Raw genomic sequence first — 45,972 nt, forward strand, 5'->3', positions numbered from 1 at the left:
CTTCACCGACACCACGATGATGTCGCCGACCGAAGCATAACGGCGGTGCGAACCGCCAAGAACCTTGATGCACTGCACCCGGCGCGCGCCGGAGTTGTCAGCCACATCCAGATTCGTCTGCATCTGGATCATTGGTCTTCTCCCGACCTTCGGGGACCGTTCAGATTTCCGGCCCCGGGGTTTCGTTTAGATCGCTCTGACTTACGCCGAGGCGTCGGTCACAACGGTCCAGCGTTTGGTTTTCGAGATGGGGGCGCATTCCTCGATACGGACGACGTCGCCCACCTTGAAGGTGTTGTGCTCGTCATGAGCACGGTACTTCTTCGACTTACGCACGGTCTTCTGCAGCAGCGGGTGCTTGAAGCGGCGCTCGACCAGGACGGTGATCGTCTGCTCGTTCTTGTCCGAGGTGACGGTGCCCTGAAGGATACGTTTCGGCATTTTGGATCCCTTTACTTCGCGGCTTCAGCGGCTTTTTGGTTGAGCACCGTCTTGATGCGGGCGACGTCACGGCGGACGGCACGCATGCGGGCGGTGTTCTCAAGCTGGTTGGTCGCCTGTTGGAAGCGCAGGTTGAACGCCTCTTTCTTCAGGGCGACCAAGCTGTCGCGCAGCTGGTCTGGGGTCTTGCTCTTCAATTCCTTGGCGTCCATCGCCAATCTTCCTTTCACAATCGCCAGACGGCCCCTTGTTGCGAAGGGTCACCGGAGACCTGGCGGATCAATGACAAACCACCGAATCCGAGTCGCCCCGGAGCCGTGGATGGGGTCCTATAGGGGGGTGCGCCCGGGAACGCAAGCCTGAACTGCGCTGGATGCTTTCGCCGCGCGCAACCGGATCAGAAGCGCATAGAGATGCGCAGGCCGAACTGATGCGGGCGGGCCGTCAACTCGCCCCCTGCCCCGCCCGAGGACAGGTCATATTCAGTATAGCTTATCCCCAGCGCCATCCGCTTGCTGATCTGATAGTCGAAGCCAAGACCATAGGCCAGCCCATCGAAGTCGCGCGAGGTGCCGCCCAGGTCTAAGCTGGTGCGGGCATAGCCAAGCCGGGCATAGATCAGGGCGTCACGCCAGGCATAGCCCAGCCGCCCCGCCAGCTCGACCATGGCGTCGCCCTGGCTTTTGACCCCGGAAATCCTGGTATCCATGGTCTTGGCATAGGACAGCTCGACCCCATAGACGATATGCCCGTTCTGCGCGTTTACCCCGGCGAAACCCGCAGCGGTCGAACCGTCGATATCCAGATCGACAAGCGTATCTGACAGGGAGACGCCAAGCTTGCCGTAGCCAAGCCCCACATAGGGGCCGGACCAGTCTGCAATCGGCGCGGCAATCACGGGGGGTGGCAGGGGTTCGGGGGCTTCGGCCACAACGCTCGGTCCACCGGCCTGAACGGGCATGGAGATAAAAATCTGGGCTGCCAGGATCAGGCCGGAACAGGATGACGATGCGCGGTTCTGGGGCATGGCAATTGTCCTCTTGCATCAGGACAAGTCGCCAAGCGGTATCCCGGTTCCCGTCCACGGTCAGGGCTTGCGTTTCCCCCTCCAGGACAGACGGGCGCGCAGGGGTTCGTCAAAGCGATAGGTCAGCAGCGCGGATGCGAGCAGCACGGCAGATCACGGCCAGAAGAAACGCATGGCCCCGCAGCAGGTGCGGCGCCCAGACCTTTGTCTGCCCGAGGATCAGGACCGAAATGGACGCATGAAGGATGTAGATCGCGTAGGAGAGCCGACCCAGATGGTCCGAGAGCGCAGCGAAGAACCCGCCCATCGGCAAGCGTGTGCTCAGGATGACAAAGCCGGGAAAGACGACCGCGATCCAAAAAAGGTGCCACCATATCGCATGCGCGGGCAGCAGCACGAAGGCAAAAGCGACCGGGAAAAGAACCCAGCCCGGAACCGGCCCTTCAAGGGCAAGCACGCCGCTGCGATGGATCAGAACGCCCAGGGAGAAAGAGAACCAAAACCGGGCCGAGCCGCCCAAAAAGGTGTCGAGCGACCAGCCCAGATCGGCGCTCTGGTGCAGATGAACCTGCCAGATCAGCACACCGAATGCGGCCAGAGCCAGGCCGACCAGAACCCGGCTGGAAAGCCAGGGCAGGAGCAGAACATAGGCAAGGTTGAACCAGAATTCGAGCGTCAGCGTCCAGGCGGATGTCGAGAAGGGGATCGCGCCGAAGGCCCATTCCTTGCTGCCCGGCGTGGGCAAAAGCAAGAGGGTCAGGGGCAAGGCCCAGAGGACCTGGCCAAGCTGCGGCGCATCAGGCGTGCCCATCGCGATCTTACCCAGGAAATGCGCCATGCCGAAGGCGCAGGCGACCAGATAAAGTGGCCAGAGGCGTAAAACCCTGACGGCCGTGAATCGGGCAAAGCCCATCTCACCGCTCATCAGCCGTCGCTCATAGGCGCGGGCGATGACCAGGCCGCTCATCAGGAAGAACAGGTCGACCGCAAGGAAGCTGCCGCTGATGAGGCCAAAGACCGGGATCTGGCCCTTGTAGTGATAGAGGAACACCGCGATCGCGGCCAAACCCCTTGCGGCATCCAGCGCAAGATAATGCGAGTTTTCGCTGGCTTTGGCCAAATGCTTCCCTGCCCAAGATGCCGCCCGGGTTCTGACGCCCGGCTCATGCGCGGTTCGCAAGATTAGGCCAGCGCAGCGCCACGTTGCAACCTCGGATCGTCCCGCCGCTCAGGCCCAGCCGTAGTTGAAGCTGACCGAGATGCGCTCTTCTTCCGACATGTTCATCGGCACTTCGTGCCGCAGCCAGCTTTCCCACAGCAGCACCTCGCCCACCACGGGCTGCACATAGACGAAACGGCGCAGCGCCTCGGGCGCGTCCTTGCGGGTGACAGGCGCCATCATCATCATCGGCAGGCGCGGGTCTTCCAGTTTCAGCGCCGAGGTGCCTTCGGGCATGGCGACATAGGTGGTGCCCGAGATCACCGAATGCGGGTGGATGTGGCTCGCATGGGTGCCGCCCTCGGGCAGGATGTTGATCCAGAGCGAGTTGCATTTGAGCTTCTTGCCCTGAAGATCGAAGCCCAGATCATCGCAGAAGGCGGCGACATGCTTGTCCAGCGCCTTTTCCAGATCCCCGAAGATCGGAAAGCGCCAGGGCAGATCGTCCAGCGAGGCATATGATGTGTAGCCCGGATAGCCGTTCGCCTCACACCATTCCTGCCCGGCCTCGTCATCCTCGGCGATGGCGTCGCAAGAAGCGTGCAACTCGGCATAATCCACCTTCTTCTTCGCGAGCTCGTTCAGCTTGGCGCGGTAGAGGCGGGTGACAAAAAGAGAGGTGATTTCGGCCATGGCGGGTGCTCCTGCGCTGTGCAGCCGCGCAGTAGCAGGATCGCCCTAGCCGTGAAAGGGGCGCCCGGCCGTGGCCGGGGTTAGCGGCAGGCGCGCACGCCCAGATCGTCGCAGGCCAGACCTGCCAGACCGCCAACCACGGCCCCGCCAACGGCATTGTCGAACAGAACTTCGCCAGCAACTGCGCCCCCCGCGGCGCCAACCAGCGCCCGATTGCCATCACCGGTCACGCAGGCGGAAAGCAGCAGCGGCAGGGCGGTCAGAATCAAGATGGGACGCACAGTCATGGTGGCCTCGCAATCTGAATGGCTCTGACAAGGGAACGACCCAAGGCGGGATCGGTTCCCTGCGCCGTGCTGCGGCGGATGAGGGCATCACAGAGGTTCAAAAACGATAAGCCCCCGCCGTGATCGGCAGGGGCTTCGTCTTGAACCGGGTGACGGCCCGCGGATTTCCGGGGAAATCCGCTATGCCGCACTGGCTTTGCCTTTCGGCAAAACCTTACCAGTCTTCCTTCGCCACGATGCGCGAGGTGACCGGCAGCTTCATCGCGCCCAGGCGCAGCGCTTCACGGGCGATGTCTTCGGCGACGCCGTCGATCTCGAACATGATGCGGCCCGGCTTGACCTTGCAGGCCCAGTAGTCGACCGAACCCTTGCCCTTACCCATACGAACTTCGACGGGCTTGGCCGAGACCGGAACATCCGGGAAAATCCGGATCCAGACGCGGCCCTGACGCTTCATGTGACGGGTGATCGCGCGGCGGGCCGCTTCGATCTGACGGGCCGTCACACGCTCGGGCTCGGTGGCCTTCAGCGCGAAGGAGCCGAAGTTCAGAAGGAAGCCGCCTTTGGCTTCACCGCTGATGCGGCCCTTGTGCATCTTGCGGAATTTTGTGCGCTTTGGTTGCAGCATCTCTCTTCACTCCTTACGCGCGTTCGCGGTCGCCGCGCTCGCGGCGCGGGCCACGCGACGACGGGGCATCGGCGGCTTCGGCGAGGCGACGGTCATGCGCTTGCGGATCATGCTCAAGGATCTCGCCCTTGAAGATCCACACCTTCACGCCGATGATCCCATAGGGGGTTTCGGCTTCGGACAGCGCATAGTCGATATCGGCCCGCAGGGTGTGCAGCGGCACGCGGCCTTCGCGATACCACTCGGTCCGGGCGATTTCGGCACCGCCAAGACGGCCACCGACATTCACACGGATCCCCAGCGCGCCCATGCGCATGGCGTTCTGCACGCCGCGCTTCATGGCGCGACGGAAGGACACCCGGCGTTCCATCTGCTGGGCGATCGATTCCGCCACCAGCTGCGCATCGACTTCGGGCTTGCGCACTTCGACGATGTTCAGATGCAGATCCGACTTGGTGAAGGCGGCCAGCTTCTTGCGCAGGGTTTCGATATCGGCGCCCTTCTTGCCGATGATCACGCCCGGGCGCGCGGTGTGGATCGTCACGCGGCACTTCTTGTGCGGCCGCTCGATGATCACTTTCGACACGCCGGCCTGCTTGCATTCCTTGTGGATGAACTCGCGCATCCGCAGGTCTTCAAGCAGCAGATTGCCGTAGTCTTTCGAATCGGCGAACCAACGGCTGTCCCAGGTCCGGTTGACCTGAAGACGCATCCCGATCGGGTTGACCTTCTGTCCCATTACGCAGACTCCCCGACCTGACGCACCTTGATGGTGATCTCGCTGAACGGTTTCATGATCTTGCCAAACCGGCCGCGCGCCCGCGGACGGCCGCGCTTCATCACCAGGTTCTTGCCAACCCAGGCCTCGGCGACGACCAGGCTGTCGACGTCAAGGTTGTGGTTGTTCTCGGCATTGGCGATGGCCGATTGCAGGCACTTCTTCACGTCGCCCGCGATGCGGCGCTTGGAGAAGGTCAGGTCCGAGAGGGCCTTTTCCACCTTCTTGCCGCGGATCATGCCGGCGACGAGGTTCAGCTTCTGAGGGCTGGTGCGCAGCATCCGCAGCACCGCCATCGCTTCGTTATCCGCCACGCGGCGGGGGTTCTTTTCCGCACCCATGGCTTACTTCCTCTTGGCTTTCTTGTCGGCAGCGTGACCGTAATAGGTCCGGGTCGGCGAATATTCACCGAACTTCTGGCCGATCATTTCTTCGGTGACCGCAACAGGAACGTGCTTCTTGCCGTTGTAGACCGCGAAGGTCAGACCAACGAATTGCGGCAGGATGGTGGAACGGCGCGACCAGATCTTGATCACTTCGTTCTTGCCCGAGGCCTTGGCGGTTTCTGCCTTCTTCAGCAGATAGCCATCGACGAACGGGCCTTTCCAGACGGAACGGGACATGGATCAGCGCCCTTTCTTCTTGGCGTGACGCGACCGGACAATCATCTTGTCGGTGGTCTTGTTGGTGCGGGTCTTGTTGCCCTTGGTGCCCTTGCCCCACGGGGTGACCGGGTGCCGGCCGCCCGAGGTACGGCCTTCGCCGCCGCCATGCGGGTGGTCGATCGGGTTCATGGCAACGCCGCGCACGGTCGGGCGGATGCCCTTGTAGCGCATGCGGCCCGCTTTACCGAAATTCTGGTTCGAGTTGTCGGGGTTCGACACGGCACCGATGGTGGCCATGCATTCCTGACGGACCAGACGCAGTTCGCCCGAGGACAGGCGGATCTGCGCATACGACCCGTCACGACCGACGAATTGCGCATAGGTGCCCGCGGCGCGCGCCAGCTGGCCGCCCTTGCCGGGCTTGAGTTCGACATTGTGGACGATCGTGCCGATCGGCATGCCCGAGAAGGGCATCGCATTGCCGGGCTTCACGTCGACCTTGGCGCCGGCGATGATGCTGTCGCCCACGGCCAAACGCTGCGGGGCCAGCACATAGGCCAGCTCGCCATCGGCGTATTTGACCAGCGCGATGAAGGCGGTGCGGTTGGGGTCATATTCGATCCGCTCGACGATCGCGGCCATGTCCCACTTGCGACGCTTGAAGTCCACCACGCGGTAGAGGCGCTTCGCCCCGCCGCCCTGGTGGCGCATGGTGATCCGTCCGGTATTGTTCCGGCCGCCTTGCGAAATCAGACCCTCGGTGAGGGCTTTCACAGGCCGGCCTTTCCACAGCTCCGAACGGTCGATCAGAACCAGCCCGCGCTGGCCAGGCGTCGTCGGCTTATACGACTTGAGTGCCATGTTTCCTGTCTTCCGTTTGCTTCAGGACCGTCACCTGGCCGTTGCGGGCCGGGGCGATGATCCGGGGTTAAGGGCTCCGAAGATCCCCGGTTCGTCTGTCCGAGGCGGTGAGCAGGTCACCGGAACGAACAAACCAAGAGCCCCGGACGAATCCGGGGCTTCTGGCGTGGCGGTGCAGTAGCAGAAGGGGGTGGGGGTGGCAATGGGGGAAGGGCGAATTCTTAGTGGCCACGCCCCCTACAGCTTCCGTTTCACAATGATCGAAGGCACGTCACTGCTCGTGACAATTTTCGGGCGATTCGCGTGATTGAGCCACTTGTCGCAGAGCCTTGCAATGCCGCCATCGTTAACAGAGGCATAGATGTAACGCTCTGCTTGCGCCGCTCGAAGTCCGTTCATTTCCCGAGCCAATCGCTTCGGTATCTCTACGACCCGCTCCCTTTCCTCCCCCTGCCACGTCAGCTCAACAATTCGTGTTGGGGTGAGCGGGAAACTAACTCTCACTGTCTTGTTTGCGAAAGCACCGTCCCCGTAGACCGGGCTATGCGTTGCCGGATCAGATACCCTCGTAACTGGGCTATCCGATGTAATTAGGTGCTGGTCCCTGCTGCGCCCAACAACCCATTTCATATTCAAGAAAATGTTCGCGAGCCTCCCTATGCCTCCCAGCATGGGCAGCCCCGCCGAGCGCAGGACACTTATCGAGAAGTTGTTCGGGTCACTCAGAAATACGCGCATTTTTTCGCGCTCTTCTGGTGAAATCGCATTGCCGGTCGCCTGTTCGTACTGGTCTACAGACTGCTCGTGAACTTCCTTGTCAGAGGCGATGAACTGGGCGGTATGATGTGCCACGTGGGCCATCAATTCTGCGCCTGCACCAACGACAGAAGGGGAGCGCAAATACTGTGCGGCTAGGAAGAGCGCTATGTGTTCACGCTCTTCTCCCTTGAATACCTTTCCCTCCGATAGCTTATCCCAGAGAGGAGCAGCATTACTTTCGATCTTCCCTAAGAATTCTTCAACCTCGTCGAGCCTTTCACCAGCCCCGCCAATTGGGCTGTAGAAGTTCGCCTCGACGGCAGTCGCCTCTGGCTTGTCACCACGGGGCTCGTTCCCGCTCGAGTAGGTCCAAACGTTTCCGTCGGGGTCGCAGAACTTGTTCAGATAGAAGCGTGGGACGACATGCTGCTTCTTGGTCCTTGTAGCCATTTTGAGCACCGTGTTGGACGATGAAGATCAATCAATGAAAAAAGCCCCCGCCTTCCGGCAGGGGCTCATTCTTTTCACCTGAACGTCCGCTCAGAGGCCGGTCGACACGTCGATCGTGTGGCCTTCTTCAAGCGACACATAGGCCTTCTTCTTGTCGCTGCGCTCGCCGGCGCGGCCGCGGAACTTCTTGGCCTTGCCCTTGGTGATGGTGGTGTTCACCGCCTTCACCTTGACGCCGAAGACGGCCTCGACCGCCTCCTTGATCTGGGGCTTGGTCGCATCCATGGCGACCTGGAAGACCACCGCGCCCGCCTCGGAGGCCATGGTGGCCTTCTCGGTGATGATCGGCTTCTTGATCAGGTCGTAATGTTCGGGTTTCACGCTCATTTCAGACGCGCCTCCAGGGCTTCGACACCCGCCTTCGTGATCACCAGGATGTCACGCTTCAGGATGTCATACACGTTCGCGCCGATGGTCGGCAGCACGTCGACGCCATCGAGGTTGCGGGCCGCCAGCGCGAAATTCGCGTCGACCACCGCCCCGTCGATGACGAGCGCGCGCTTCCAGCCCAGCTCCTTCACGGTCTTGGCCAGCGCGGCGGTCTTGGCTTCGGCCAGGGTGGCCGCATCCAGGATCACCAGCTCGCCCGCCTTGGCCTTGGCCGACAGCGCATGGCGCAGGCCGAGGGCGCGGAACTTCTTCGGCAGGTCATGGGCGTGGCTACGCGGGGTCGGGCCCTTGTACACACCACCGTGACGGAAGATCGGGGCCTTCTTGGAGCCGTGGCGTGCGCCGCCGGTGCCCTTCTGGCGATAGATCTTCTTGGTCGAATAGCTGACATCCGACTTGCCCAGAACCGAATGTGTGCCAGCCTGGGCCTTGGCCCGCTGCCAGCGCACCACGCGGTGCAGGATGTCGGCGCGCGGCTCAAGGCCGAACAGCGCTTCGTCCAGATCGATCGAGCCGGCCTTCTTGCCGTCAAGCTTGATCACATCGAGTTTCATGCTTCACCCCCTTCGGCGGCCACTTCGGCAGCCGGAGCAGCAGCAGCGCGGATCGCGGCCGGACGCGGGGCGTCCTTGGCTTCCGGCTTCTTGACCGCATCCTTCACGGTGACCCAGCCGCCGGCGGCACCGGGGACAGCCCCCTTGATCATGATCAGGCCGCGTTCCGCATCGGTGCGGACGACCTGCAGATTCTGGGTGGTGACCCGGACCGAACCCAGGTGGCCGGCCATCTTCTTGCCCTTGAACACCTTGCCGGGGTCCTGGCACTGGCCGGTCGAACCGTGCGAGCGGTGCGAGACCGACACGCCGTGCGAGGCACGCAGACCGCCGAAATTGTGCCGCTTCATGGCACCGGCAAAGCCCTTACCGATCGAGGTGCCCGCCACGTCGACGTGCTGACCCGCGATGTAATGGTCGGCGGTGATTTCCGCGCCCACGTCGATCAGGCAATCCGGGGTGACCCGGAATTCAGCCAGCTTGCGCTTGGGGGCCACCGAGGCCTTGGCGAAGTGGCCGCGCTGCGCGGCGGTGGTGCGGCTGACCTTGGCCGTGCCCGCGCCAAGCTGGACGGCGGTATAGCCATCCTTGTCGGCGGTGCGTTGGGCCACGACCTGCAGATTGTCGAGCTGAAGAACGGTCACAGGGATCTGCTTGCCGTCTTCCATGAACAGCCGGGTCATGCCCAGCTTCTTTGCGATAACGCCAGAACGCATGATCAGCCCCCTCAGACCTTGATCTCGACGTCGACGCCCGCGGCGAGGTCGAGCTTCATCAGCGCGTCCACGGTCTGCGGCGTCGGGTCGACGATGTCGAGAAGACGCTTATGCGTCCGGATTTCCCACTGGTCGCGCGACTTCTTGTCGATATGCGGACCGCGCAGAACGGTGAATTTCTCGATCCGGTTGGGAAGCGGGATCGGGCCGCGCACTTGCGCGCCGGTCCGCTTTGCCGTGTTGACGATTTCCTGCGTGCTGGCATCCAGAACGCGGTAATCGAAGGCTTTCAGCCGGATGCGGATGGTCTGACCTTGCATCTTGTTGGTTTCCTTCGGGGGGTCACAAAATAGGAACGGGCGCGCTTAACGCGCGCCCGCGGGGAAGTCAATCAGGCGATGATTTTGGAGACGACGCCTGCGCCGACGGTGCGGCCGCCTTCACGGATGGCGAAGCGCAGCTTCTCTTCCATCGCGATCGGGGCGATCAGCTCGACCTCGAACTTCAGGTTGTCGCCCGGCATCACCATCTCGGTGCCTTCCGGCAGCTTCACGGTGCCGGTCACGTCGGTGGTGCGGAAGTAGAATTGCGGGCGGTAGTTCGCGAAGAACGGCGTGTGACGGCCGCCTTCTTCCTTGGTCAGGATATAGGCCTCGGCTTCGAACTTGGTGTGCGGGTTCACCGATTTCGGCTTGCACAGAACCTGGCCGCGCTCGACGCCGTCGCGGTCGATGCCGCGCAGCAGCACGCCCACGTTGTCGCCGGCCTCACCGCGATCCAGGAGCTTGCGGAACATCTCGACGCCGGTGCAGGTCGACTTCTTGGTGTCGCGGATGCCCACGATCTCCACTTCGTCGCCGACATTGATCACGCCGCGCTCGATACGACCCGTGACCACGGTGCCGCGGCCCGAGATCGAGAACACGTCTTCGATCGGCATCAGGAAGGGCTGGTCGACGGCGCGGGCCGGGGTCGGGATATATTCGTCCACGGCCTTCAAGAGCGCGCGGATCGAATCCTCGCCGATGTCCTTGCGCTCGCCGATCATCGCCTGATGCGCCGAACCCTTGATGATCGGGATATCGTCGCCAGGATAGTCGTAGGACGACAGCAGCTCGCGGATTTCCATCTCGACCAGCTCGAGCAGTTCCGCGTCATCCACCAGGTCGACCTTGTTCATGTAGACGACCATATAGGGGATGCCGACCTGACGGCCGAGCAGGATATGCTCGCGGGTCTGCGGCATCGGGCCGTCCGACGAGGCCACGACCAGGATCGCGCCGTCCATCTGCGCCGCACCCGTGATCATGTTCTTCACATAGTCCGCGTGGCCGGGGCAGTCGACATGGGCGTAGTGGCGGGCTTCGGTCTCGTATTCGACATGGGCCGTCGAGATGGTGATGCCGCGCGCACGCTCTTCCGGCGCACCGTCAATCTGGTCATAGGCGCGGAATTCGCCGAAATACTTCGTGATCGCCGCGGTCAGCGTGGTCTTGCCGTGGTCGACGTGACCGATCGTGCCGATGTTCACATGCGGCTTGGTGCGTTCAAACTTGGCCTTGGCCATGGGATCTCTCCTCTGCGTTTCGATGTGCCGGGGCGGTCCCCGGCCTACGGGGCGGTAGGGCGGGGCTTACCCCGCCACACCGATCAAGCGTATTTCTTCTGGATCTCTTGCGAGATGTTCTCGGGCACCGCGTCGTAATGGTCGAACTGCATCGTGAACACCGCGCGGCCCGAGGACATCGAGCGCAGGTTGTTGATGTAGCCGAACATATTCGCCAGCGGCACCATGCAGTTGATGACATTCGCGTTGCCGCGGGTGTCCTGCCCCTGCACCATGCCCCGACGCGAGGTCAGGTCGCCGATGATCGAACCGGTATATTCCTCGGGCGTCACCACCTCGACCTTCATGATCGGTTCCAGCAGCTTCGCGCCGGCCTTCTTCAGACCTTCGCGCATCGCAGCGCGCGAGGCGATTTCGAAAGCCAGAACCGACGAGTCGACGTCGTGGAACGCACCGTCAACCAGCGCGACCTTGAAGTCGATGACCGGGAAGCCAGCCAGCGGACCCGAGTCCATGACGGACTTGATGCCCTTTTCGACGCCGGGGATGTATTCCTTCGGCACCGCACCACCGACGATCTTCGATTCGAACGAGTAGCCCTCGCCCGGCTCGGTCGGGGTGATCTGCAGCTTGACGCGGGCGAACTGGCCCGTACCACCGGTCTGCTTCTTGTGGGTATAGTCGATCTCGTGAGCGCTCGAGATGGTCTCGCGATAGGCCACCTGCGGCGCACCGATATTCGCCTCGACCTTGAACTCGCGACGCATACGGTCGACGAGGATGTCGAGGTGAAGTTCGCCCATGCCCTTCATGATGGTCTGGCCCGATTCCAGATCGGTCTCGACGCGGAAAGACGGGTCTTCGGCAGCCAGGCGCGCGAGGGCGAGGCCCATCTTCTCCTGGTCAGCCTTCGACTTCGGTTCCACGGCGATCTCGATCACCGGCTCCGGGAAGGTCATGGTTTCCAGAACGACCTGGTTCGCCGGGTCGCACAGGGTGTCACCCGTGGTGGTTTCCTTCAGGCCCGCCAGCGCGATGATGTCGCCCGCGAAGGCTTCGTCGATTTCCTCGCGGTTGATGGCGTGCATCATCATCATCCGGCCAACGCGTTCCTTGCGGCCCTTGGTCGAGTTGACCATCTGGTCGCCCTTCTTGAGCACACCGGAATAGATGCGCGTGAAGGTGAGCGAGCCCACGAAGGGGTCGTTCATGATCTTGAAGGCCAGGGCGGCGAAGGGCTGGGCGTCGTCGGCCGAACGGGCGATGTTGCGCTCTTCGGTCTCGTCGCCGGGCTTGAAGCCCATATAGGCGGGCACGTCCACCGGTGAGGGCAGGTAGTCGATGACCGAGTTCAGCACCATCTGCACGCCCTTGTTCTTGAAGGACGAACCGGCGGTGACCGGAACGAAGGCCATGGACAGGGTGCCCTTGCGGATCAGCGCGCGCAGGGTCGCCTCGTCGGGCTCATTGCCCTCGAGATAGGCTTCCATCGCGGCATCGTCCTGCTCGACGGCGAGTTCGATCAGCTTGCTGCGCCATTCTTCGGACACGGCCTTCATCTCGTCGCGGATCGGCCGGATTTCCCAGGCGGCGCCCAGGTCTTCCGAAGTGTAGACCCATTCCTGCATCAGCACGAGGTCGACAACGCCTTCCAGCTTGTCCTCAGCGCCGATCGGCAGAGCGATCGGGCACGGGGTCGCGCCGGTGCGGTCCTTGATCATCTGCACGCATTTGAAGAAGTCGGCACCGATCTTGTCCATCTTGTTGACATAGACGATGCGCGGCACCTTGTAGCGGTCAGCCTGGCGCCAGACGGTTTCGGTCTGCGGCTCGACGCCGGCATTGGCGTCCAGCAGGCAGACGGCGCCGTCCAGAACGGCCAGCGAACGCTCGACTTCGATGGTGAAGTCGACGTGGCCGGGGGTGTCGATGATGTTGAAGCGGTGCTTCGGCGAGGTCGGCGTCTTACCGTCGATGGTCTTTTCCCAGAACGTCGTCGTCGCTGCCGAGGTGATGGTGATCCCCCGCTCCTGCTCTTGCTCCATCCAGTCCATCGTGGCGGCGCCGTCATGGACTTCGCCGATCTTGTGGGACTTGCCGGTGTAGTAGAGGATCCGCTCGGTCGTCGTGGTCTTGCCCGCGTCGATATGGGCCATGATCCCGAAGTTGCGGTAGAGGTTCAGCGGGTATTCGCGTGCCATGATGTCCTCTTACCAGCGATAATGGCTGAACGCCTTGTTCGCGTCCGCCATCTTGTGGGTGTCTTCGCGCTTCTTCACGGCAGTGCCGCGATTGTTCGCCGCATCGGCCAGTTCGGCGGCCAGACGCTCTTCCATCGTGTTTTCGTTGCGTTTGCGGGCAGCGGTGATCAGCCAACGGATCGCCAGGGCTTCGCGGCGCTCGGAGCGCACTTCGACCGGCACCTGATAGGTGGCGCCACCGACGCGGCGCGACCGCACTTCGACCGAGGGCTTCACATTGTCGAGGGCTTCGTGGAACAGCGCGACGGGTTCGCGCTTCAGACGGCCCTGAACGCGCTCAAGCGCGCCGTAGACGATCGACTCGGCGACTGACTTCTTGCCGTCGAGCATAAGGTTGTTCATGAATTTCGAGATGACGCGGTCGCCATACTTGGCGTCCGGGAGAACTTCGCGCTTCTCTGCGGCGTGACGACGGGACATGTTCCGTTACCTCTCCTGGATCACTTCGGACGCTTGGCGCCGTATTTCGAACGACGCTGACGACGGTCTTTGACGCCCTGGGTATCCAGCACACCGCGGAGGATGTGGTAACGGACACCCGGCAAGTCCTTGACGCGGCCGCCGCGGATCAGAACAACGCTGTGCTCTTGCAGGTTGTGCTTTTCGCCCGGGATGTAGGAGATGACCTCGAAGCCGTTGGTCAGGCGGACCTTCGCAACCTTCCGCATAGCGGAGTTCGGCTTCTTCGGGGTGGTGGTGTAGACGCGGGTGCAGACGCCGCGCTTCTGCGGGCATTCCTGCAGGTGCTGCGACTTCGACTTCCGCACATTCGCTTCCCGGGGTTTCCGGATCAGCTGTTGAATCGTCGGCATTCACGTTCCTCGTTTCGATACTCGCCCCGTTGCCTTCGGGGCGCCGCTTCTCGACCGTGCCCTGCGCTCATCGCAAAACACGAAAATCCGCTTCCGCCCACGAATGGGCGAGGCGGTGGAATTCCAGAGGATCGGGGCCTGCTGACCCGGATCATGACCACATCAAGATGTGAGCCCCGGCAGACCGGGGGCCTGTCAGGGTGAGCGGGCTAATAGGAGGAGTCGGTGGCCTTGTCAACAGCCGCCGGGGCGGGCGGAGGCAAGGGGCGCAGGAATCGCGCAAGGATCGTTGCGGTGATGGCGACGAAGAGAAAAGCGAAGAGGACATCGGACAGAAAGTGCCGTCCGGCCATCACGCGCTGCGCCGAAACCGCCAGCGGCAGAAGTCCCGCAACCAGGGCGAGACCGCGCCAGAGACCCCGTGGCAGGCGGCCCCGCCACCACAGCAGAATCAGACCCAGCGACAGGGCCAGCGCCATGCCGCCCGCGGCCTCGCCCGAGACGAAGGAGCAGTTCCGCAAGCATTGATCGGTGGGCAGCCATGGCGGTGAGAAAAGGGCTGTGCCGCCGAACTCGGCCACCCGATCGGGCCGGGCGCGGCCCCAATGCGACTTGAGGCCCTCTTCGACCAGCAGGCCCGGCCCCAACGCGTAAAGGGCAACCATAAAGCCCCAGGCGCGGGCAGGCAGCCCGGCGATGGGGCGGCGCAAGGCCAGCCCGGCCAGAAAGGCGACCAGCGCGCCGGTCAGCACCACAGCCGACAAGTTCCACACCGCCATGCGGACCGTCTCGGGCAGGCGCTGGCCGTTCAGCGGGAAACTCTGGCTGGCCGCGTCGTAGAAGTGCGCCGAGACGGCCAGATCCAGCCGCGGCCAGATCGCGTAGATCGCCATCAGCGCGACGGCAGCGGCCATGAGCCCTGCCAGGACCCGCAGATGCGGACGGTCATTCGGCGGCAAGGCAGGCTCCATCCACAAGGGTTGCGGTCAGGTTGCGGTCGGCATAGGCGCCGGGCTCGCGGCCGACCTGAACCGCGGGTGCAAGCGGCGCGCAGGCGGTGGGACGGGACAACACCGCCAGAACCGGGCCGGTCACGTCGTTCGGCAGGGGATAGCGCTGCTCGTAATGGCTTTTCGGCACGCCTTGCGGATTGCGGGCATAGAAGGCCAGATCCGCATCGCGGCCCGTGTAGAACAGGTCGGCCAATACGTCGCGTTCCTCGGCATAAACAGGGGCGTTGCCATGCGCCTTGGCCAGAGCGATGACCTCAAGACTAAGCGCCTCGCGGCCCAGATAGCGTTTCAGAAGCGGGGCATCGCCCAGTGCAAGATGCGGCATCAGGGTCAGAACCGGCAGCGCCAAGGCAATCGCTGCGTTGACGGCCAGGCCCGCCGCCCGCCAGCGCGGCGCGTCCGCCAGCACCGCCATGGCCAGCGGCAGGCCGGCGAAATAGGCGGCAACGGCCCAATTGGCATTGGTGCGGTCAAGCAGGCTTTGTACCGAAACGGCAAGAAGCGGCACCAGGACGAAACAGGCCAGGCCGCCCATCCGCCGCGCCCGCGCCAGTGCAACCAGAAGCGCCGCGAAGATCACAGGCCCGACCACAGCAAACTGGCTGGCCCAGAATTCTGCCAGACCGAGAGGCCCAGGCGCGGGCCGCCCCGCGCCCGCGACCCAGCCGACATTGTCGGCCGTATGGGTGAAGGTGGCGAGGCCGTTGAAAGCGTTCCACAGCAGGTTGGGCAGGATCACCGCAGCAAAGGCCGCCAGCATCGCCGCCGCGTTGCGCCAACCGACCCGCGCCGCCGGAAAGACCAGGGCCGCCAGCGCCGCGCCCAGAAGGAAGTAGATGGCGGCGTATTTGGCCAGGAAGGCCACGCCGATCATCAGCCCCGCCAGCGCCGCCCATTGCGAGCGGCGATCCTCGACCAACCGCCGCCAGAACAGCAACGCGGCCGCGAAAAAGGGCGCCATCACCGTGTCGGTCGAGATCAGGATCGAACCAAGGCTGACCATGGGCAGGCTCAGATAGCCCGCAGCCGTCCAGATCGCGGCCCGCCTGCCCCAAACCCGCACCGCCAGCGCCGCCAGAACCACCGCCGTCGCGCCATGCAGGGCGGCGCCCGGCATCCGCACCCAGAAGGGCGCATCCGACCGTGCCAGCCCGGTTACAGCGCCGATCACCCAGGCGATCAGCGGCGGTTTGGAATAATAGCCAAAGGCGAAATGCTGGCCCCAGAGCCAATATTGCGCCTCGTCCACGAATAGATCCGTGCCGTCATAGGCCAACAGCAACCAGCGCAGCGCCGTGACCGCCGCCACCAGCGCCAGAACCGGCGCCAGCCAGCCGCGTGTATCGATGTCAGGCCGCACGGCGCCGCTCGGCATAGATGAGCCAGAGGTTGCGGGCATAAATCACCACGCCCAGGGCCTGGCCCAGAATGAAGACCGGGTCGGCGCGATACATCGCATAGGCGAGAAGCATCACCCCGCCCAGCATCGAGAAATACCAGAAGGCGATCGGCACGACCGATTTCTTCTGCCGTTCCGATGCGATCCACTGCACCAGAAAGCGCGCCGTGAACATCAGCTGGGCGGCGAGGCCGAACAGCACCCAAAGCAATTCGCCGCGGCTGCCGACATGCAGCACCCGCTCGAGCCAGGCTTCCATCAGAGGTCCTCCTGCCCGGGCAGCACCCGCGCGGTCTTGCGCCGCCGGATCAGCCACATGACACCGAACAGATCCACCGCCCCCACCAGCGCGCGCTGAAAGTTCGTGTAATTCGAGCGCCCTGCCCCGCGCGCCCGGTGGGTGACATCGACATGCACCACCTGCCAGCCATCGCGGGCGAAAAGCGCCGGCAGGTAGCGATGCATGTGGTTGAAGAAGGGCAGCGCCAGAAACCCTTCGCGGCGAAAGCCTTTCAGCCCGCAGCCGGTATCACGCGTGTGGTCCTTGAGCATCCAGCCGCGCAAGCCATTGGCAAAGCGCGAAGCCCATTTCTTCGCCGCGGTATCCTGCCGTCCGACGCGCTGGCCCGCCACCAGGCCCACCCCTTCCGAACCCGGCGCCAGCAAGGGCGCCGCCAGTTTAGGCAATTCCTCGGGCGGGTTCTGGCCGTCGCCATCCAGCGTCAGGCAGATGGCGGCGCGGGCCGCGCGCACCCCGGAATGGACGCCCGCCGATTGTCCGCCCGCGCGGTCATGGCGGATCAGGCGCAGATGCGGGCGGGTCGCCCGCAAGCCCTGCACCACGGCCACGCTGTCATCGGTCGAGGCATCGTCGACCACCAGAATCTCGAACGGTCCCAGCGGCGCCAGCGCCGTCTCGATGCCCGCGATCAGCGCAGGCAGGTTCCCGGCCTCGTTCCGGGCCGGGATCACGACTGAGACAAGGGGGGACGGCTGCATGGCGTTACCCGGCTGAAGAAGCGACCGATGCCGCCCAAGCGCCGCCTAGCACGCCCCAAGGGATTCATCCAGTCACCTGCACGCGGCGGCGGCGCAGGCCCGCCTCGCGCAGAAGCGTGTAGATGCCCGAGGCGACGACGATGCCGGCACCGACCAGCGTGAACCCGTCGGGCAGGGTGCCGAAGATCATCCAGCCCAGGAAGATCGCCCAGACCAGCGCCATGTAGCGATAGGGCGCCACGACGCCGATATCGCCCACCCGCATGGCAGCGACGATGGTCAGATAGCCGACGATCAGCATCCCCGCCGAGAACAGGATCAACAGCGCCTCGCGCCAGGCGACAGGCTGCCAGCCCTCGATCACGGCGCCGGCAAGCCCCGTGACCAGAACGGCCAGCGAAGCCGAGGCAGCCACCAGCACCGAGGGGATGGACCGGCTCATCTGGCGGGTCACAAGGTCGCGCACCGCCACGAACAGCATCGCCACAAGGCCCACTCCGGCCCAGATCGAAAAACCTTCGGGCCCGGGCCTTATGATGATGAGCACACCTATGAAGCCCGCGATGATGGCCAGGGTCCGCCGCCAGCCGACGCTTTCGCGCAGAAACAGCGCGGCGACCAGGGTGACGACCAGGGGCAGCGCCTGCATGATCGCGGACAGATTGGCGAGCGGCATGTTGCGCAGGGCGGCGAAGAAGGCCAGCGTCGAAGCCACTTCGAACACGCCGCGCAGGCCGATGAACCGGCGGTCGCGCGCGGCGATGACGATGGCGAAGGCCCCCAAGCGCCAGGCAAGGAACGCAAGCGCCGCGGTGGACAGGACGCCGCGCAGGGTCATGGCCTGGAACATCGGCACCTGCTGCATCACCGCCTTCATCGCCGTGTCGTTCAGCGTGAAGGCGATCATGGCGACGTTCATCAAAAGCGCGCCGCGCGCATTGTCGGATAGTGCCATGACCGCCAGTCTCCTGCCCTCGCCACCTTGGCTATCAGGCTGGACTGCAAGGGGAAAGGCCTGTCAGGCCAAGACGGCGCGGGTGGGCTGGGCGCTGGCGGCGCTGCGGGCGGCGATCACATCGGCCAGATGCGCGGCATCGCGCCAGGCACCCCAGATGAAGGCCGAGGCGCGGCAAGACAGCCAGGGCAGGCCGACGAAGTAAAGGCCGCGCACGCGGGCGACGCCCCTGTCATGGTCGGGACGGCCTTTTTCGTCAAGCGCGCCAGGCACTTGCAGCCAACCATAGTCGAGACCGTAGCCCGTGGCCCAGACCACGGCGGTGATGTCCTCGGCCGCAAGATCAAGCGACAGCCTGGGGTTGGTGGCACTGACGGGCAGCGGACCGATCTGCCGCGCGCGAGGGTCTTCGGGCAGGTCGATGCCATGGGCGGCAAGATAGGCGTCCGCCTCATCCAGCACCGACAGGTAGTTTCGGTCGCCGTTCTCGATATTGCGGGCAAGGTCGGGCGCAAAGGAAAGTTCGCCGTTTTCATAGGCTTGCGTGCGGCCAAGCAAAGTGATGCCGCGTGCGGCCAGTTCTCGGAAATCCACTGTCCGGCCTCCCTGCGCGCCGGAGACGGCGATGGTGACATGTTCCGTGCCTGGGGCGCGGACGGGGGCGTCCCATTTGCCCAGCACCCCCAGCCACCACACGAAATCGCGGCCGCGATAGCGGATCGGCGGGCGGTCATGCGGACCGACCGAGAGGAAAACCCGCTTGCCGGCGCGAGCCAGTTCGTCGGCGATCTGCACGCCCGAAGCCCCAGCGCCCACCACCAACACCGCCCCCGCGGGCAGTTGATCAGGGTTGCGATACCCCGCGGAATGAGTCTGGAATATGCCCGTCTCGGTCGGAATAACAGCCGGAATCAAGGGCTTCTGAAACGGCCCCGTGGCCGAGACGACATTCTGCGCCTCGATGATTCCGGCGCTGGTTTCGGCGCGAAAGCGGGTGTCAGGGAGGCGGGTCAGGGAGGTGACGGTAACGCCGGTGCGGATCGGCATGGCGATGCGGCGGGCGTATTCCTCGAAATAGTCGACGATGCGGTCCTTGGGCGCGAAAGCATAGGGGTCGATGCCTTCGAAGGACATGTTCGGGAAGCGGTCGTGCCAGGCGGGGCCGTTGGCGACAAGGCTGTCCCAGCGCCCCGTGCGCCACTTCTCGGCGATGCGATCCTTTTCGACCACAAGATGTGGGATGCCGTGGCGCGACAGATGCTCGCTCATGGCGATCCCGGCCTGGCCGCCGCCGATGATCAGGGTGTCGATGGTCTCGGCTGCCATGGGTCTGCCCTTCCGGTTCAGGGGTTCACGAGAAAGGGATGTAGGCGAGATACAGGATAGGTAAAATCATCATCTGCTTCGCCCGTGATTAGGCTTAGGCTAAGAAAAACCCGTCTTTCCGCTGTCTTCCGAACGTCTTCCAATCGTCTTCCGATGGTCTTCCGATATATGACGCCCCTCAGCTACTGATCGGCGATCATGACGCGGAATGGAAAGGCGCCGAACCCACGGAGCTGACAGTCTCCATCGGAGACGTGAACAGTTAGCAAGTCATTCGCCAAAATTGGAGTCACCGTCGCTCCGGGATCACATTCGATTCTGCGCCAACGGAGGCTGGGATAATTGGCATGCCGCTTAGAAGCATAGATCGCTTGCACGTCTACATCACTAACACCCAGGCCAGTCTCTATCCGCGAGAATACACAGGTCTCGCCAGATGACTCGCACGTCGGCTCCACATGCACGATGCTGCCCCCGAAAAGGAAGCCTGTCGCATTGTTCAATTTCTCAGGGAAAAGGACAGCGAAGGCTGCAAAGAGACCGAAGCCACATAAGAATGAGAAAATCTTCGGCATCAAGATACATTGTTTGGTGCACGGCTCTCGATAGACCATGCACCTAGCGTCCCAACACCACAATACTTCGCCAACCACACTCTACTTCTACGGCTGCTCGATCCAAAACACTCCAACTCCACTGGCGCCGGTTTGGTTCAAATAAGTATGGTGGGTCGTGCCAATTGGACGCTCTACCCCGGCGCAGGCGCGGCGAGGGTCTGGCGGGCGAGCGCGGCAATCAGGTCGGTCCGGGTCACCACGCCCCGGATGCGGCCACGCAGCAGCACGGGAACCGCCTCGCAGCCGCGTTCGGCAAGCAAGGGGATCAGCGCGCCTGCTGGGGTGTCGGCAAGGACACGGGGGGTGACGGAGATCATGATGTCGCTGGCGCGGACCGGCACGGCGCGACGCGGGTCCAAGAGCCGCGCCATCGCGGCGCCGAAGCCGCGGTTCTGGCGCACCGCATCTTCGCGGCCCCGGCGGATCAGGTGGATCTGGAAGATCATGCCCAGGAACTTGTCGCCTTCCTGCACGACCGGCAGCGAGGTGAAGCCATGGCGGCGGAACAGCTCGGCCACGTCGGTCAGCGGCGTGTCGGGATGGACGGTGACAAGATCGCGCGACATGATCTCGGCCGCCGTCAGCGGGCCGGTGCGGTGGCTGGCCGCCTGCAGTTCCGCCGCGCCGATCAGCCGGGCCAGATCCTCGACGCCCAGATTGAGGCTTTGCCGATAGCGTTGCAGCAGGTCGGACAGTTCGTCTTCGCTGAGGCCGATCCTTTCGGCGGGAGGCGCATCGGTCGTGCCCAGATCATGCGGTTCCGTGAACTGCCGGAACGGGTAGTGCCGCCCGGTCGTGCGGGCGTAGAGGATCGCCAACAGGACGAGGAGCACGGTTCCCAGCGCGACCGGCGCAAGGGCGAACCAGAAGCCCAGTTCGCGCACCGCGTCGGGGCCAAGCGCCGCCGTCATCGCCACCGCGCCCGCGGGCGGGTGAACGGCACGGGCAAGGTTCATCGCCGTGATGGCAAGACCCACCGCCAAAGCAACGCGCAAGGTGGGGTCGGGGACGGCCCGGCAGACCGCCACGCCGACAAGGGCAGCGAGAACATTGCCGACAATCGCGGGCCAGGGCTGCGCAAGCGGGCTGTTCGGCACGGCGAAGAGCAGGACGGAAGAGGCACCGAAAGGCGCGATGAGATAGAGGCCGGTGCGAAGGTCGACCATCGGCGCAAGGATGAGCAACCCGACAAGCCCCAGGGCCAGCGCCGCGCCCAGCCCGGCGCGCAAAGCCTCGATCGCCGGCACGCCGGCGCTGGCAGGACCGAAAGCGCGGAGAAGCCAGAGCGCGCGCGGGGGATTGGACATAGGCGGGCCTTTTCTGTCGGCAGGTCGGGCGCGCCGGACCTGCACAGCGAGTCACAAATTGCCCGATCTTTGAGCACATGTTGCCGGACCGGGCCAAGCCCTACATCTCAGTTATAGCTTTTTGGACAGCACACCTGGCCGGCGTTGGGGCAGAACTGCCGCAGACCGGTTGCGGAGGCGCCGTTCCGCGCTTGGCCAGAGGCCCGATCCTTTTACGCCGCGCCTGGATATGGCGGACCAGCCTGGCCCGGCCACCGATCCGGTGAAACGAAAAGCCCGCCGGCCCTTTCGGACCGGCGGGTTTCTTCAGGCCGAAGCCTGACTGATCAATCGCGGCTTTCCATCGTGTCGACCAGCCCGGCGTCGAAATCGGGCTCGGCCACATCGACCGGGGCTGCCAGCGCCGCGGCCTCTTCGGCCTCGGAGCGGCGGGCGTCGATCACCGTCTGGTCGCGCTCGGTCGCGATCCGCTTGACGCGGCTCGTGGCCCCACCCGTCCCGGCCGGGATCAGCCGGCCGACGATGACGTTCTCTTTCAGGCCCACCAGCTTGTCGCGCTTGCCCTGGACCGAAGCCTCGGTGAGCACACGGGTGGTTTCCTGGAAGGACGCCGCCGAAATGAAGGAGCGGGTTTGCAGCGAAGCCTTGGTGATGCCGAGAAGAACCGGCTCGGCCTTGGCTTCGCGCAGGCCGCGGTTGCGGGCCTTGAGGTTTTCATCCTCAAGTTCCTGCTTGTCGACCTGCTCGCCCTTCAGAAGCGTGGTATCGCCCGAATCCAGCACTTCGAGTTTCTGCAGCATCTGCCGCACGATCACTTCGATGTGCTTGTCGTTGATCTTCACGCCCTGCAGGCGATAGACGTCCTGCACTTCGTCGATCATGTAGTTCGCCAGCGCCTCGACACCCATGATGCGCAGGATGTCATGCGGCGCGGGGTTACCGTCCATGATGTAATCGCCCTTCTGCACGAAGTCGCCTTCCTGCACCGGAATATGTTTCCCTTTCGGGATCATGTATTCCATGGGCTGCAGCGTCTCATCCACGGGTTCGACCGTGATGCGGCGCTTGTTCTTGTAGTCTTTGCCGAAGCGGACATAGCCATCCGCTTCCGCGATGATCGCGTGATCCTTGGGACGACGGGCCTCGAACAGTTCCGCCACGCGGGGAAGACCCCCGGTGATGTCCTTGGTCTTGGCGCCTTCGCGCGGGATGCGCGCCACCACGTCGCCCGGACGCAGATCCTGGCCGTCTTCGACCGAGAGAACCGCATCCACCGACATCGGGTAGGTGATCGGGTTGCCGTTGTCGCCGCGCACCGGATCGCCAGTGGTCGGATCGACCACGAGGATTTCCGGCTTGAGGTCATTGCCGCGCGGGGCCGCGCGCCAGTCGGAGACGATCTTCTGCGTCATGCCGGTGGCGTCGTCGGTATCCTCGCGGACCGAGATGCCCGAGATCAGGTCCTTGAACCGCGCCACGCCGGCCTTTTCGGCGACGATCAGCAGGTTGAAGGGGTCCCATTCGAACAGCTTGGCGCCGCGCTTGACCGCCTGGCCATCGGTGACATGCAGCTTGGCGCCGTAGGTCAGCTTGTGGACCGCCCGCTCGCCGCCATTCTCGTCGATGATCGCGATCGACATGTTGCGGCCGATGACGATCTGCTCTCCGGCCGTGTTGGACAGCAGGTTGGCGTTGCGGAACTCGATCTTGCCTTCCTGCGAGGCTTCGAGGAACGACTGCTGGCCACCCTGGGCCACGCCGCCGATGTGGAAGGTCCGCATCGTGAGCTGCGTGCCCGGTTCACCGATCGACTGGGCGGCGATGATGCCGACCGCTTCGCCGATATTGACCTGGGCGCCACGGGCAAGGTCACGCCCGTAGCAGGCGGCGCAGACGCCTTCGTCGGCCTCGCAGGTCAGCGGGCTGCGGATGCGGAGCGACTGCACATTGGCGACCTGGATCATGTCGGCCTTGCGTTCGTCGATCAGCTCGCCGCGTTCCACGATCACGTTGTCGGTGCCGGGTTCCAGCACGTCCTCGGCCGCGACACGGCCCAAGACGCGCTCCGACAGCGGCGCGGTCTCCTGGCCTTCCTTGACGGCGGCCGAGGCGGTGATCGCGTTTTCGGTGCCGCAATCGGGCACGCGAATGATGCAATCCTGCGCCACGTCCACCAGACGGCGGGTCAGATAGCCCGAGTTCGCGGTCTTCAACGCGGTGTCCGACAGGCCCTTCCGGGCGCCGTGGGTCGAGTTGAAGTATTCAAGAACGGTCAGACCTTCCTTGAAGTTCGAGATGATCGGCGTCTCGATGATCTCGCCCGAGGGCTTGGCCATAAGGCCGCGCATCCCGCCGAGCTGCTTCATCTGCGTCACCGAACCCCGGGCACCGGAGTGGGCCATCATATAGACCGAATTCGGCTCTTTCTCGGCGCCGCTCTCTTCGAACTTGGCGGCCGAGATGGTCGACATCATCGACTCGGTCACCTTGTCGTTGCACTTGGACCAGGCGTCGACGACCTTGTTGTACTTTTCGCCCTGGGTGATCAGGCCGTCGAGATACTGCTGTTCAAAGTCGGCGACCTGCGCCTTGGTGGCGTTGACGATCTCCCACTTGTTGTCGGCGATCACCATGTCGTCCTTGCCGAAGGAAATCCCGGCACGGAAGGCTTCGCGGAAGCCGAGGCCCATGATCTGGTCGCAGAAGATCACCGACTCTTTCTGGCCGCAGTAGCGGTAGACAGTGTCGATGACGGTCTGCACGTCCTTCTTGCGGAGCAGGCGGTTCACCAGCTCGAAGGGCGCCTTGGCGTTCAGCGGCAGGAGATTGCCCAGGCGCAGACGGCCGGGGGTGGTCTCGAAACGCTTCCAGACGATGTTGCCCTCGTCGTCGACCTGGCGCAGACGCGCCTTGATCTTGGCGTGCAGGTGCACGACGCCAGCGGCCAGCGCCTGCTCGACCTCGTCGATATCGGCGAAAGCCATGCCCTCGCCGGCCATGCCCTTGCGCTCCATCGTGACGTAGTACAGGCCCAGAACCATGTCCTGCGACGGCACGATGATCGGCGCGCCGTTGGCGGGCGACAGCACGTTGTTCGTGGACATCATCAGGACGCGGGCTTCAAGCTGGGCTTCCAGCGAAAGCGGGACGTGCACGGCCATCTGGTCGCCGTCGAAGTCGGCGTTGAAGGCCGAGCAGACCAGCGGGTGCAGCTGAATCGCCTTGCCCTCGATCAGGATCGGCTCGAACGCCTGGATGCCCAGACGGTGCAGCGTCGGCGCGCGGTTCAGCAGCACGGGATGTTCGCGGATGACTTCATCCAGAATATCCCAGACCTCGGGACGTTCCTTCTCGACCAGCTTCTTGGCTTGCTTGACGGTCGAGGACAGACCCTTGGCCTCGAGCCGCGAGTAGATGAACGGCTTGAACAGCTCCAGCGCCATCTTCTTGGGCAGGCCGCACTGATGCAGCTTCAGCTCCGGACCGGTCACGATGACCGAACGGCCCGAGAAGTCGACGCGCTTGCCGAGCAGGTTCTGGCGGAACCGGCCCTGCTTGCCCTTCAGCATGTCGGACAGCGATTTCAGCGGGCGCTTGTTGGTGCCCGTGATGACGCGGCCGCGACGGCCGTTGTCAAACAGCGCATCCACCGCTTCCTGCAGCATCCGCTTTTCGTTGCGCACGATGATATCGGGCGCGCGAAGCTCGATCAGGCGCTTCAGGCGGTTGTTGCGGTTGATGACCCGGCGATACAGGTCGTTCAGGTCGGAGGTGGCGAAACGACCGCCATCCAGCGGGACCAGCGGACGCAGTTCCGGCGGGATGACCGGCAGGACGGTCAGCACCATCCATTCCGGGCGGTTGCCGGATTCGAGGAAGGATTCGACAATCTTCAGCCGCTTGATGATCTTCTTCGGCTTCAGTTCGCCGGTCGCTTCCTTGAGCTCTTCGCGCAGCGTGTCGGCCAGCGTGCCAAGGTCGATCGCGGCCAGCATTTCGCGGATCGCTTCGGCGCCGATATTGGCGGTGAAGGCGTCGGCGCCATACTGGTCCTGCGCGTCGAGATATTCCTCTTCGGTCATCAACTGACCATAGGACAGGTCGGTCAGACCCGGCTCGATGACGACGTAGTTTTCGAAGTAGAGGATGCGCTCGAGGTCACGCAGCGTCATGTCCAGCATCAGGCCGATCCGCGAGGGGAGCGACTTGAGGAACCAGATATGCGCGACCGGGGCGGCCAGCTCGATATGGCCCATGCGTTCGCGGCGCACCTTTTGCAGCGTGACTTCCACGCCGCATTTCTCGCAGACGACGCCGCGATACTTCATGCGCTTGTACTTGCCGCAGAGGCATTCGTAATCCTTGATCGGCCCGAAGATGCGGGCGCAGAACAGGCCGTCACGCTCGGGCTTGAAGGTCCGGTAGTTGATGGTTTCCGGCTTCTTGATCTCGCCATAGGACCACGACAGGATCCGCTCGGGCGAAGCCAGCGAGATCTTGATTTCGTCGAAGGTCTTGACGGGCGCAACCGGGTTGAACGGGTTGTTGGTCAGTTCCTGGTTCATTTTGCTTCCTTGGATCAGGAGGTTGCGGTCAGAGGGGGGCGGCTTTCACCGCCCCTGAGGGGTTGCCCCCTCACTCCTCCTCCGCATCCAGGAGTTCCATGTTCAGGCCGAGGCCGCGGACTTCCTTGACGAGCACGTTGAAGCTCTCAGGCACGCCCGCCTCGAAATTGTCCTCGCCCTTGACGATCGACTCGTAGACCTTGGTCCGGCCGGCCACGTCGTCCGACTTCACGGTCAGCATCTCTTGCAGGGTATAGGCGGCACCATAGGCTTCCAGAGCCCAGACCTCCATTTCCCCCAGACGCTGGCCACCGAACTGCGCCTTGCCGCCCAGCGGTTGCTGGGTGACGAGCGAGTACGGGCCCGTCGAACGGGCGTGCAGCTTGTCGTCGACCAGGTGGTGCAGTTTGAGCATGTATTTCACGCCCACTGTCACCTTGCGCTGGAACTTCTCGCCCGAGCGGCCGTCGAACACTTCGGACTGGCCCGAAGTATCGAAACCGGCGCGCTTGAGCGCGTCGTTCACGTCCTGCTCCTTGGCGCCGTCGAAGACCGGGGTCGCGATCGGCACGCCCTTGGTCACCAGGCTGGCCTTTTCGACCAGATCCTCGGGGCCCATCTCGCCGAAGGCTTCCTCATAGGTCTCGTCGCCATAGGCAAAGCGCATGGCTTCCTTGACCGGGGTCAGGTCGCCGTTGCGGCGGAAGTCCTGCAGGGCGTCGTCGATCTTGATCCCAAGGCCGCGCGCGGCCCAGCCCATATGGGTTTCCAGAATCTGACCGACGTTCATCCGCGACGGCACGCCGAGCGGATTGAGCACCAGATCGACGGGCGTGCCATCGGCAAGGAAGGGCATGTCCTCGACCGGCACCACCTTGGAGATGACGCCCTTGTTGCCGTGACGGCCGGCCATCTTGTCGCCCGGCTGCAGCTTGCGCTTCACCGCGACGAAGACCTTGACCATCTTCATCACGCCCGGAGGCAGGTCGTCGCCGCGACGGACCTTTTCGACCTTGTCGTCGAAACGGTGATCCAGCGCGCGCTTCTGCGCCTCATACTGCTCGTGGAGCGACTCGATCTCCTTGGCCTGATCTTCCTCGGCCACGGCAAGCTGCCACCACTGGCCGCGCGACAGCGTGCCCAGCAGGTCGTCGTCGATCTTCGAGCCGGACTTGATGCCCTTCGGACCCTTGACCGCCTCGCGCCCCATCAGCAGCGCCTTGAGACGCGCATAGATGTTGCGTTCCAGGATCGCCAGCTCGTCGTCGCGGTCGCGCGCCAGGCGTTCGACTTCCTCGCGCTCGATCTGCAGCGCACGTTCGTCCTTGTCGACGCCGTGACGGTTGAAGACCCGCACTTCCACGATCGTTCCGAAGGCGCCCGGGGGCAGCCGCAGCGAGGTGTCGCGGACGTCCGAAGCCTTTTCGCCGAAGATGGCGCGGAGGAGCTTTTCTTCCGGCGTCATCGGGCTTTCGCCCTTGGGGGTGATCTTGCCGACCAGGATGTCGCCCGGATTCACCTCGGCGCCGATATAGACGATGCCAGCCTCGTCGAGGTTGCGCAGCGCTTCTTCACCGACGTTCGGGATGTCGCGGGTGATTTCCTCCGGGCCAAGCTTGGTGTCACGGGCGGCGACTTCATATTCCTCGATATGGATCGAGGTGAAGACGTCATCCTTGAGGATGCGCTCGGAGATCAGGATCGAGTCTTCGTAGTTGTAGCCGTTCCAGGGCATGAAGGCGACGACCACGTTGCGGCCAAGCGCCAGTTCGCCCTGATCGGTGCAGGGGCCGTCGGCCACAACCTCGCCGCGCGCGACGCGGTCGCCCACCTTCACCAGCGGACGCTGGTTGATGCAGGACGACTGGTTCGAGCGCTTGAACTTGCGCAGACGGTAGATGTCGACGCCCGGCTCGCCCGGCTCCAGAAGCTCGGTCGCGCGCACGACGATACGGGTCGCGTCGACCTGGTCGATGACGCCCGAGCGGCGGGCCATGATCGCAGCGCCCGAGTCGCGGGCCACGACGGCCTCGATCCCGGTGCCGACGAAGGGCGCGTCGGATTGCAACAGAGGCACGGCCTGACGCTGCATGTTCGAACCCATGAGGGCGCGGTTGGCGTCGTCATTTTCCAGGAAGGGGATGAGCGAGGCCGCGACCGAGACAAGCTGCTTGGGCGAGACGTCGATCAGGTCGATCGCATCCGGCGGGTTCAGCATGAATTCCCCGGCCTTGCGGCTGGAGATCAGGTCGTCGGTGAACTTGCCCGCCGCATCCTGCGCCGCGTTGGCCTGGGCCACGGTGTGACGCATTTCCTCGGTGGCCGACATGTAGACGACCTCGTCGGTCACCTTGTTGTCGACGACCTTGCGATACGGGGTCTCGATGAAGCCATACTTGTTCACGCGGGCAAAGGTCGCCAGCGAGTTGATCAGGCCGATGTTCTGGCCTTCCGGCGTTTCAATCGGGCACATCCGGCCATAATGCGTCGGGTGGACGTCGCGCACTTCGAAGCCCGCGCGTTCCCGGGTCAGACCGCCCGGCCCAAGGGCCGAGAGACGGCGCTTGTGGGTGACTTCCGACAGCGGGTTGGTCTGGTCCATGAATTGCGAAAGCTGCGAGGAGCCGAAGAATTCACGCACCGCAGCCGCGGCCGGTTTGGCGTTGATCAGGTCTTGCGGCATGATCGTGTCGATTTCGACCGAGGACATGCGTTCCTTGATCGCGCGTTCCATGCGCAGCAGGCCGACGCGATACTGGTTCTCCATCAGCTCGCCGACCGAACGCACCCGGCGGTTGCCGAGGTGGTCGATATCGTCGATCTCGCCCTTGCCGTCGCGCAGTTCGACCAGCGCCTTGATGCAGGAGACGATGTCGTCACGATCCAACGTGCGCTGGGTGTCGGGCTTGTCGAGGTCGAGACGCATGTTCATCTTGACGCGACCCACGGCCGAGAGGTCGTAGCGGTCACGATCGAAGAACAGGGTGTCGAACAGGGTCGAGGCGGCTTCGACGGTCGGCGGTTCGCCGGGACGCATCACGCGATAGATGTCCATCAGCGCCGTGTCGCGGTTCCAGTTCTTGTCCACCGCCATGGTGTTGCGCATGTAGGGGCCGACATTGACATTGTCGATGTCGAGAACCGGGATCTCGGTGATGCCCTGATCGAGCAGGACCTTGAGCGAGCCACCCTTGACGTCGCCGTCGCGGTCCAGTTCCCAGGTCAGTTCTTCGCCGGCTTCGGCCCAGATCTCGCCATTCTCTTCGTTCACCAGGTCGCGGGCGACATAGCGGCCGAGGATGTGGTCGAAGGGAACCAGAAGCTCGGTGACCGAGCCTTCGTCCATCCACTTCTTGACCATGCGGGGCGTGGCCTTCTCGCCCGCCTTGAGGATGACTTCGCCGGTGGCGGCATCGACAAGGTCATAAGTCGGGCGGGTGCCGCGAACGCGGTCGGGGAAGAAGCGGGTGATCCAGCCCTTGTTCTTCACATGCTTGAAGGTGACGGTGTCGTAATAGGCCGCCATGATGGCGTCCTGGTCCATGCCCAGGGCATAGAGCAGCGTCGTCACCGGCAACTTGCGGCGACGGTCGATGCGGGCGAAGACCACGTCCTTGGCGTCAAATTCAAAGTCCAGCCACGAGCCGCGATACGGGATGATGCGGCAGGCGAACAGGAGTTTGCCCGAGGAATGGGTCTTGCCCTTGTCGTGGTCGAAGAACACGCCCGGCGAGCGGTGCATCTGGGACACGATCACCCGTTCGGTGCCGTTCACGATGAACGTGCCGTTCGGCGTCATCAGGGGCATGTCGCCCATGTAGACGTCCTGTTCCTTGATGTCCTTGACGCTGCGGGCGCCGGTGGTTTCATCGACATCGAACACGATCAGACGCAGCGTCACCTTCAGCGGTGCCGCATAGGTCAGATCGCGCTGCATGCATTCGTCGACGTCGTATTTGGGCTTTTCCAGCTCGTACCGGACGAATTCCAGCACGCTGGTTTCATTGAAATCCTTGATCGGGAAGACCGATTGGAACGTGCCCTGGATGCCTTCGCCATCCAGCGGCTTGTCGCTGTCGCCCGAGCGCAGGAAGAGGTCATAGGACGACTTCTGAACCTCGATGAGGTTCGGCATCTCGAGAACTTCGCGGATTTTGCCGTAATAGCGGCGGATACGTTTCTGGCCAACGTAGGTTTGCTGCGCCATGCTCGTCATCACCTTTCATTTTCGCCGGCTCCAGGGTCCTGTCGGGGCACAGGGCCTTGCGCCGATTGCGATTGGGGGCTTTCCGGTCCCATACCTGCCGCCTGTCCCGTCAGACGGCTCCCGAACCGGTCATCGCACCCGGAAAGACGCTTTCGCCAAAGCCCCTTTCAAGACGCGATGAACTGGAGGCAGATCGCTCTGCCCCCAGCCCTTAATCAAAGCTGCGGAATGCTCCGCACCCGCGATTACTTCAGCTCGACCTTGGCGCCAGCCTCTTCGAGCTTCTTCTTCATCGCCTCGGCATCTGCCTTGCCAACGGCTTCCTTCACCTTGCCGCCAGCTTCGACGAGGTTCTTCGCCTCGACGAGGCCCAGGCCGGTGATGGCGCGGACTTCCTTGATGACGTTGATCTTGTTCGGGCCGGCTTCGGTCAGCACGACGTCGAACTCGGTCTTTTCTTCCTCGGCAGCGGCAGCAGCGCCAGCAGCCGGACCAGCAACCATCACAGCGCCGCCGGCGGCGGGCTCGATGCCATACTTGTCCTTGAGGATGGTCTTCAGTTCCTGGGCCTGGAGAAGGGTCAGACCGACGATCTCTTCGGCGAGTTTGTTCAGATCAGCCATTTTGCTCATTCCGTTTGTTCAGATGGGGTTCCAACGACGCGGGATCAACCCGCGAAGGACAGGATCAGGCGGCTGCCTTTTCCTCGATGGTCTTCAGAATGCCCGCGATGTTTGCAGCAGGCGCGCCAATCGCACCGGCGATGTTCGAGGCCGGAGCACCCAGGCACGACACGATCTGAGCGATGAGCTCTTCGCGCGACGGCATGGAGGCCACGGCTTTGACACCAGCCTGGTCCAGAACGGTCTCGCCCATGGCGCCGCCCAGGATCACGAACTTGTCGTTCCCCTTGGCATAGGCCTCGGTGACCTTGGCCGCAGCCACGGGGTCTTCCGAGAAGGCAAAAACCGTCATGCCCGTGAGGAGGTTACCCATCTTTGCAGCGGGTTTCCCTTCAAGGGCGATCTTGGCGAGCTTGTTCTTGGCAACGCGGACGGACCCGCCAACTTCGCGCATTTTCGCGCGCAGGTCCTGCATCTGAGAAACCGTCATGCCTTCGTAATGGGCAACCACTACGACGCCAGAGCTTTCGAAGATCTGGCCGAGTTCCTCGACCACTTTCTCTTTCTGGGCTCTATCCACAGTTTCACTCCAAGGTTGGGGGTTTCCCCCCGGCTCATGTCAGCGCCCCCTTGCGCGGGCGCGTTCGGGTCCGAAGGTTCCCGAGGCCAAGATCACCCGAGGGTGAATTCGTCTCGATCCCCATCTCAGGCAGGAGATTAAGGCGCTCGCGCGCCACCCGCCGTCTCGGACAGGACGGGGCCGATGGTCTGGCCCCGCCATCCCTTCCCCGAAGGGTCGGGAATTCTAGTACGGCTTACGCCGTCGCCGTGGTCGCGAGGTCCAGCGACACGCCCGGACCCATGGTCGAGGAGAGCGAGACCTTCTTGACATAGGTGCCCTTGGCCCCGGCCGGCTTGGCGCGGGTCACGGCCTCGACAAAGGCGCGGACGTTCTGGGCCAGCGCTTCCTGCGAGAACGACACCTTGCCGATGCCGCCATGGATGACGCCGGCCTTCTCGACCTTGAACTGGACTTCGCCGCCCTTGGCCGCCTTGACGGCATTGCCGACATCCATCGTCACCGTGCCGACCTTGGGGTTCGGCATCAGGTTGCGCGGACCCAGGATCTTGCCCAGACGGCCGACCAGCGGCATCATGTCCGGGGTGGCGATGCAGCGATCGAAATCGATCTTGCCGCCCTGGATGGCTTCCATCAGGTCTTCGGCGCCCACGATATCGGCACCCGCCGCCTTGGCCTCATCAGCCTTGGGGCCACGGGCGAACACCGCCACGCGGACGGTCTTGCCGGTGCCGTTCGGCAGCTGGACCACGCCGCGGACCATCTGGTCGGCATGGCGGGGATCGACGCCGAGGTTCATGGCGATTTCCAGCGTCTCGTCGAACTTGGCCGAGGCCGCGTCCTTGATCAGCTTCACGGCATCCTCGACCGAGAGGTTCGACTTGCCTTCGAAGGCGGCCTGCGCCTTCTTCACGCGCTTTGCAATCTTGGCCATCTGGATCAGCCCTTCACATCGATGCCGCAGGACTTGGCCGAGCCAAGGATGATGTTCATCGCCGATTCGATCGAATTGGCGTTGAGATCCTTCATCTTCGTCTCTGCGATCTTGCGGACCTGGGCCGCGGTGATCGTGCCGGCGACTTCGCGGCCGGGCTTGGTCGAGCCCTTGGCGCGGTTGCGCTTGCCCACGGGCGGCAGGCCAGCGGCCTGCTTGACCAGATAGGAGGCCGGCGGGGTCTTCAGCTCAAGGCTGAACGACTTGTCCTGGTAATAGGTGATGATCACCGGGGTCGGCGTGCCGGGCGGCAGGTCGGCGGACTTCGCGTTGAATTCCTTCACGAAGGCCATGATGTTCAGGCCGCGCTGACCCAGCGCCGGACCGACCGGCGGCGAGGGGTTCGCCTGACCCGCCTTCACTTGCAGCTTGAGGCTGCCCATAATCTTCTTGGCCATCTGGCCCACTCCTCATGTCACAGTGCCAAAAGGCACGGTTTAGCGGTGCGGTCCGTCACGCCCCCTGTCGGGAAACGCGCTCGCCTTCCGCGCTTCGCCTCAGATGCCTTTCGACACCTGGGTGAATTCCAGTTCGACGGGCGTCGCGCGCCCGAAGATCGAGACCGAGACCTTCAGGCGGCTGGCGCCCTCGTCCACTTCCTCGACCATGCCGTCGAAGCCCTCGAAGGGTCCGTCGGTGACCTTGACCTTCTCGCCGATGTCGAAGCGGATCAGGTTGCGCGGCTGGGCCTCGCCCTCTTCCACGCGATTGAGGATCGCGTTCACTTCGGCATCGCGCATCGGCATCGGCTTGCCCTGGGGGCCAAGGAAGCCGGTGACGCGGTTGATCGACGAGATCAGGTGATAGCCGCGGTTCGTCATCTCCATGTTGACCAGCACATAGCCGGGCATGAAGCGGCGCTCCGAGGTCACCTTCTTGCCGCGCCGCACCTCGATCACTTCCTCGGTGGGCACCAGCACTTCGCCGATCTCTTCCTGAAGGCCCGCGTCTTCCACGGCCTGCTTGATCTGTTCGGCGATCTTCTTCTCGAAATTCGAGAGAACGCTCACCGAATACCAGCGCTTTGCCATTTTGCGTGCCTTACCTTCTTCTTCACCGGGCCTTGCTGGCCCGCTTACGTCGCCCCGGGAACAAAAAACAGCGCGCACCCCGAATCGATGCGCGCCGGTTTCCCATTGGTTCGGAGCGCGGATTACCCGCTTGCCCTGCCGCGATCAAGAGGAAACCCGCCGCGAGAGGGGTTTTGCGCGTCTCAGGCGCCGATCACGGCGGCAAGGCCGGTGCGGATGGCCAGATCGACAAGCGAGAAGAAGGTCGCGGTCAGCGCGGCCAGGATGAAGACCATGATGGTGGTCAGCACGACCTCGCGGCGCGTGGGCCAGTGGATCTTGGCCACTTCGGCGCGGACCTGCTGAAGGAACTGGAGCGGATTGGTGCGGGCCATCGGGTCGGTCTTTCCGGGCAATAGGGTCGGGGCCGAGATACGGCGGAACGGCGCGGAATTCAAGCGGCTGGGGAACAGGCGCCCGCCCCGGGGCCGGACAGTGCATGTCCGCGAGGGATTACAAGATGTTAGGGCGAGCATGTGCCATTTGGCAAGGATTGCGGGAGCGGGAAGGTCCCGCCCTTTGGCCCGATTGTTCGCGGAGGGACCATGGCAGGGGCAGCAGGGCTCGAACCCGCGACCTACGGTTTTGGAGACCGTCGCTCTACCAGCTGAGCTATACCCCTGTGGTCGGGCGTGGGGTAAGGCAGGCGCGCGGGAAGGTCAAGGGATTCTCGCGCGTTTGATGCGGGCCTTTTTCCCTGCCGGCGGGGCCGCCCGCGCGATCCGGTTCAGCGCGGCAGCAGGATGGCAGTGATGTCGCGGCCGATCGACAGGCCGTCACCGTCATGCAGGGCCGCGGAGAGGGCCTGGACCTGGGCCGGGGTCAGGTTGTCGAGATCGGCATTCGGCACATAGCGCTGCACATCGGCGCGGTCGGCGGGCGACAGGCCCGGCGCGGGTGCGACGCAGGCGGCAAGCAGAAGCGGGATGGCGAGCGCGAGGATCCGGGTCATGATGTCATTCTGCGGCGGGCGCGGCAGGGGCGCAAGCGGGCGGTCCGGAAATGTTTTGCGCCCGCCCTCCGGGAGCGGATAGGGCGGGCGCGGGAAAAGCCTGGTCAAGACGACGGGCTTACTGGGCGTTCAGGGTCGAATAGATTGCGGCGCCCTTGCCCGAGTCATCGCTCGACAGGATCGCGGCGATCTGAAGCGCTTGCTTGGCCGAGAGGTTCGACAGGTCGGCATTCGGCACATATTGCTTGGCTTCGAAGAGCTGCGCCGGGGACAGTTCATTCGGCGCATAGGCGAAAGCGGCGGGGGCCACAGCGGTCAGCGCGGCGGCGAGGAGAGCGATCTTTTTCATGGTCTTGGTCCTTTTGATCTTGGCCGTATCGGCCGTCTGGCGGAGCGTTTCTGCGTCCGGTGAAGCCAAGATGGGGCGGCGGCAGAGCCATGTGAAATCACGGGTTTCTCGCGCAAGATCACGCGGAGTTGTCGGGGTCGTGATCGGATGTACCCCCCCGGCGGGTAAGTTTTGGCGGGTTTCGGGGGATTGCGCGGGGGCGATTGTCACAGGCTTGTGACAATTGGCGATCAGGGCGCAGAAATCGGCGCGCGCCCAGCATATGTGCATTTATGCACCTTGACGAATTTCAACGCGAAAAGAGCGGTTTGCGACAGGTCTGGCCTGAAATCGACAGGCCGCGGCGCCGGTTCGGGGCGCCGCGGCCGGGCTTCTGTGCGACGGCTTGACGTCAGCGGGCGGCCATCGCCTCGAGCGCGGCCAAGTCGGCACCGCAGATTTCGGCCTCGGCCTGGCGGATCAGGTCAATGGGCCAGTCCCACCAGCGGATTCTGAGAAGCTCTGCGATGACCGCGTCCGGGAAGCGGCGGCGCAGGAGGCGGCCGGGATTGCCCACGGCGATGGAATAGGGCGGCAGCGCGCCGCCGATCACCGCGCCCGCGCCGATGATGCAGCCATCGCCGATCCGCGCGCCGGGCAGGACGCGCACCCCCTGCCCCAGCCAGACATCATTGCCGATCACCGTGTCGGGTCCCGGCGGAGGCAGGGAGGGCGCCGTCGCCGGATCGCCGCCGAAGGCGAGGAATGGGAAGGTGGAAAAGCCGTCATGGCGATGATTGGCCGAGGCGGTGATGAACTGCACCCCGTCGGCGATCTGGCAGAAACGACCGATCACCAGACGTTCGGGCGAGAAGTCGTAGAGATAGGGGGCCAGATGCGCGGCCCAGTCGGCGGGCGGGCGATGGGCGCTGGCATAGGTATAGTCGCCGACCTCGATCCGAGGGTGGGACAGAGCGGGCTTAAGGAAGACCGTGCCGAGATGCGGCTGGCCGTCGCGGGTGAGGATCGGGTTCAGCGTGTCGGGGCCAGGGAAGGCCGGAGATTGGTATTCGGACATGGGATGACCTTTGCGAAGGGTTTCGGGACGTCACTTCGCGGTCTGATCCATGTCACCCTCCTCTGGCTGCCGGGGCAGGATAGGGTAAATGGCCGAAAAGAAAAGGCCATGTCGCAAAGCCATGTTCCACCGGCTGAAGCCGATGGCGGAAGGTCGCCCTCATCCCTCCTGCTCTCTCAAATACAGGTAGAGCGGAAGCGCCAGCGACAGGCCCACGAAGAAACTCGCGGGAAGGACCAGCCACCACCGCTCAACGTTCTGTCGCTCCGCGTCGCGCCAGGACCATAGCCAGAATATCGGGATGGAAATAAGCACATCTGCCGAGAAGCCGGCGGCAGGTCCATTTGCGAACAGCGACTGAAGAAAGAGCGGAAGAGCGAAGCCGTGCTGCGCGAAAAACGATCCGAAGAACAGCCAGGGGACCACTGTTCCGACAGCCGCCATAAGGAGATAGAAGTTCCTGATTGTCATGTGCTTCTCCCTTTTCCGCGAAGCCTCTGGCACCATGGACGATACCGTGAGTGGCATTAGCGAAGCTTGGCGCCGGGCGCTACAGGGCTGAACCTGTTTGACCGGGCTTAAAGATACGCGCCTGACGCGGTTGTCCGCACCGCGGGCCAGCACCGCTCCGCGGCAGGCCAAAGAAAAAGACCGCCCCTTGCGGGACGGCCTTGCGATGCGCTGGGTCGGGGAATGCCCGACCCGTCAATCAGGCGATGATTTTGGAGACGACGCCTGCGCCGACGGTGCGGCCGCCTTCACGGATGGCGAAGCGCAGCTTCTCTTCCATCGCGATCGGGGCGATCAGCTCGACCTCGAACTTCAGGTTGTCGCCCGGCATCACCATCTCGGTGCCTTCCGGCAGCTTCACGGTGCCGGTCACGTCGGTGGTGCGGAAGTAGAATTGCGGGCGGTAGTTCGCGAAGAACGGCGTGTGACGGCCGCCTTCTTCCTTGGTCAGGATATAGGCCTCGGCTTCGAACTTGGTGTGCGGGTTCACCGATTTCGGCTTGCACAGAACCTGGCCGCGCTCGACGCCGTCGCGGTCGATGCCGCGCAGCAGCACGCCCACGTTGTCGCCGGCCTCACCGCGATCCAGGAGCTTGCGGAACATCTCGACGCCGGTGCAGGTCGACTTCTTGGTGTCGCGGATGCCCACGATCTCCACTTCGTCGCCGACATTGATCACGCCGCGCTCGATACGACCCGTGACCACGGTGCCGCGGCCCGAGATCGAGAACACGTCTTCGATCGGCATCAGGAAGGGCTGGTCGACGGCGCGGGCCGGGGTCGGGATATATTCGTCCACGGCCTTCAAGAGCGCGCGGATCGAATCCTCGCCGATGTCCTTGCGCTCGCCGATCATCGCCTGATGCGCCGAACCCTTGATGATCGGGATATCGTCGCCAGGATAGTCGTAGGACGACAGCAGCTCGCGGATTTCCATCTCGACCAGCTCGAGCAGTTCCGCGTCATCCACCAGGTCGACCTTGTTCATGTAGACGACCATATAGGGGATGCCGACCTGACGGCCGAGCAGGATATGCTCGCGGGTCTGCGGCATCGGGCCGTCCGACGAGGCCACGACCAGGATCGCGCCGTCCATCTGCGCCGCACCCGTGATCATGTTCTTCACATAGTCCGCGTGGCCGGGGCAGTCGACATGGGCGTAGTGGCGGGCTTCGGTCTCGTATTCGACATGGGCCGTCGAGATGGTGATGCCGCGCGCACGCTCTTCCGGCGCACCGTCAATCTGGTCATAGGCGCGGAATTCGCCGAAATACTTCGTGATCGCCGCGGTCAGCGTGGTCTTGCCGTGGTCGACGTGACCGATCGTGCCGATGTTCACATGCGGCTTGGTGCGTTCAAACTTGGCCTTGGCCATGGGGCAGCCCTTCCTTGCGCGGGGCCCGGAATGGAGACCCCTTCCTTCACTCGCGCGGCGAGATAAAGCCCCGGAGCCGGAAAATCAAGCGGGAACGGGCCCGGGGGGGTGCAGGGGCCCGGGCCCCGGACAGGTCAGTTGGTCGCGGGGGGCGTGGCCGGTGCCGCCGGGGCCACGGGGCCGGCAGGCGGGGCCGCCCTGGTCTTCTTGGCCGCCGCCACCTTCGCGGCCCGCGCCTCGAGCGCGGCCTTGAGCTGTTCGGGCGTCATGCCGAACCATTCGGGATGCTCCAGAAGCCAGTCCTCGACCCGCTTGACCGCGTTGAAGGCCAGCGTGTCCATCTGCTGCTGCTTGGACTTGGTCAGGCCCGAACCGACCAGCGTGTCGCCCGACAGTCCCTCGAAGACGGTGAATTGCTTGCCTTCCTCGTTCAGCTTCTTCCGCGCCGCGTCATCCCAGATGTTGGCGGTGATGACGACGACCGATTTGGGCGAGGCCACCAGCGGGATGCCGGGCGGCGCGAGGGCATAGGCGTCGATATTGATGCCGATATTATAGAGCTTCGATCCCTGATAGCGCGTGGCACCGAAACGGTCGTCCACGGCCTTCTTGATCGCGGCTTCCCAATCCTTCGGCTCGGCCGGGCGCGAGATCGGCACCATCTGGATATTGTCAGCGACCGCGATGTTCAGGCCCAGGGCGAAATCGCCAAGCGGGGCGGGCGGTTCGGCCAGATCATTGGTGGCACAGGCCGCCAGCGACAGAAGGCCAAGGCAGAGGGCGAAGGAACGAAGGAACATCGGCGGCTCCGGCTTGGGCGCTTTTGGCGCGGATCAGGCATTCAGGGATAGCCGGTCAGGCGGCAAGCCGCAACGCCACCCGCTCGGGCTGTCGCGCAAGGCGCAGGACGCGTAGCATGACGGCAGCAGCCCGGTCGGAGATGCGCCATGTCCGTTCTGAAACCGCTTGCCCTTGGCCCCCTGCCCGTCCGCGTTCCGCTGGCGACCGAACCTCTGGGCATCAGGGGGTCGCTTGCGGCCGGGCGGCGCAATGTGCTGGAGCTGATTCCCGAGATCGCCACCCATGCGCCGATCCTGTCGGGCCGCACCGGCAAGCGCTGGCATATGGTGATGGAGCCCGACGCGCTGAAGCGGGTCTTGCGCGACAATCTGGCGAATTACCCGAAATCGCTGGTGACCAAGCTGATCCTTGGCCCGGCCATCGGCGACAGCCTGTTCGTGGCCGAGGGCGCCGAGTGGCACTGGCAGCGGCGGACGGCGGCGCCGGTCTTTTCGCATCGCAATGTGGCGGCGCTGGGTCCGGTGATGACGGCGGCGGCAGAACGGGCCTGCGCCCGGCTGGTGACGGGGCGGGCGGCGAACCTGTTCGACGAGATGGTGACGGCGACCTTCGAGGTCATCGCCGATGTGACATTCACCAGCGGCGAGGGCTTTGACCGCGCGGCGGTGCATCGGGCGATCGAGCAGTATATCGGGCAAACGGCGAAGGTCTCGGTTCTGGACATTCTGGGCGCGCCGGGCTGGGTGCCGCGGCCGCATCGGATGGTGACGGGCGCGGCGATGCGGCAGACCAAGCGCCTGGCGGATCAAGCGATCGAGGCCCGGCGGGCCGCTGGCGCGCGCCTGCCGCCGGACCTGCTGGACCTTCTGATGGCGGGGGCAGACCCCGACAGCGGGCGGAAGATGTCGACGGACGAGCTGCGCGACAACCTGTTGACCTTCATCGTGGCCGGGCATGAGACGACGGCGCTGACCCTGTCCTGGGCGTTGTATCTTTGCGCCTTTGACCCAGGCGTGCAGGCGGCGGCGCGGGCCGAAGCCCAGGCGGTGCTGGGCGAAAGGGCGGCAACCGTGACGGATCTGCCCGCCCTGCCCCTGACCCGCTGCATCGTGGACGAGGCGCTGCGGCTCTATCCGCCCGCGGCCTTCCTGTCGCGCACGGCGCAGGCGCCAGATGAGCTGTGCGGGCGCGAGGTGCGGCGCCGCGACACGGTGATCCTGCCGATCTATGCGCTGCACCGCCATCACCGGCTGTGGGACAGGCCCGACGCCTTTGACCCGTCGCGTTTCGCCGATCCGCGCGCGGTGCCGCGCTTTCATTACCTGCCCTTTGGCGATGGCCCGCGCATCTGCATCGGGGCGAGCTTTGCCTTGCAGGAGGCGGTGATCATCCTCGCCACCCTTCTGGCACGGTTTCGGTTCACGCCGGTGCCGGGGCGCGATCCAAAGCCGGCGATGATCCTGACGCTGCGGCCCGAAGGCGGGGTCTGGCTGGGGGTGGAGCAGACCTGATCAGCGTCGCGTCCCTGCGTCAGACCCCGGGAAATTTGGCGACAGAGGATGCCGCGCGTGAGGCGCCGCGTCGGTTCAGGTGAAGCGATTGTCGCGGGGAAAACCACGGGGGGCCATCTTGCCGGCGCCGGCGCGCGGACCCAGCCATTCGGTCAGAAGCGTCTCGGTGCGGGTGCGGCCAGCCGGGTCTTTCCATGACAGGCCATCGGCCAGAGTGAAGGTGATCGCGTCCGAGAGGCCGCCATCCTTGTATTTTTGCAGCCGCACACCCTTGCCCTTGGCCATTTCCGGCAATTCGGCCAGCGGGAAGACCAGAAGCTTGCGGTTGTCGCCCACCACGGCGACGTGATCGCCCGAAACGGGGCGGCAGACCGCGGATTTCACGCCCTCGCGCGTGGTCAGAACCTGCTTGCCGGCCTTGGTCTGGGCCAGCAATTCGTCGGCAGGGACGATGAAACCGTCGCCCGCAGTCGAGGCGACAAGGTATTTCGCGCCGGGGCGGTGCAGAAGGATCTCGGTGATGCCCGTGTCGTTCGGCAGATCGACCATCAGGCGGACGGGTTCGCCCATGCCGCGCCCGCCGGGCAGGTTCGCGCCCAGAAGGGTGAAGAAGCGGCCGTTTTCGGCCACGAGCAGGATGCGGTCGGTCGTCTCAGCATGGAAGGCGAAGCGCGCGCCGTCGCCATCCTTGTATTTCTGCTCGGCCGCCAGGTCGACATGGCCCTTCATCGCGCGGATCCAGCCCATGCGGGAACAGATCACCGTGATCGGCTCGCGCTCGATCATCGCCTCATAGGGCACATCCTCGACCACGCCCGCCTCGGCGAACTGGGTGCGGCGGTCGCCGCCCTTGGTGCCCTTGCCGAATTTCTGGCGGATCTCTTCCAGCTCTTCGCCGATCTTCTTCCACTGGCGACGGTCGCTTTCCAGAAGATCGGCCAGATCGGCGCGTTCCTTTTGCAGCGCGTCGCGTTCGGCGATCAGCTCCATCTCCTCGAGCCGCCGCAAGCTGCGCAGGCGCATGTTGAGGATGGCTTCGGCCTGGATCTCGGTCAGTTCGCCCTCGCCCGGCGGGGGGGTGACGTAATCCTTTTCCGACGCCGCGCGCTTGTGCGGCTTGCCCCAATGTTCGCGCATCAAGGCGGCTTTGGGATCATCGTCATAGCGGATGATGTCGATGACGCGATCGAGATTCAGGAAGGTGATGATGAAGCCTTCAAGAATTTCCAACCGATGGTCGATCTTCTCGATCCGGTGTTCCGAGCGGCGGCGCAGCACGTCGCGCCGATGGTCGAGGAAGGCGCGCAGCACTTCCTTGAGGCCGCAGACCCGGGGGACGCGGCCGTCGATCAGCACGTTCATGTTCAGCGAAAAGCGGGTCTCTAGGTCACTGTTCCTGAACAGCGTGCCCATCAGCACCTCGGGATCGACGGTGCGGGCGCGGGGTTCGAGGACGATGCGGATGTCCTCGGCCGATTCGTCGCGGACATCCGCCAGAAGCGGCACCTTCTTGATCTGGATAAGCTCGGCCAGCTTCTCGATCAGCTTGGACTTGGCGACCTGATAGGGGATCTCGGTGACAACGATCTGCCAGGTGCCGCGGCCCAGATCCTCGACATGCCATTTCGCACGGGTGCGGAAGGAGCCGCGACCGGTTTCATAAGCGTCAAGGATGGTCTCGCGCGGTTCGACCATGATCCCACCGGTCGGGAAATCGGGGCCGGGAATCAGGGCGACAAGATCGGCGGTGGTGGCCTCGGGTTGCTTCAGCAGCAAGTGGCAGCCCTGAATCAGCTCATCGAGATTATGGGGCGGAATATTGGTGGCCATGCCGACGGCAATGCCGGAGGAGCCATTGGCCAGCAGGTTGGGGAAGGCGGCGGGCATCACCACCGGCTCTTCCAGCGTACCGTCGTAATTCGGGCGGAAGTCGACGGCGTTCTCGGCCAGACCTTCCATCAGCGTCTCGGCGATGGCGGTCAGCCGTGCCTCGGTGTAGCGGCTGGCGGCCGGATTGTCGCCGTCGATATTGCCGAAATTGCCCTGCCCGTCGACCAGCGGGTAGCGGACGTTGAAATCCTGCGCCAGACGCGCCATGGCGTCATAGATCGCGGCATCGCCGTGGGGGTGGTAATTCCCCATCACATCGCCCGAGATCTTGGCCGATTTGCGGAAGCCCCCGGTCGCCGACAGGCGCAATTCACGCATCGCGTAAAGGATGCGGCGATGGACCGGCTTCAGCCCGTCGCGCGCATCGGGCAGCGCGCGATGCATGATCGTCGACAGCGCATAGGTCAGGTAGCGCTCGCCGATGGCACGGGAAAGCGGCTCGGCCATGGTCTGACCGTAGGTCTTGGGGTCTTCTTCGTCCTGCGACATGGATGTCGTGTAATTCCGCAAGCGCGAAGGGTCCAGACGTTTCCTGCCACTGTCCGGGAACCCGGGGAAGCTTCGGACGTTTTTCCCTCACGGAAGGCAAGGGAATCGTGATATGTCCAGTTTCTCTGCTGACTGTTTCGGCACCGGGGGGTGCCGTATTACCGACTGCCATTGGTGAATTTGATGCTGCGACTGACCGTCCTGCTTTGCGCTTCGATCTATGTGACTTTGCTGATTGCCGGACAGGATCGGGGCCAGATGCGCCCGGGTCTGGCGCTTGCCGCAGCGGAAGGTCGCGACGTGGTGGTGCTGAAACGCGCCTATTCCCCGATCGAGACGGCATCGCTTGCGCCCGCGTCCGAGACGGAAATCGTCTCGCCCGGCGCGGTCGCCGCCGCGGCGACGGCTCCCTTCACGCCCGAGCCGCCCGCGCAGGTGATGACCGCGGCCTATACGCCGACCGCACCCGCCCCGGCCGCACCGGAGACCCGCAAGATGGCGCCGCAGCCGGTCTTCACCCTCTCCGCGCTGCCCGGCATGTCCGGCGATGTGGCCGATCCCTCGCCCGAGATGGCCGCCGATGAGGGCCCGGCCCCGGCGGCGAGCGCGGACGAGCGGCAGGTCTGGTATGTTGCCGCGCGCTCGGTCAACGTGCGGCAGGGTCCGTCGACCGACAGTTCGGTGGTGGGGCGGCTGGACAATGGCGAGGCGGTGACCGTCGTCGCCATGGAAGGCGCCGACTGGGCCCATGTGCTGATCGAGGGCGACGGGATCGACGGCTATGTCGCCGCCCGCTTCCTGACCGCGACGCCCTGATCCGCTGTAGCCGGGGCCTTGCCTCGCGTTAGCGACAAGAACTTCATTTGACGGCCCAGCCCCTTTGCCCCAGCTTGCGCCGCAAAAAGCGCGCAGACGAAGGGGCAGAGACGTGGCGAGCAGCGACTTGGACCGATCCATCCTGATCACCGGCTGCTCTTCGGGCATCGGGCTTGATGCAGCGCGGGGCCTGAAGGCACGGGGTTGGCGGGTCTTTGCCACCTGCCGCCAGGAAGCGGATTGCCTGCGTCTGCGTGACGAGGGGCTGGAAAGCTTTCGGCTGGATTACAGCGACGAGGACAGCATCGCCGCGGCCGTCGCCCATGTGGCCGAAGTGAATGACGGCAGGCTGGGCGCGCTGTTCAACAATGGCGCCTTCGCTTGCCCCGGCGCGGTCGAAGACCTGCCGCGCGGCGCGCTGCGGGCGATCTTCGAGGTCAATCTTTTCGGCTATCACGACCTATCGCGCCGGGTGATTCCAATGATGCGCGCAGCGGGCGCCGGGCGAATCATCAATTGTTCTTCGGTGCTTGGCCTGGTCGGGGTGAAATGGCGCGGCGCCTATGTGGCGACGAAATTCGCCATGGAGGGGCTGACGGATGTGCTGCGGATCGAGATGAAGGGCACCGGGATCGAGGTGGTGCTGATTGAGCCGGGGCCGATCACCAGCCGCATCCGCGAAAATGCCGTGCCGCATTTCGAGAAATGGATCGATTGGGAAAACTCGGCACGGTCGGCGGAATACAAGACTCTGCTGCACCGGCTGTATGAAGCGAAGAACGCGCCCGACCGGTTCGAGCTGCCCGCCTCGGCGGTGACGGCCAAGCTGATCCATGCGGTCGAGGCGGCACGCCCGAAACCGCGCTATTACGTCACCACGCCGACCTGGATTTCCGGCATCGCGCGGCGGGTGCTGCCGACCCGGGCGCTGGATTGGCTGATGGCCAAGGGCTGACGCGGAAAGTTTACCGGCAGCCCCGGCGATTTTTCGACGCAGCACCGGCTCGGCTCTTCGCTTCGCCGCGGCTTTGGCTTACACCCGACACAGACGGAGGAGAGGCCCATGCTCTTGCAAGACCCGCTGTTTCTGGTTGCGACCGCCCTGGTGCTGGTGGTGGCCGGCATCCTGATCTTTGGCATCGGCACCTTCGCCAAGGGCGGCGAGTTCAACCGCCGCAACGCCAACCGCATCATGCGCTGGCGGCTTTACGCACAATTTGTGGCGGTGGTGGTGATCGTCCTCTTCGCCTGGCTGAAGACGAAGGGCTGAATATGGTTGTCCTGTCGAAAATCTATACGAAAACCGGCGACAAGGGCGAAACAGCGCTGGGCAACGGCGCGCGGGTCCCCAAGCAATCGCTGCGGGTCTCGGCCTATGGCACGGTCGACGAGGCCAATGCCACGGTCGGCCTTGCCCGGCTTCACGCGGCGGACGAGATGGATGCGGCGCTGGCGCGCGTCTCGAATGACCTGTTCGATCTGGGGGCCGATCTCTGCACCCCCGACCGCCATCTTGATTCGACGCTGTCCTACACGCCCCTGCGGATGATTGCGGCGCAGGTGGAGCGGCTGGAGCGCGAGATTGACGTGCTGAACGCCCGGCTGACGCCGCTGCGCAGCTTCATCCTGCCGGGCGGATCGGCGCTGGCGGCGCAACTGCACCTGTGCCGCACCGTCTGCCGCCGCGCCGAGCGGCTGGTGGTGGAGCTGGCGGCGCAGGAAGACGTGAACCCCGAGGCAGTGCGCTACCTGAACCGCCTCTCCGACTGGTTCTTCGTGGCAGGCCGGATCGCCAATGACGATGGCGCGAAAGATGTGCTCTGGGTGCCGGGACTGACCCGCCCCCAGGCCTGACCAGCGGTGAAAACGCGACGTCCGGGCGCAGGTTTCTGTCGCATTTCCTCTGTCACTGCGCTTCCCGACGCGGTAACACCCCGGGCGAGAGCTTGGCCGGGGCCCTTGGCCCCCTACCGTGGAGAGACGCACTGATGAAGGTCCTTGTGCCGGTCAAACGTGTGATTGACTACAACGTGAAGGTTCGCGTTAGGGCGGACGGGAGCGGGGTCGATCTTGCGAATGTGAAGATGTCGATGAACCCGTTTGACGAGATTGCGGTGGAAGAGGCGATCCGTCTGAAGGAGAAGGGTGTCGCGACCGAGGTTGTGGTGGTGTCGATCGGCGTCAAGCAGGCGCAGGAGACGCTGCGCAATGCGCTGGCCATGGGCGCCGACCGGGCGATCCTGATCGAGGCCACGGCGGATGTGCACACCGATATCGAGCCTCTGGCGGTGGCAAAGCTGCTGGCGGGCGTGGTCAAGGACGAGGCGCCGGGCCTGGTGCTCTGCGGCAAGCAGGCGATCGACAATGACATGAACGCCACCGGCCAGATGCTGGCCGCCCTTCTGGGCTGGAGCCAGGCGACCTTCGCCAGCGAGCTGGCCGTCGAGGGCGACAGCGCCACCGTGACGCGCGAGGTCGATGGCGGGCTGCAGAGGATCAAGGTGAAGATGCCGGCCATC

General features: G+C 64.2%; 49 protein-coding genes and 1 tRNA gene (1 of these 50 only partly in view). 6 read left to right on the top strand and 44 right to left on the bottom strand.

Translation table 11 applies throughout. The annotated features are described in order from the left end of the window. The 43 genes from rplN to ACED67_RS11995 all read right to left on the bottom strand — a co-directional run. Positions 1-132: the beginning of a 50S ribosomal protein L14 gene (gene rplN / locus ACED67_RS11785; RefSeq protein ID WP_091302592.1), read on the bottom strand. Its footprint begins 237 nt before the window's first position; the window shows 132 of its 369 coding nt (coding positions 1-132); its start codon is at positions 130-132; the stop codon falls past the left edge of the window. A gap of 69 nt (positions 133-201) precedes the next feature. Next, entirely contained in the window at positions 202-441 is a 240-nt protein-coding gene (rpsQ, locus tag ACED67_RS11790) for a 30S ribosomal protein S17 (protein WP_395541813.1), read from the bottom strand. Between the two features lie 11 nt (positions 442-452). Next, positions 453-653 (bottom strand): 50S ribosomal protein L29, encoded by a 201-nt coding sequence (rpmC, locus tag ACED67_RS11795; protein WP_395541815.1) that lies wholly within the window; start codon positions 651-653, stop codon positions 453-455. Between the two features lie 185 nt (positions 654-838). Next, complete coding sequence (locus ACED67_RS11800) at positions 839-1,468, bottom strand: outer membrane protein (RefSeq protein ID WP_395541816.1); 630 nt, start codon at positions 1,466-1,468, stop codon at positions 839-841. A gap of 109 nt (positions 1,469-1,577) precedes the next feature. Further along, the gene (locus ACED67_RS11805; RefSeq protein WP_395541817.1) at positions 1,578-2,588 is read right to left on the bottom strand and encodes an acyltransferase family protein; all 1,011 of its coding nucleotides are present in this window, start codon (positions 2,586-2,588) and stop codon (positions 1,578-1,580) included. Positions 2,589-2,696: 108 nt separating this feature from the next. Further along, a complete protein-coding gene (locus tag ACED67_RS11810) occupies positions 2,697-3,320 on the bottom strand; it encodes a TIGR02466 family protein (RefSeq protein ID WP_395541818.1) in 624 nt (207 codons plus the stop codon). 80 nt (positions 3,321-3,400) lie between these two features. Then, positions 3,401-3,607, bottom strand: a complete 207-nt coding sequence (locus tag ACED67_RS11815; RefSeq protein WP_395541819.1) for a hypothetical protein — start codon at positions 3,605-3,607, stop codon at positions 3,401-3,403. 214 nt (positions 3,608-3,821) lie between these two features. After that, the gene (gene rplP, locus ACED67_RS11820) at positions 3,822-4,235 is read right to left on the bottom strand and encodes a 50S ribosomal protein L16 (RefSeq protein ID WP_395541820.1); all 414 of its coding nucleotides are present in this window, start codon (positions 4,233-4,235) and stop codon (positions 3,822-3,824) included. A 13-nt stretch (positions 4,236-4,248) separates the two neighbouring features. Next, positions 4,249-4,974: a 30S ribosomal protein S3 gene (gene rpsC / locus ACED67_RS11825; RefSeq protein ID WP_395541821.1), complete on the bottom strand. Its 726-nt coding sequence runs from the start codon at positions 4,972-4,974 to the stop codon at positions 4,249-4,251. Beyond that, positions 4,974-5,354: a 50S ribosomal protein L22 gene (gene rplV / locus ACED67_RS11830; protein WP_395541822.1), complete on the bottom strand. Its 381-nt coding sequence runs from the start codon at positions 5,352-5,354 to the stop codon at positions 4,974-4,976. Before rplV ends, rpsC begins: the two co-directional genes overlap by 1 nt. Before the next feature lie 3 nt (positions 5,355-5,357). Next, positions 5,358-5,636: a 30S ribosomal protein S19 gene (gene rpsS / locus ACED67_RS11835; RefSeq protein WP_395541823.1), complete on the bottom strand. Its 279-nt coding sequence runs from the start codon at positions 5,634-5,636 to the stop codon at positions 5,358-5,360. A gap of 3 nt (positions 5,637-5,639) precedes the next feature. Continuing rightward, positions 5,640-6,479, bottom strand: a complete 840-nt coding sequence (gene rplB, locus ACED67_RS11840) for a 50S ribosomal protein L2 (protein WP_395541824.1) — start codon at positions 6,477-6,479, stop codon at positions 5,640-5,642. A gap of 237 nt (positions 6,480-6,716) precedes the next feature. Then, positions 6,717-7,688 carry a DUF4238 domain-containing protein gene (locus ACED67_RS11845; protein ID WP_395541825.1) on the bottom strand — a complete coding sequence of 324 codons (972 nt, stop codon included), beginning with the start codon at positions 7,686-7,688 and terminating at the stop codon, positions 6,717-6,719. A 90-nt stretch (positions 7,689-7,778) separates the two neighbouring features. After that, complete coding sequence (locus ACED67_RS11850; RefSeq protein ID WP_395541826.1) at positions 7,779-8,075, bottom strand: 50S ribosomal protein L23; 297 nt, start codon at positions 8,073-8,075, stop codon at positions 7,779-7,781. After that, the gene (gene rplD / locus ACED67_RS11855; RefSeq protein WP_395541827.1) at positions 8,072-8,692 is read right to left on the bottom strand and encodes a 50S ribosomal protein L4; all 621 of its coding nucleotides are present in this window, start codon (positions 8,690-8,692) and stop codon (positions 8,072-8,074) included. Before rplD ends, ACED67_RS11850 begins: the two co-directional genes overlap by 4 nt. Continuing rightward, positions 8,689-9,408, bottom strand: coding sequence for a 50S ribosomal protein L3 (gene rplC / locus ACED67_RS11860; protein ID WP_395541828.1), 720 nt, complete (start codon positions 9,406-9,408; stop codon positions 8,689-8,691). Before rplC ends, rplD begins: the two co-directional genes overlap by 4 nt. Before the next feature lie 11 nt (positions 9,409-9,419). Continuing rightward, the gene (gene rpsJ, locus ACED67_RS11865) at positions 9,420-9,728 is read right to left on the bottom strand and encodes a 30S ribosomal protein S10 (RefSeq protein WP_225026487.1); all 309 of its coding nucleotides are present in this window, start codon (positions 9,726-9,728) and stop codon (positions 9,420-9,422) included. Between the two features lie 71 nt (positions 9,729-9,799). After that, entirely contained in the window at positions 9,800-10,975 is a 1,176-nt protein-coding gene (gene tuf / locus ACED67_RS11870) for an elongation factor Tu (RefSeq protein WP_395541829.1), read from the bottom strand. Between the two features lie 83 nt (positions 10,976-11,058). Further along, a complete protein-coding gene (gene fusA, locus ACED67_RS11875; RefSeq protein ID WP_395541830.1) occupies positions 11,059-13,176 on the bottom strand; it encodes an elongation factor G in 2,118 nt (705 codons plus the stop codon). 9 nt (positions 13,177-13,185) lie between these two features. Further along, a complete protein-coding gene (rpsG, locus tag ACED67_RS11880) occupies positions 13,186-13,656 on the bottom strand; it encodes a 30S ribosomal protein S7 (protein WP_395541831.1) in 471 nt (156 codons plus the stop codon). A gap of 20 nt (positions 13,657-13,676) precedes the next feature. Further along, positions 13,677-14,048 carry a 30S ribosomal protein S12 gene (gene rpsL, locus ACED67_RS11885; RefSeq protein WP_395541832.1) on the bottom strand — a complete coding sequence of 124 codons (372 nt, stop codon included), beginning with the start codon at positions 14,046-14,048 and terminating at the stop codon, positions 13,677-13,679. Between the two features lie 209 nt (positions 14,049-14,257). Continuing rightward, complete coding sequence (locus ACED67_RS11890; protein ID WP_395541833.1) at positions 14,258-15,007, bottom strand: phosphatase PAP2 family protein; 750 nt, start codon at positions 15,005-15,007, stop codon at positions 14,258-14,260. Further along, positions 14,994-16,421, bottom strand: coding sequence for an ArnT family glycosyltransferase (locus ACED67_RS11895; RefSeq protein ID WP_395541834.1), 1,428 nt, complete (start codon positions 16,419-16,421; stop codon positions 14,994-14,996). The genes ACED67_RS11890 and ACED67_RS11895 overlap by 14 nt, the downstream gene beginning before the upstream one ends. Next, positions 16,411-16,719 carry a lipid-A-disaccharide synthase N-terminal domain-containing protein gene (locus tag ACED67_RS11900; RefSeq protein ID WP_395541835.1) on the bottom strand — a complete coding sequence of 103 codons (309 nt, stop codon included), beginning with the start codon at positions 16,717-16,719 and terminating at the stop codon, positions 16,411-16,413. Before ACED67_RS11900 ends, ACED67_RS11895 begins: the two co-directional genes overlap by 11 nt. Continuing rightward, positions 16,719-17,459 (bottom strand): glycosyltransferase family 2 protein, encoded by a 741-nt coding sequence (locus ACED67_RS11905; protein ID WP_395541836.1) that lies wholly within the window; start codon positions 17,457-17,459, stop codon positions 16,719-16,721. The genes ACED67_RS11900 and ACED67_RS11905 overlap by 1 nt, the downstream gene beginning before the upstream one ends. Before the next feature lie 64 nt (positions 17,460-17,523). Continuing rightward, complete coding sequence (locus tag ACED67_RS11910; protein ID WP_395541837.1) at positions 17,524-18,414, bottom strand: DMT family transporter; 891 nt, start codon at positions 18,412-18,414, stop codon at positions 17,524-17,526. 63 nt (positions 18,415-18,477) lie between these two features. Continuing rightward, positions 18,478-19,740, bottom strand: a complete 1,263-nt coding sequence (locus ACED67_RS11915) for a flavin-containing monooxygenase (protein ID WP_395541838.1) — start codon at positions 19,738-19,740, stop codon at positions 18,478-18,480. A gap of 748 nt (positions 19,741-20,488) precedes the next feature. After that, positions 20,489-21,664, bottom strand: a complete 1,176-nt coding sequence (locus tag ACED67_RS11920; protein WP_395541839.1) for an HPP family protein — start codon at positions 21,662-21,664, stop codon at positions 20,489-20,491. Positions 21,665-21,990: 326 nt separating this feature from the next. Next, positions 21,991-26,229 (bottom strand): DNA-directed RNA polymerase subunit beta', encoded by a 4,239-nt coding sequence (gene rpoC / locus ACED67_RS11925; RefSeq protein ID WP_395541840.1) that lies wholly within the window; start codon positions 26,227-26,229, stop codon positions 21,991-21,993. Positions 26,230-26,299: 70 nt separating this feature from the next. After that, positions 26,300-30,436 (bottom strand): DNA-directed RNA polymerase subunit beta, encoded by a 4,137-nt coding sequence (gene rpoB, locus ACED67_RS11930; protein WP_395541841.1) that lies wholly within the window; start codon positions 30,434-30,436, stop codon positions 26,300-26,302. A 245-nt stretch (positions 30,437-30,681) separates the two neighbouring features. Then, complete coding sequence (gene rplL / locus ACED67_RS11935) at positions 30,682-31,059, bottom strand: 50S ribosomal protein L7/L12 (protein ID WP_395541842.1); 378 nt, start codon at positions 31,057-31,059, stop codon at positions 30,682-30,684. A gap of 64 nt (positions 31,060-31,123) precedes the next feature. After that, positions 31,124-31,639, bottom strand: a complete 516-nt coding sequence (rplJ, locus tag ACED67_RS11940; RefSeq protein ID WP_395541843.1) for a 50S ribosomal protein L10 — start codon at positions 31,637-31,639, stop codon at positions 31,124-31,126. 235 nt (positions 31,640-31,874) lie between these two features. After that, positions 31,875-32,573, bottom strand: a complete 699-nt coding sequence (gene rplA, locus ACED67_RS11945) for a 50S ribosomal protein L1 (RefSeq protein ID WP_395541844.1) — start codon at positions 32,571-32,573, stop codon at positions 31,875-31,877. A gap of 5 nt (positions 32,574-32,578) precedes the next feature. Further along, positions 32,579-33,031, bottom strand: a complete 453-nt coding sequence (gene rplK / locus ACED67_RS11950) for a 50S ribosomal protein L11 (RefSeq protein WP_395541845.1) — start codon at positions 33,029-33,031, stop codon at positions 32,579-32,581. Positions 33,032-33,130: 99 nt separating this feature from the next. After that, the gene (gene nusG / locus ACED67_RS11955) at positions 33,131-33,664 is read right to left on the bottom strand and encodes a transcription termination/antitermination protein NusG (protein WP_395541846.1); all 534 of its coding nucleotides are present in this window, start codon (positions 33,662-33,664) and stop codon (positions 33,131-33,133) included. Positions 33,665-33,846: 182 nt separating this feature from the next. Next, positions 33,847-34,038: a preprotein translocase subunit SecE gene (gene secE, locus ACED67_RS11960; protein WP_395541847.1), complete on the bottom strand. Its 192-nt coding sequence runs from the start codon at positions 34,036-34,038 to the stop codon at positions 33,847-33,849. Between the two features lie 211 nt (positions 34,039-34,249). Then, positions 34,250-34,325 (bottom strand) — tRNA-Trp (locus ACED67_RS11965). Between the two features lie 105 nt (positions 34,326-34,430). Further along, positions 34,431-34,655, bottom strand: a complete 225-nt coding sequence (locus ACED67_RS11970; protein WP_395541848.1) for a hypothetical protein — start codon at positions 34,653-34,655, stop codon at positions 34,431-34,433. 118 nt (positions 34,656-34,773) lie between these two features. Beyond that, a complete protein-coding gene (locus ACED67_RS11975) occupies positions 34,774-35,004 on the bottom strand; it encodes a hypothetical protein (protein ID WP_395541849.1) in 231 nt (76 codons plus the stop codon). 391 nt (positions 35,005-35,395) lie between these two features. Beyond that, the gene (locus ACED67_RS11980) at positions 35,396-36,061 is read right to left on the bottom strand and encodes a CatB-related O-acetyltransferase (RefSeq protein WP_395541850.1); all 666 of its coding nucleotides are present in this window, start codon (positions 36,059-36,061) and stop codon (positions 35,396-35,398) included. Between the two features lie 159 nt (positions 36,062-36,220). After that, positions 36,221-36,532, bottom strand: coding sequence for a DUF2834 domain-containing protein (locus ACED67_RS11985; protein WP_395541851.1), 312 nt, complete (start codon positions 36,530-36,532; stop codon positions 36,221-36,223). Positions 36,533-36,770: 238 nt separating this feature from the next. Continuing rightward, a complete protein-coding gene (gene tuf, locus ACED67_RS11990) occupies positions 36,771-37,946 on the bottom strand; it encodes an elongation factor Tu (RefSeq protein WP_395541829.1) in 1,176 nt (391 codons plus the stop codon). 134 nt (positions 37,947-38,080) lie between these two features. Next, complete coding sequence (locus ACED67_RS11995) at positions 38,081-38,746, bottom strand: hypothetical protein (RefSeq protein ID WP_395541852.1); 666 nt, start codon at positions 38,744-38,746, stop codon at positions 38,081-38,083. Between the two features lie 147 nt (positions 38,747-38,893). On the opposite strand from ACED67_RS11995, the gene ACED67_RS12000 reads away from it, so the two are divergent. Continuing rightward, on the top strand, positions 38,894-40,258 hold the full coding sequence (locus ACED67_RS12000) for a cytochrome P450 (protein WP_395541853.1): 1,365 nt from the start codon (positions 38,894-38,896) through the stop codon (positions 40,256-40,258). A 75-nt stretch (positions 40,259-40,333) separates the two neighbouring features. On the opposite strand, the gene ACED67_RS12005 is transcribed toward ACED67_RS12000, so the two are convergent. Further along, entirely contained in the window at positions 40,334-42,637 is a 2,304-nt protein-coding gene (locus ACED67_RS12005; RefSeq protein ID WP_395541854.1) for a DNA topoisomerase IV subunit A, read from the bottom strand. A gap of 183 nt (positions 42,638-42,820) precedes the next feature. Here ACED67_RS12005 and ACED67_RS12010 point away from each other — a divergent pair, with 183 nt between their 5' ends. The 5 genes from ACED67_RS12010 to ACED67_RS12030 form a co-directional block, all read left to right on the top strand. Beyond that, entirely contained in the window at positions 42,821-43,453 is a 633-nt protein-coding gene (locus tag ACED67_RS12010; RefSeq protein WP_395541855.1) for an SH3 domain-containing protein, read from the top strand. A 112-nt stretch (positions 43,454-43,565) separates the two neighbouring features. After that, complete coding sequence (locus ACED67_RS12015; protein WP_395541856.1) at positions 43,566-44,408, top strand: SDR family NAD(P)-dependent oxidoreductase; 843 nt, start codon at positions 43,566-43,568, stop codon at positions 44,406-44,408. 108 nt (positions 44,409-44,516) lie between these two features. Further along, positions 44,517-44,723 (top strand): twin transmembrane helix small protein, encoded by a 207-nt coding sequence (locus tag ACED67_RS12020; RefSeq protein ID WP_395541858.1) that lies wholly within the window; start codon positions 44,517-44,519, stop codon positions 44,721-44,723. 2 nt (positions 44,724-44,725) lie between these two features. Continuing rightward, complete coding sequence (locus tag ACED67_RS12025) at positions 44,726-45,307, top strand: cob(I)yrinic acid a,c-diamide adenosyltransferase (protein WP_395541860.1); 582 nt, start codon at positions 44,726-44,728, stop codon at positions 45,305-45,307. Between the two features lie 134 nt (positions 45,308-45,441). Next, on the top strand, positions 45,442-45,972 hold a 531-nt coding region (locus ACED67_RS12030; protein WP_395541861.1), incomplete at its 3' end, for an electron transfer flavoprotein subunit beta/FixA family protein.

It is taken from the genome of Neotabrizicola paludis (genome assembly GCF_044142105.1).
Lineage (GTDB): Bacteria > Pseudomonadota > Alphaproteobacteria > Rhodobacterales > Rhodobacteraceae > Pseudogemmobacter.

Bases quoted from the DNA above. Each gene is read 5' to 3' on its own strand.
- rplL (WP_395541842.1), bottom strand. From the start codon at position 31,059: ATGGCTGATCTGAACAAACTCGCCGAAGAGATCGTCGGTCTGACCCTT.
- ACED67_RS11910 (WP_395541837.1), bottom strand. From the start codon at position 18,414: ATGGCACTATCCGACAATGCGCGCGGCGCGCTTTTGATGAACGTCGCC.
- ACED67_RS12025 (WP_395541860.1), top strand. From the start codon at position 44,726: ATGGTTGTCCTGTCGAAAATCTATACGAAAACCGGCGACAAGGGCGAA.
- ACED67_RS11980 (WP_395541850.1), bottom strand. From the start codon at position 36,061: ATGTCCGAATACCAATCTCCGGCCTTCCCTGGCCCCGACACGCTGAAC.
- ACED67_RS12020 (WP_395541858.1), top strand. From the start codon at position 44,517: ATGCTCTTGCAAGACCCGCTGTTTCTGGTTGCGACCGCCCTGGTGCTG.
- ACED67_RS11800 (WP_395541816.1), bottom strand. From the start codon at position 1,468: ATGCCCCAGAACCGCGCATCGTCATCCTGTTCCGGCCTGATCCTGGCA.
- ACED67_RS11915 (WP_395541838.1), bottom strand. From the start codon at position 19,740: ATGGCAGCCGAGACCATCGACACCCTGATCATCGGCGGCGGCCAGGCC.
- ACED67_RS12000 (WP_395541853.1), top strand. From the start codon at position 38,894: ATGTCCGTTCTGAAACCGCTTGCCCTTGGCCCCCTGCCCGTCCGCGTT.
- rplD (WP_395541827.1), bottom strand. From the start codon at position 8,692: ATGAAACTCGATGTGATCAAGCTTGACGGCAAGAAGGCCGGCTCGATC.
- ACED67_RS11905 (WP_395541836.1), bottom strand. From the start codon at position 17,459: ATGCAGCCGTCCCCCCTTGTCTCAGTCGTGATCCCGGCCCGGAACGAG.
- rpsC (WP_395541821.1), bottom strand. From the start codon at position 4,974: ATGGGACAGAAGGTCAACCCGATCGGGATGCGTCTTCAGGTCAACCGG.
- ACED67_RS11850 (WP_395541826.1), bottom strand. From the start codon at position 8,075: ATGAGCGTGAAACCCGAACATTACGACCTGATCAAGAAGCCGATCATC.
- rpmC (WP_395541815.1), bottom strand. From the start codon at position 653: ATGGACGCCAAGGAATTGAAGAGCAAGACCCCAGACCAGCTGCGCGAC.
- rpoB (WP_395541841.1), bottom strand. From the start codon at position 30,436: ATGGCGCAGCAAACCTACGTTGGCCAGAAACGTATCCGCCGCTATTAC.
- rpsS (WP_395541823.1), bottom strand. From the start codon at position 5,636: ATGTCCCGTTCCGTCTGGAAAGGCCCGTTCGTCGATGGCTATCTGCTG.
- ACED67_RS11970 (WP_395541848.1), bottom strand. From the start codon at position 34,655: ATGACCCGGATCCTCGCGCTCGCCATCCCGCTTCTGCTTGCCGCCTGC.
- rplV (WP_395541822.1), bottom strand. From the start codon at position 5,354: ATGGGTGCGGAAAAGAACCCCCGCCGCGTGGCGGATAACGAAGCGATG.
- rplB (WP_395541824.1), bottom strand. From the start codon at position 6,479: ATGGCACTCAAGTCGTATAAGCCGACGACGCCTGGCCAGCGCGGGCTG.
- rplA (WP_395541844.1), bottom strand. From the start codon at position 32,573: ATGGCCAAGATTGCAAAGCGCGTGAAGAAGGCGCAGGCCGCCTTCGAA.
- rplK (WP_395541845.1), bottom strand. From the start codon at position 33,031: ATGGCCAAGAAGATTATGGGCAGCCTCAAGCTGCAAGTGAAGGCGGGT.
- rpsL (WP_395541832.1), bottom strand. From the start codon at position 14,048: ATGCCGACGATTCAACAGCTGATCCGGAAACCCCGGGAAGCGAATGTG.
- ACED67_RS11920 (WP_395541839.1), bottom strand. From the start codon at position 21,664: ATGTCCAATCCCCCGCGCGCGCTCTGGCTTCTCCGCGCTTTCGGTCCT.
- rpsG (WP_395541831.1), bottom strand. From the start codon at position 13,656: ATGTCCCGTCGTCACGCCGCAGAGAAGCGCGAAGTTCTCCCGGACGCC.
- ACED67_RS12010 (WP_395541855.1), top strand. From the start codon at position 42,821: ATGCTGCGACTGACCGTCCTGCTTTGCGCTTCGATCTATGTGACTTTG.
- ACED67_RS11985 (WP_395541851.1), bottom strand. From the start codon at position 36,532: ATGACAATCAGGAACTTCTATCTCCTTATGGCGGCTGTCGGAACAGTG.
- tuf (WP_395541829.1), bottom strand. From the start codon at position 37,946: ATGGCCAAGGCCAAGTTTGAACGCACCAAGCCGCATGTGAACATCGGC.
- ACED67_RS11995 (WP_395541852.1), bottom strand. From the start codon at position 38,746: ATGTTCCTTCGTTCCTTCGCCCTCTGCCTTGGCCTTCTGTCGCTGGCG.
- rpsJ (WP_225026487.1), bottom strand. From the start codon at position 9,728: ATGCAAGGTCAGACCATCCGCATCCGGCTGAAAGCCTTCGATTACCGC.
- rplP (WP_395541820.1), bottom strand. From the start codon at position 4,235: ATGCTGCAACCAAAGCGCACAAAATTCCGCAAGATGCACAAGGGCCGC.
- rplC (WP_395541828.1), bottom strand. From the start codon at position 9,408: ATGCGTTCTGGCGTTATCGCAAAGAAGCTGGGCATGACCCGGCTGTTC.
- ACED67_RS11845 (WP_395541825.1), bottom strand. From the start codon at position 7,688: ATGGCTACAAGGACCAAGAAGCAGCATGTCGTCCCACGCTTCTATCTG.
- tuf (WP_395541829.1), bottom strand. From the start codon at position 10,975: ATGGCCAAGGCCAAGTTTGAACGCACCAAGCCGCATGTGAACATCGGC.
- ACED67_RS11975 (WP_395541849.1), bottom strand. From the start codon at position 35,004: ATGAAAAAGATCGCTCTCCTCGCCGCCGCGCTGACCGCTGTGGCCCCC.
- rpoC (WP_395541840.1), bottom strand. From the start codon at position 26,229: ATGAACCAGGAACTGACCAACAACCCGTTCAACCCGGTTGCGCCCGTC.
- nusG (WP_395541846.1), bottom strand. From the start codon at position 33,664: ATGGCAAAGCGCTGGTATTCGGTGAGCGTTCTCTCGAATTTCGAGAAG.
- secE (WP_395541847.1), bottom strand. From the start codon at position 34,038: ATGGCCCGCACCAATCCGCTCCAGTTCCTTCAGCAGGTCCGCGCCGAA.
- fusA (WP_395541830.1), bottom strand. From the start codon at position 13,176: ATGGCACGCGAATACCCGCTGAACCTCTACCGCAACTTCGGGATCATG.
- rpsQ (WP_395541813.1), bottom strand. From the start codon at position 441: ATGCCGAAACGTATCCTTCAGGGCACCGTCACCTCGGACAAGAACGAG.
- ACED67_RS11810 (WP_395541818.1), bottom strand. From the start codon at position 3,320: ATGGCCGAAATCACCTCTCTTTTTGTCACCCGCCTCTACCGCGCCAAG.
- ACED67_RS12005 (WP_395541854.1), bottom strand. From the start codon at position 42,637: ATGTCGCAGGACGAAGAAGACCCCAAGACCTACGGTCAGACCATGGCC.
- ACED67_RS11815 (WP_395541819.1), bottom strand. From the start codon at position 3,607: ATGACTGTGCGTCCCATCTTGATTCTGACCGCCCTGCCGCTGCTGCTT.
- ACED67_RS11900 (WP_395541835.1), bottom strand. From the start codon at position 16,719: ATGGAAGCCTGGCTCGAGCGGGTGCTGCATGTCGGCAGCCGCGGCGAA.